The organism is Methylobacterium sp. D53M, from assembly GCF_053345625.1.
This window is the reverse complement of record NZ_JBKFAL010000018.1, coordinates 1-48,742: the sequence shown is the minus strand read 5'-3', so window position 1 is coordinate 48,742 and position 48,742 is coordinate 1. Positions and strand designations below refer to the sequence as shown.

At 68.4% G+C, this 48,742-nt stretch carries 75 protein-coding genes and 1 pseudogene (1 of these 76 cut by a window edge); 35 read left to right on the top strand and 41 right to left on the bottom strand.

Features of this window, described 5'->3' with window-relative positions; genetic code table 11:
• The 19 genes from ACLBYG_RS22115 to ACLBYG_RS22025 form a co-directional block, all read right to left on the bottom strand.
• On the bottom strand, positions 1 to 131 hold the start of the coding sequence (locus ACLBYG_RS22115) for a hypothetical protein (protein WP_447682884.1). Its footprint begins 262 nt before the window's first position; only the first 131 of its 393 coding nucleotides appear in the window; its start codon is at positions 129 to 131; its stop codon lies beyond the left edge, outside the window.
• Between the two features lie 227 nt (positions 132 to 358).
• A complete protein-coding gene (locus ACLBYG_RS22110; RefSeq protein ID WP_447682883.1) occupies positions 359 to 1,114 on the bottom strand; it encodes a hypothetical protein in 756 nt (251 codons plus the stop codon).
• Positions 1,107 to 1,361, bottom strand: coding sequence for a hypothetical protein (locus ACLBYG_RS22105; protein WP_447682882.1), 255 nt, complete (start codon positions 1,359 to 1,361; stop codon positions 1,107 to 1,109). The genes ACLBYG_RS22110 and ACLBYG_RS22105 overlap by 8 nt, the downstream gene beginning before the upstream one ends.
• Positions 1,354 to 1,962, bottom strand: a complete 609-nt coding sequence (locus ACLBYG_RS22100) for a hypothetical protein (RefSeq protein WP_447682881.1) — start codon at positions 1,960 to 1,962, stop codon at positions 1,354 to 1,356. The genes ACLBYG_RS22105 and ACLBYG_RS22100 overlap by 8 nt, the downstream gene beginning before the upstream one ends.
• On the bottom strand, positions 1,955 to 2,545 hold the full coding sequence (locus tag ACLBYG_RS22095) for a hypothetical protein (RefSeq protein ID WP_447682880.1): 591 nt from the start codon (positions 2,543 to 2,545) through the stop codon (positions 1,955 to 1,957). Before ACLBYG_RS22095 ends, ACLBYG_RS22100 begins: the two co-directional genes overlap by 8 nt.
• 5 nt (positions 2,546 to 2,550) lie before the next feature.
• Complete coding sequence (gene thyX, locus ACLBYG_RS22090; RefSeq protein WP_447682879.1) at positions 2,551 to 3,231, bottom strand: FAD-dependent thymidylate synthase; 681 nt, start codon at positions 3,229 to 3,231, stop codon at positions 2,551 to 2,553.
• Positions 3,221 to 3,451: a DUF3310 domain-containing protein gene (locus tag ACLBYG_RS22085; RefSeq protein ID WP_447682878.1), complete on the bottom strand. Its 231-nt coding sequence runs from the start codon at positions 3,449 to 3,451 to the stop codon at positions 3,221 to 3,223. The genes thyX and ACLBYG_RS22085 overlap by 11 nt, the downstream gene beginning before the upstream one ends.
• Complete coding sequence (locus tag ACLBYG_RS22080; RefSeq protein WP_447682877.1) at positions 3,444 to 3,695, bottom strand: hypothetical protein; 252 nt, start codon at positions 3,693 to 3,695, stop codon at positions 3,444 to 3,446. The genes ACLBYG_RS22085 and ACLBYG_RS22080 overlap by 8 nt, the downstream gene beginning before the upstream one ends.
• Entirely contained in the window at positions 3,688 to 4,011 is a 324-nt protein-coding gene (locus tag ACLBYG_RS22075) for a hypothetical protein (RefSeq protein ID WP_447682876.1), read from the bottom strand. Before ACLBYG_RS22075 ends, ACLBYG_RS22080 begins: the two co-directional genes overlap by 8 nt.
• Complete coding sequence (locus ACLBYG_RS22070) at positions 4,011 to 5,054, bottom strand: hypothetical protein (RefSeq protein ID WP_447682875.1); 1,044 nt, start codon at positions 5,052 to 5,054, stop codon at positions 4,011 to 4,013. The genes ACLBYG_RS22075 and ACLBYG_RS22070 overlap by 1 nt, the downstream gene beginning before the upstream one ends.
• A 173-nt stretch (positions 5,055 to 5,227) precedes the next feature.
• On the bottom strand, positions 5,228 to 5,632 hold the full coding sequence (locus ACLBYG_RS22065; RefSeq protein WP_447682874.1) for a hypothetical protein: 405 nt from the start codon (positions 5,630 to 5,632) through the stop codon (positions 5,228 to 5,230).
• 8 nt (positions 5,633 to 5,640) lie between these two features.
• A complete protein-coding gene (locus ACLBYG_RS22060; RefSeq protein WP_447682873.1) occupies positions 5,641 to 5,847 on the bottom strand; it encodes a hypothetical protein in 207 nt (68 codons plus the stop codon).
• Positions 5,847 to 6,131 carry a hypothetical protein gene (locus ACLBYG_RS22055; protein WP_447682872.1) on the bottom strand — a complete coding sequence of 95 codons (285 nt, stop codon included), beginning with the start codon at positions 6,129 to 6,131 and terminating at the stop codon, positions 5,847 to 5,849. The genes ACLBYG_RS22060 and ACLBYG_RS22055 overlap by 1 nt, the downstream gene beginning before the upstream one ends.
• Positions 6,132 to 6,167: 36 nt before the next feature.
• Positions 6,168 to 6,635, bottom strand: a complete 468-nt coding sequence (locus ACLBYG_RS22050; RefSeq protein WP_447682871.1) for a hypothetical protein — start codon at positions 6,633 to 6,635, stop codon at positions 6,168 to 6,170.
• 136 nt (positions 6,636 to 6,771) lie between these two features.
• Positions 6,772 to 7,014: a hypothetical protein gene (locus ACLBYG_RS22045; RefSeq protein ID WP_447682870.1), complete on the bottom strand. Its 243-nt coding sequence runs from the start codon at positions 7,012 to 7,014 to the stop codon at positions 6,772 to 6,774.
• Positions 7,007 to 7,546, bottom strand: a complete 540-nt coding sequence (locus ACLBYG_RS22040; RefSeq protein WP_447682869.1) for a hypothetical protein — start codon at positions 7,544 to 7,546, stop codon at positions 7,007 to 7,009. Before ACLBYG_RS22040 ends, ACLBYG_RS22045 begins: the two co-directional genes overlap by 8 nt.
• 74 nt (positions 7,547 to 7,620) lie before the next feature.
• Entirely contained in the window at positions 7,621 to 7,878 is a 258-nt protein-coding gene (locus tag ACLBYG_RS22035) for a hypothetical protein (RefSeq protein WP_447682868.1), read from the bottom strand.
• A gap of 5 nt (positions 7,879 to 7,883) precedes the next feature.
• On the bottom strand, positions 7,884 to 8,738 hold the full coding sequence (locus ACLBYG_RS22030; protein ID WP_447682867.1) for a hypothetical protein: 855 nt from the start codon (positions 8,736 to 8,738) through the stop codon (positions 7,884 to 7,886).
• Positions 8,739 to 8,977: 239 nt separating this feature from the next.
• Positions 8,978 to 9,256 (bottom strand): hypothetical protein, encoded by a 279-nt coding sequence (locus ACLBYG_RS22025; RefSeq protein ID WP_447682866.1) that lies wholly within the window; start codon positions 9,254 to 9,256, stop codon positions 8,978 to 8,980.
• 92 nt (positions 9,257 to 9,348) lie between these two features.
• Here ACLBYG_RS22025 and ACLBYG_RS22020 point away from each other — a divergent pair, with 92 nt between their 5' ends.
• Positions 9,349 to 9,849: a hypothetical protein gene (locus tag ACLBYG_RS22020; RefSeq protein ID WP_447682865.1), complete on the top strand. Its 501-nt coding sequence runs from the start codon at positions 9,349 to 9,351 to the stop codon at positions 9,847 to 9,849.
• A gap of 2 nt (positions 9,850 to 9,851) precedes the next feature.
• Here the strand turns inward: ACLBYG_RS22020 and ACLBYG_RS22015 are convergent, their stop codons facing one another.
• The 17 genes from ACLBYG_RS22015 to ACLBYG_RS21935 all read right to left on the bottom strand — a co-directional run bounded on the left by ACLBYG_RS22015 (position 9,852) and on the right by ACLBYG_RS21935 (position 19,576).
• Positions 9,852 to 10,310, bottom strand: coding sequence for a hypothetical protein (locus ACLBYG_RS22015; RefSeq protein ID WP_447682864.1), 459 nt, complete (start codon positions 10,308 to 10,310; stop codon positions 9,852 to 9,854).
• Between the two features lie 372 nt (positions 10,311 to 10,682).
• On the bottom strand, positions 10,683 to 12,395 hold the full coding sequence (locus ACLBYG_RS22010) for an SNF2-related protein (RefSeq protein ID WP_447682863.1): 1,713 nt from the start codon (positions 12,393 to 12,395) through the stop codon (positions 10,683 to 10,685).
• Positions 12,392 to 12,772 (bottom strand): hypothetical protein, encoded by a 381-nt coding sequence (locus ACLBYG_RS22005; protein WP_447682862.1) that lies wholly within the window; start codon positions 12,770 to 12,772, stop codon positions 12,392 to 12,394. Before ACLBYG_RS22005 ends, ACLBYG_RS22010 begins: the two co-directional genes overlap by 4 nt.
• Complete coding sequence (locus tag ACLBYG_RS22000; RefSeq protein ID WP_447682861.1) at positions 12,772 to 13,320, bottom strand: 3'-5' exonuclease; 549 nt, start codon at positions 13,318 to 13,320, stop codon at positions 12,772 to 12,774. Before ACLBYG_RS22000 ends, ACLBYG_RS22005 begins: the two co-directional genes overlap by 1 nt.
• A 20-nt stretch (positions 13,321 to 13,340) precedes the next feature.
• Positions 13,341 to 13,916, bottom strand: coding sequence for a hypothetical protein (locus ACLBYG_RS21995; protein ID WP_447682860.1), 576 nt, complete (start codon positions 13,914 to 13,916; stop codon positions 13,341 to 13,343).
• Position 13,917: 1 nt separating this feature from the next.
• Complete coding sequence (locus ACLBYG_RS21990; RefSeq protein ID WP_447682859.1) at positions 13,918 to 14,907, bottom strand: DUF1376 domain-containing protein; 990 nt, start codon at positions 14,905 to 14,907, stop codon at positions 13,918 to 13,920.
• Positions 14,904 to 15,521: an HNH endonuclease gene (locus ACLBYG_RS21985; RefSeq protein WP_447682858.1), complete on the bottom strand. Its 618-nt coding sequence runs from the start codon at positions 15,519 to 15,521 to the stop codon at positions 14,904 to 14,906. The genes ACLBYG_RS21990 and ACLBYG_RS21985 overlap by 4 nt, the downstream gene beginning before the upstream one ends.
• 3 nt (positions 15,522 to 15,524) lie before the next feature.
• A complete protein-coding gene (locus tag ACLBYG_RS21980) occupies positions 15,525 to 16,019 on the bottom strand; it encodes a hypothetical protein (protein ID WP_447682857.1) in 495 nt (164 codons plus the stop codon).
• Positions 16,016 to 16,798 (bottom strand): metallophosphoesterase, encoded by a 783-nt coding sequence (locus tag ACLBYG_RS21975; RefSeq protein ID WP_447682856.1) that lies wholly within the window; start codon positions 16,796 to 16,798, stop codon positions 16,016 to 16,018. The genes ACLBYG_RS21980 and ACLBYG_RS21975 overlap by 4 nt, the downstream gene beginning before the upstream one ends.
• Positions 16,795 to 17,040 carry a DUF7241 domain-containing protein gene (locus tag ACLBYG_RS21970; protein WP_447682855.1) on the bottom strand — a complete coding sequence of 82 codons (246 nt, stop codon included), beginning with the start codon at positions 17,038 to 17,040 and terminating at the stop codon, positions 16,795 to 16,797. Before ACLBYG_RS21970 ends, ACLBYG_RS21975 begins: the two co-directional genes overlap by 4 nt.
• Positions 17,037 to 17,426, bottom strand: coding sequence for a helix-turn-helix domain-containing protein (locus ACLBYG_RS21965; RefSeq protein ID WP_447682854.1), 390 nt, complete (start codon positions 17,424 to 17,426; stop codon positions 17,037 to 17,039). Before ACLBYG_RS21965 ends, ACLBYG_RS21970 begins: the two co-directional genes overlap by 4 nt.
• The gene (locus tag ACLBYG_RS21960; protein ID WP_447682853.1) at positions 17,423 to 17,758 is read right to left on the bottom strand and encodes a DUF7768 domain-containing protein; all 336 of its coding nucleotides are present in this window, start codon (positions 17,756 to 17,758) and stop codon (positions 17,423 to 17,425) included. Before ACLBYG_RS21960 ends, ACLBYG_RS21965 begins: the two co-directional genes overlap by 4 nt.
• Before the next feature lie 12 nt (positions 17,759 to 17,770).
• Positions 17,771 to 18,268, bottom strand: a complete 498-nt coding sequence (locus ACLBYG_RS21955) for a hypothetical protein (RefSeq protein ID WP_447682852.1) — start codon at positions 18,266 to 18,268, stop codon at positions 17,771 to 17,773.
• Positions 18,268 to 18,762: a DUF1064 domain-containing protein gene (locus ACLBYG_RS21950; RefSeq protein ID WP_447682851.1), complete on the bottom strand. Its 495-nt coding sequence runs from the start codon at positions 18,760 to 18,762 to the stop codon at positions 18,268 to 18,270. Before ACLBYG_RS21950 ends, ACLBYG_RS21955 begins: the two co-directional genes overlap by 1 nt.
• Positions 18,759 to 18,941 carry a hypothetical protein gene (locus ACLBYG_RS21945; RefSeq protein WP_447682850.1) on the bottom strand — a complete coding sequence of 61 codons (183 nt, stop codon included), beginning with the start codon at positions 18,939 to 18,941 and terminating at the stop codon, positions 18,759 to 18,761. The genes ACLBYG_RS21950 and ACLBYG_RS21945 overlap by 4 nt, the downstream gene beginning before the upstream one ends.
• On the bottom strand, positions 18,932 to 19,246 hold the full coding sequence (locus ACLBYG_RS21940) for a hypothetical protein (RefSeq protein WP_447682849.1): 315 nt from the start codon (positions 19,244 to 19,246) through the stop codon (positions 18,932 to 18,934). Before ACLBYG_RS21940 ends, ACLBYG_RS21945 begins: the two co-directional genes overlap by 10 nt.
• Before the next feature lie 3 nt (positions 19,247 to 19,249).
• Positions 19,250 to 19,576 (bottom strand): DUF2312 domain-containing protein, encoded by a 327-nt coding sequence (locus ACLBYG_RS21935; protein ID WP_447682848.1) that lies wholly within the window; start codon positions 19,574 to 19,576, stop codon positions 19,250 to 19,252.
• Between the two features lie 768 nt (positions 19,577 to 20,344).
• On the opposite strand from ACLBYG_RS21935, the gene ACLBYG_RS21930 reads away from it, so the two are divergent.
• A complete protein-coding gene (locus tag ACLBYG_RS21930; protein ID WP_447682847.1) occupies positions 20,345 to 20,662 on the top strand; it encodes a helix-turn-helix transcriptional regulator in 318 nt (105 codons plus the stop codon).
• Here ACLBYG_RS21930 and ACLBYG_RS21925 read toward each other — a convergent pair.
• Positions 20,659 to 20,910 carry a hypothetical protein gene (locus tag ACLBYG_RS21925; RefSeq protein WP_447682846.1) on the bottom strand — a complete coding sequence of 84 codons (252 nt, stop codon included), beginning with the start codon at positions 20,908 to 20,910 and terminating at the stop codon, positions 20,659 to 20,661. The two genes, ACLBYG_RS21930 and ACLBYG_RS21925, sit on opposite strands and share 4 nt — an antisense overlap.
• A gap of 283 nt (positions 20,911 to 21,193) precedes the next feature.
• Here ACLBYG_RS21925 and ACLBYG_RS21920 point away from each other — a divergent pair, with 283 nt between their 5' ends.
• From ACLBYG_RS21920 to ACLBYG_RS21760, 33 genes and pseudogenes are all read left to right on the top strand, one after another.
• A complete protein-coding gene (locus ACLBYG_RS21920) occupies positions 21,194 to 21,661 on the top strand; it encodes a hypothetical protein (RefSeq protein ID WP_447682845.1) in 468 nt (155 codons plus the stop codon).
• A 275-nt stretch (positions 21,662 to 21,936) separates the two neighbouring features.
• Positions 21,937 to 22,587 (top strand): hypothetical protein, encoded by a 651-nt coding sequence (locus ACLBYG_RS21915; RefSeq protein WP_447682844.1) that lies wholly within the window; start codon positions 21,937 to 21,939, stop codon positions 22,585 to 22,587.
• On the top strand, positions 22,587 to 23,381 hold the full coding sequence (locus ACLBYG_RS21910; protein ID WP_447682843.1) for a helix-turn-helix domain-containing protein: 795 nt from the start codon (positions 22,587 to 22,589) through the stop codon (positions 23,379 to 23,381). The genes ACLBYG_RS21915 and ACLBYG_RS21910 overlap by 1 nt, the downstream gene beginning before the upstream one ends.
• Positions 23,378 to 24,241, top strand: coding sequence for a hypothetical protein (locus ACLBYG_RS21905; RefSeq protein ID WP_447682842.1), 864 nt, complete (start codon positions 23,378 to 23,380; stop codon positions 24,239 to 24,241). The genes ACLBYG_RS21910 and ACLBYG_RS21905 overlap by 4 nt, the downstream gene beginning before the upstream one ends.
• The gene (locus tag ACLBYG_RS21900) at positions 24,238 to 24,732 is read left to right on the top strand and encodes a deoxycytidylate deaminase (RefSeq protein WP_447682841.1); all 495 of its coding nucleotides are present in this window, start codon (positions 24,238 to 24,240) and stop codon (positions 24,730 to 24,732) included. The genes ACLBYG_RS21905 and ACLBYG_RS21900 overlap by 4 nt, the downstream gene beginning before the upstream one ends.
• 47 nt (positions 24,733 to 24,779) lie before the next feature.
• Positions 24,780 to 25,232, top strand: a complete 453-nt coding sequence (locus ACLBYG_RS21895) for a MucR family transcriptional regulator (RefSeq protein ID WP_447682840.1) — start codon at positions 24,780 to 24,782, stop codon at positions 25,230 to 25,232.
• Between the two features lie 69 nt (positions 25,233 to 25,301).
• A complete protein-coding gene (locus ACLBYG_RS21890) occupies positions 25,302 to 25,505 on the top strand; it encodes a hypothetical protein (protein WP_447682839.1) in 204 nt (67 codons plus the stop codon).
• 77 nt (positions 25,506 to 25,582) lie between these two features.
• Positions 25,583 to 26,017: a hypothetical protein gene (locus ACLBYG_RS21885; protein WP_447682838.1), complete on the top strand. Its 435-nt coding sequence runs from the start codon at positions 25,583 to 25,585 to the stop codon at positions 26,015 to 26,017.
• Positions 26,018 to 26,131: 114 nt separating this feature from the next.
• Positions 26,132 to 26,776 carry a division plane positioning ATPase MipZ gene (locus tag ACLBYG_RS21880; protein ID WP_447682837.1) on the top strand — a complete coding sequence of 215 codons (645 nt, stop codon included), beginning with the start codon at positions 26,132 to 26,134 and terminating at the stop codon, positions 26,774 to 26,776.
• Positions 26,777 to 26,783: 7 nt separating this feature from the next.
• Positions 26,784 to 27,062, top strand: a complete 279-nt coding sequence (locus ACLBYG_RS21875; RefSeq protein WP_447682836.1) for a ribbon-helix-helix domain-containing protein — start codon at positions 26,784 to 26,786, stop codon at positions 27,060 to 27,062.
• A 120-nt stretch (positions 27,063 to 27,182) separates the two neighbouring features.
• Positions 27,183 to 27,656, top strand: a complete 474-nt coding sequence (locus tag ACLBYG_RS21870) for a hypothetical protein (protein ID WP_447682835.1) — start codon at positions 27,183 to 27,185, stop codon at positions 27,654 to 27,656.
• A 100-nt stretch (positions 27,657 to 27,756) separates the two neighbouring features.
• On the top strand, positions 27,757 to 29,130 hold the full coding sequence (locus ACLBYG_RS21865; protein ID WP_447682834.1) for a DUF4942 domain-containing protein: 1,374 nt from the start codon (positions 27,757 to 27,759) through the stop codon (positions 29,128 to 29,130).
• Positions 29,127 to 29,297 carry a hypothetical protein gene (locus ACLBYG_RS21860; protein ID WP_447682833.1) on the top strand — a complete coding sequence of 57 codons (171 nt, stop codon included), beginning with the start codon at positions 29,127 to 29,129 and terminating at the stop codon, positions 29,295 to 29,297. Before ACLBYG_RS21865 ends, ACLBYG_RS21860 begins: the two co-directional genes overlap by 4 nt.
• Positions 29,294 to 30,220, top strand: coding sequence for a hypothetical protein (locus ACLBYG_RS21855; protein WP_447682832.1), 927 nt, complete (start codon positions 29,294 to 29,296; stop codon positions 30,218 to 30,220). Before ACLBYG_RS21860 ends, ACLBYG_RS21855 begins: the two co-directional genes overlap by 4 nt.
• Complete coding sequence (locus ACLBYG_RS21850) at positions 30,217 to 30,540, top strand: hypothetical protein (protein ID WP_447682831.1); 324 nt, start codon at positions 30,217 to 30,219, stop codon at positions 30,538 to 30,540. Before ACLBYG_RS21855 ends, ACLBYG_RS21850 begins: the two co-directional genes overlap by 4 nt.
• 159 nt (positions 30,541 to 30,699) lie before the next feature.
• On the top strand, positions 30,700 to 31,206 hold the full coding sequence (locus ACLBYG_RS21845; protein WP_447682830.1) for a hypothetical protein: 507 nt from the start codon (positions 30,700 to 30,702) through the stop codon (positions 31,204 to 31,206).
• Entirely contained in the window at positions 31,203 to 31,508 is a 306-nt protein-coding gene (locus tag ACLBYG_RS21840) for a hypothetical protein (RefSeq protein ID WP_447682829.1), read from the top strand. The genes ACLBYG_RS21845 and ACLBYG_RS21840 overlap by 4 nt, the downstream gene beginning before the upstream one ends.
• Positions 31,509 to 31,512: 4 nt before the next feature.
• Complete coding sequence (locus ACLBYG_RS21835; protein WP_447682828.1) at positions 31,513 to 32,514, top strand: hypothetical protein; 1,002 nt, start codon at positions 31,513 to 31,515, stop codon at positions 32,512 to 32,514.
• A 195-nt stretch (positions 32,515 to 32,709) separates the two neighbouring features.
• Complete coding sequence (locus ACLBYG_RS21830; protein ID WP_447682827.1) at positions 32,710 to 33,228, top strand: hypothetical protein; 519 nt, start codon at positions 32,710 to 32,712, stop codon at positions 33,226 to 33,228.
• A complete protein-coding gene (locus tag ACLBYG_RS21825) occupies positions 33,212 to 33,433 on the top strand; it encodes a hypothetical protein (protein WP_447682826.1) in 222 nt (73 codons plus the stop codon). Before ACLBYG_RS21830 ends, ACLBYG_RS21825 begins: the two co-directional genes overlap by 17 nt.
• Complete coding sequence (locus ACLBYG_RS21820) at positions 33,426 to 33,851, top strand: hypothetical protein (protein WP_447682825.1); 426 nt, start codon at positions 33,426 to 33,428, stop codon at positions 33,849 to 33,851. The genes ACLBYG_RS21825 and ACLBYG_RS21820 overlap by 8 nt, the downstream gene beginning before the upstream one ends.
• Positions 33,841 to 34,326, top strand: coding sequence for a GIY-YIG nuclease family protein (locus tag ACLBYG_RS21815; RefSeq protein ID WP_447682824.1), 486 nt, complete (start codon positions 33,841 to 33,843; stop codon positions 34,324 to 34,326). Before ACLBYG_RS21820 ends, ACLBYG_RS21815 begins: the two co-directional genes overlap by 11 nt.
• Positions 34,323 to 34,493, top strand: a pseudogene (locus tag ACLBYG_RS21810) (helix-turn-helix domain-containing protein); the annotation flags it as partial. The gene ACLBYG_RS21815 and the pseudogene ACLBYG_RS21810, both read left to right, overlap by 4 nt.
• Positions 34,494 to 34,513: 20 nt before the next feature.
• Complete coding sequence (locus ACLBYG_RS21805) at positions 34,514 to 35,713, top strand: tyrosine-type recombinase/integrase (protein ID WP_447682823.1); 1,200 nt, start codon at positions 34,514 to 34,516, stop codon at positions 35,711 to 35,713.
• Between the two features lie 207 nt (positions 35,714 to 35,920).
• The gene (locus ACLBYG_RS21800; protein WP_447682822.1) at positions 35,921 to 37,201 is read left to right on the top strand and encodes a glycosyltransferase family 4 protein; all 1,281 of its coding nucleotides are present in this window, start codon (positions 35,921 to 35,923) and stop codon (positions 37,199 to 37,201) included.
• A gap of 161 nt (positions 37,202 to 37,362) precedes the next feature.
• On the top strand, positions 37,363 to 37,683 hold the full coding sequence (locus ACLBYG_RS21795) for a rhodanese-like domain-containing protein (RefSeq protein WP_447682821.1): 321 nt from the start codon (positions 37,363 to 37,365) through the stop codon (positions 37,681 to 37,683).
• Positions 37,684 to 37,828: 145 nt separating this feature from the next.
• Positions 37,829 to 38,983, top strand: a complete 1,155-nt coding sequence (locus tag ACLBYG_RS21790) for an efflux RND transporter periplasmic adaptor subunit (protein ID WP_447682820.1) — start codon at positions 37,829 to 37,831, stop codon at positions 38,981 to 38,983.
• 107 nt (positions 38,984 to 39,090) lie between these two features.
• The gene (locus ACLBYG_RS21785; RefSeq protein WP_056530065.1) at positions 39,091 to 42,288 is read left to right on the top strand and encodes an efflux RND transporter permease subunit; all 3,198 of its coding nucleotides are present in this window, start codon (positions 39,091 to 39,093) and stop codon (positions 42,286 to 42,288) included.
• A 109-nt stretch (positions 42,289 to 42,397) separates the two neighbouring features.
• Entirely contained in the window at positions 42,398 to 42,913 is a 516-nt protein-coding gene (locus ACLBYG_RS21780) for a hypothetical protein (protein ID WP_447682819.1), read from the top strand.
• 74 nt (positions 42,914 to 42,987) lie between these two features.
• The gene (locus tag ACLBYG_RS21775; RefSeq protein ID WP_091976381.1) at positions 42,988 to 43,767 is read left to right on the top strand and encodes a lysophospholipid acyltransferase family protein; all 780 of its coding nucleotides are present in this window, start codon (positions 42,988 to 42,990) and stop codon (positions 43,765 to 43,767) included.
• Between the two features lie 132 nt (positions 43,768 to 43,899).
• Positions 43,900 to 44,346, top strand: a complete 447-nt coding sequence (locus ACLBYG_RS21770) for a hypothetical protein (RefSeq protein WP_012319408.1) — start codon at positions 43,900 to 43,902, stop codon at positions 44,344 to 44,346.
• 136 nt (positions 44,347 to 44,482) lie between these two features.
• A complete protein-coding gene (locus tag ACLBYG_RS21765) occupies positions 44,483 to 45,589 on the top strand; it encodes a DUF2125 domain-containing protein (protein ID WP_447682818.1) in 1,107 nt (368 codons plus the stop codon).
• Between the two features lie 113 nt (positions 45,590 to 45,702).
• Positions 45,703 to 46,362, top strand: coding sequence for a phosphoribosylanthranilate isomerase (locus ACLBYG_RS21760; protein ID WP_447682817.1), 660 nt, complete (start codon positions 45,703 to 45,705; stop codon positions 46,360 to 46,362).
• 10 nt (positions 46,363 to 46,372) lie between these two features.
• Here ACLBYG_RS21760 and ACLBYG_RS21755 read toward each other — a convergent pair whose 3' ends face one another.
• From ACLBYG_RS21755 to ACLBYG_RS21740, 4 genes are all read right to left on the bottom strand, one after another.
• Positions 46,373 to 46,741: a LapA family protein gene (locus tag ACLBYG_RS21755; protein WP_026604778.1), complete on the bottom strand. Its 369-nt coding sequence runs from the start codon at positions 46,739 to 46,741 to the stop codon at positions 46,373 to 46,375.
• 18 nt (positions 46,742 to 46,759) lie between these two features.
• Positions 46,760 to 47,071 carry an integration host factor subunit beta gene (locus ACLBYG_RS21750; RefSeq protein ID WP_012319412.1) on the bottom strand — a complete coding sequence of 104 codons (312 nt, stop codon included), beginning with the start codon at positions 47,069 to 47,071 and terminating at the stop codon, positions 46,760 to 46,762.
• A gap of 50 nt (positions 47,072 to 47,121) precedes the next feature.
• Positions 47,122 to 48,084 (bottom strand): signal peptide peptidase SppA, encoded by a 963-nt coding sequence (gene sppA / locus ACLBYG_RS21745; RefSeq protein WP_447682816.1) that lies wholly within the window; start codon positions 48,082 to 48,084, stop codon positions 47,122 to 47,124.
• Positions 48,085 to 48,426: 342 nt separating this feature from the next.
• On the bottom strand, positions 48,427 to 48,742 hold a 316-nt coding region (locus tag ACLBYG_RS21740; protein ID WP_447682815.1), incomplete at its 5' end, for a S1 RNA-binding domain-containing protein.

Here is a 48,742-nt window from a genome sequence, read left to right as displayed (position 1 = left end):
TCGTAGCCGTTCGCGAGAGCCCAGTCCCGGAAAGCCTCGAAGCTGTCCGACCACGCCTTGCAGACACGGATGCCACGACCGCCGTAGCGCTTGAACGCGGGCTCGCGCGCGTTGCAGCAACGCGCCTTCATCCCGCACCAGATGTTGTAGAGACGCGAACGCCTCTGACCGTGCGTGCGACGGTTGGCTCGGCTCGGGGCGCATGTGTTGCACCCCGAGCTGATGCCTCGCCGCAGGCTGCCGCCGTCGACCGCTTTTTCGGTGCCGCAATCGCATCGGCAGTTCCAGCGCTTCCCGCCGGCATGGCTGCCCACCATCCAGCGCCCGAACCGCCGACCGGACAATTCGATCCGCGCAGTCATGCCGCCTTCTCCATGGTGTCGATGTTCTGCTGGATGCAGCGGAAGCTCACCGCGCAAATCCACGGGTTGGCCGCCCAGGCTTCGGGGCCGTTGATGCTGTTCCAGAGGTGCCGGAAGCGCTGGCTCGGCGCCTGGCCGAGTGGCGGCTGGCCCCGCTCGGTCGGCGCGCCGTGCGTCGGCAGGTCGAACGTCAGCGCGCCCTCGTCGATCGCGTCCGCCTCGCTGATGTCCTGCAACCGCTCGACCCGGACGTCCGTCACCAGGAGCGTGAGGCGCGAGGCCCAGCGCGGCATGTGGATCGACGGGCGCCAGCGGGGCTTCGATCGATCCCAGCCCGCGGCGTAGATGGCGGCCAAGTCGCGATCATTCGGGTTGATGGTCTGCTGGACGCCCTCGCTCATCCGGTACGCGGACGACGGGACCAGGGCGTGGTTCTCGCGGACGTAGAGGCGATCACCGGCCTGGATGATCGGGTCGACGCGATACCGGGCCTCGCCACCTCTGCCTGCGGCCGCATCTTCGGGATGCTGCCACGGCACGTCGAGGTGCGGCCGCAGCGTCCCGAGCGGACCGACCTTGCGGGCGACGGCCTCGTCCAGGCGCAGCCCGGTCCACGCCGGGCTCTTCGCCGTGACGCGCGAGCCGAGGACCTCGCATGTCCCTGGTGTCACCAAGCGCCGGGTCTGCGTCTTCCTACCACCCAGCAGGGCGCGGACCATTGGAGCCGAGAAGATTATGGGACGGTCAGCCATGGGCGGCCTCCGTGGTGCTGGGCTTCCAGCCCATGAAGCGCTGGAGAGCAGCGCTGATCGCGCCAGCCGCTCGGCAATGGGCCTTGGTGACCCCGTAGGTGGTCAGGTGCTCGCCGCAGGGCTCAGGGTCTTCACCCACCCTTCGGGCGTAGATCACGACCTGATCGTAGCCGTACTCCTCAGCGATCCGGCGGGCGGCTGCGATCGGGATGGGGCGGACAGCGCGGGCCACGATCGTCTCAACCATTGGACCGACCCTCCGCGAGAGCGATGGCGAAAGCCTCGCCCGCCTCGGCGGTGCAGGCGCGGATCGCCACAGCGAGTTCGCGCACCTTCGGATCCGAGCTCGCATCGTAGAGGCCGAGCAGGTGACTGCAGATCGTCGATAGGTGTTTGCTCACCGCGAACGGTAGGCTCGCCTCCAGCGCAGCGATGCGTGCCTCGGCATCCCCGTTGATGGCGATCCGGGTCTCGTCGTCCCACGCGCATCCAGAGGCCCGCGCTTCCGCAGCGAGGGCGGCGGCACGCTTTTCCGCATGCGCCCGTCGCTCGGCCAGTTCGATAGAGAGCAGACTGGCGTGCTGTTGCCGCGACCACATCCACGGTCGGACAGTCGCCTGCATCAGCGGGTAGTTGTCGTCGGCGGCCCAATTCTCTTTCAGGGCACGGGCAGCGACAACCGCGTTGAGCTCGGCGCACCAAGCGAGCGCCGTCCAGTAGTCGGGCGCGGCATGGAGATCATCCGGCCCCGAGATGTGCATGCACCATAGTTGGGTCAGCGCGCCTTGGTCCGATGAAGCTGGTGACGCCGAGGCGTTTGGCTCGCGCGCGATGGTAGACTCAGACATCGGCCCCTCCCGTCGCGAGATCCGCGAGTATGGCCAAGACCACGGGCCGTACCTCGTCCCGATGGCAGTTCGTGATGTTGGCGGCGGCGATGGCTCGCGAGCACACGATGTCGAGGCGGCCGAGATCGGCCGGCGACGGTGAGATGGCCGCCTTCATCGCGTCGACAGCCATCTCAAGCAGCGCGCGACCGAATGGGATCTGCCCTGTGTCGCTCGCCGGCAGGCTCTCGGGCATCCATCGCCCGATGAAGCGGACGGCATCCACCATGCTGGAGGCTCCGCGTTCCTCCTCGGGGATCTCGGCCCGGGACTGCGCGGCGATGGCGCTATAGATCCGCTCGCCTTCCGGGTTGGCGACCGGTCCGCCCGGCGGGGTCGGGTGCGGCATGACGCTGGCCGCCATGAACCCGCGCTCGAAGGCCGCCCAGAGCGAGCCCTCGGCGTGCGGCCCGACGCACCAGCCCTTCGTGTTCTCGTAGTCCCCCGTGGCGGTGTACGCCTTCCACGCGATCATCAGCGGGTGATCGTCGGGGACCTTCGTCATCAGCGCGCCCTCGCGCGTGATGGTGCTGGACTCGGCCATAGGGATCAGGCCTCCCATGCCGACATCGCGACCGGGACGACGCTGCAGGCGAGATCTCGCATGGCGTCGGCGTAGACGCGGATCTCGTGCTGAGCGTGAGAGTGGCAGCGGAGGTCGAGGAACCGGAGTAGGTTCAGCAGGTCGACCTTCGCGAACATGTGGCTGTAGGTGCTGACCGGCAGGACCGAGCGGGCCAGCTCGCGGGGCCAGCCGGCAGCGAGCAGCTTCCGATAGTCGACGAACGCCGCCTCGCACGAAGCTCTGAAGTCGACGACCTCTGCCTGGCGCTGCTCGATGAGCCCGGCGTCACCGGCCTGCCGGCCCTGCTTGTTGCTCGTCGACTGCTCGCCGATGACGGCCGGGTCCGGCACATAGAAGACCTCGGGCAGCTCGCGGTAGCGGCCGGACAGCTCGTTGAAGCTCCAGGTACGGTGCCGGTGCCACTGCCGGAACACGAAGATCGGCGCGTAGACCTCGAACTGAAACTCCACAGCCTCGAACGGCGTCGTGTGCCGGTTCTTCCAGAGGTAGTTGATCAGCCGGTTGTCCGAGCCGGTGTCCTCGCCGGCCCGCCAAGCGGCGTCGTAGGAGACGCGGGCCGCTCGGACGATGGACAGGTCCGATCCCATGCTCTCAACCAACCGGACATAGCCGTGGTCGAGGACATCGATGCGATCACCGGCCATTGGTCTCTCCCTTGGTGAGGCGGCCGATCTCGCGGTCGAGATACCAGCGGGCCTTCTGTAGATCTTCGACAGGGCTTTCGGTCTTCAAGCCGGCGCGCCAGATGTATTTCGTGGCGTTGCCGAGATTGAAGTTCATGTGCTCCGCGACGTCGACGCACTGAACACCGGACGGATGACTGGTGTAGTGCTTCGGGTTGTTAACGGCATCGTGCTCAGCCATTGGGTTGCTCTCCTGTTTTCGGGCAAAGGGGCGGACGGGCCTCGCCTGAGAGTGCGAGGAAGGCGCGATGTCGCTCGACGGCTTCAGCCACCGGCACGCGCTCCACGCGATGGCCGCGCACACGGATGCGGGCGATGAACTTCACGCTGGTGCGCGGGTCTTCCGGCAGGTCCTCACACAGCGCGTAGACGCCGTGCGGGCCGATCGCGATGAAGTCGAAGCGGGCGGCGACGGCATCAGCCACGGGGGCGCTCCAGCCAAGCCGCTGTGCGGACCAGGTCGGCGGCGACCTCACGAGCATCCGACGGCGAGAGCGAGGCCCAGGCGTCAGCGGAAATGCCGCCGACGTTCCGCATCGTGCCGAGCTCAAGGAGCACCTCGCCTGAGGAGGCACGGATGCTGATGGCAGAGCCCTTTTCGGGATCGATCTCGGTGCGATCGGACGCGGCGCGCGCAGCGTCCTCGGCCTTGAGGGCGCGGTGCGAGGACGCGAGCGCCCAGGCGGCCCCGGCCAGGGCGAGACCCACGGCCAGACCGATGAAGAAGCTCGGCCAGCACATTAGGCGGCCCTCGCCATGGAGAGCTCGCCGGCTTTCAGGTGCCGGCCGTCCGGTAGGACCAGGCGCAGTTCGTGCGGAACGCGCTTGACTTCGGCCGCGGCCTCGTCCCAGGTGTACCGGCCCGCAGAGATCCGGTCCGTGGTGTAGCCGGCATAGTCCGAGCGGTAGAACGCTTCCTTGTCGACCGCCCAGATGCCGTAGGTCAGCTCGGCACCGAACAGGATCTTGCGCAGGGTCTCAGCGCGCAGGAAATCCATGCGCGTGATCGCCTTGGCCAACTCGCCCTCGAGGCGCTTGCGGCGCTCACGCTCGTTACGCTTCCGCCGGAGGTCGGGAGGGCAGCGCGTGTAGATCTCAAAGCTACTGGCCCACGTGATGCTGTAGGGGCCGGTCACGATCATCCATCGGCTGCCGCCGTCGGAGTGCGCGATGCCGGCGCCGATCCGGCCCTTGCGGTCGCGGAACCAGACGCGGGCGCCGTGTTCCACGAGGCTGCCGTCACCGTCGCCCGACTTGCGGTCGTAGTCCTGGGACCTGGGGCGGCCGATCTCCTTGTCGGTGTGCCAATCGGTAGCGTAGCGCGCCTGGATGTACTCGGCTGCCGGCAGTTCGCCACGGCCACGACCACAGCGGAAATCCTGCCGGTGCGGTGCTCGCATCGCGACGTCGGCCCGCTCAGCCAGCCACTTCAAGAGGTGGCGCAGTTCCAGCTCGAACCGGAGACCATCAAGATAGGGCATACGCTCGCGGCGGCGGTAGTCGTACTTGCGACCGTTCTTGTTGTCCTCGGGCGCGGCCTCGGACCACCAGTCGAGCTGCACGCAACAGCCGCTGACGTGGATCTCGGCGCGCAGGTCGCCCCGGGCCGCGAGCCGGTAGAGCGGGCTGATGCAGCGGTGGTGCTTCGCCACCCGTGGAACCGCGGTGATCTTGAACCCGCGGCGCTTCAGATGACCCAGCAAGCCCTCGTAGATCTCGGTTCGGAGCGTCGGGTCGTTCGGGTCCTTCTGCCAGAGGCCCAGATGGGCGTCGTGCAGGTTCACCTCCAGTCTACGCCGGTCCACGGGTCGCCTCCCGATCTGCTGGAACTATTCTCCCGAAAGGGGCCGGAGCCACGCGGGCCCCGGCCAAGTCAGTCTCACGGGAGTGCACCCCATCGGGTGCCTGGGTACGGCCAGCGCGATCCGCGCGAGCCGAATGGGTGATGGCGCAGCGCTCAGGCGCTCGCCGGGCTCGCGGTCTTCGGCAGGAGCGCGCTCGGCCGCACCACGTGCGCCTCGATCGCCGCGACGCTCAGGTTGTTGCCGAGCCGGGCTGCCATGGAAGTCTCTGCGGAGGCCGGACAGGCGAGGATCCGCTCGACGGTCTCGCCACCGACCAAGGCGCTGTGCGCGAAGTCCAGATTGCGCCGCGCGACCTCGACCTCGCGCCGGACGGCGCCGATGTCCGCCAGCAGATCGGTGCGCATGCCGGGGCGGTGGGTCTCGCCATCGCGGAGCAGGATGCTGAGGCGCATCCGGGTGCGCTCGGCCCTCAGCAGGTCGCCCAGCGCCTTCTCGACGGCCGCCTCCGCGGCGCTGCCTTCGTCATCCGGCATGTCGTCGTTCGGAGAGTACGGCATGGCCATGATCACAAAACCCCGCAGGTATGGAGGGCGAGCCAGATCAGGCCGTGCATCGCCAGGGACAGGGGAAGGCCGACGAGGATGCCGAGCGGGACGCCGAGACCCCAGGCGGCCGCGTGGCTGCCACAGGCCGGTTCCGGCGTCGGCGAATGCTCCTCCCGGGGCGCAGGCGCGATCTCGGTGCTCGACACGAGGCGCAGGGCGGGGGCCATCACGCGGCCTCCCTGACGCGGGCGTCGAGCACGTCGCGCACGCTCAGCGCGCGGAACTCGGCGACGGTGAGCGCCTCGGTCGCCTCGTAAGAGCCGAGAGTGTCGGTCTCGGCGAACGCCGCGAAGGTCGGTTGCCACGCCCGGCCGGTGATGCGGCAGGTGCGGTGGCTCTCCGGCTCGCCGACGAGGAAGCCGAAGCTCGTCTGACAAGCCGGCGGCACGATGTTGAGCATCTCCCACGTGCGCTGGGCGCTCGCGGGCTTCCACGTGGTCAGGCTGGGCACGACACACCTCCTCTGGCTGGACTGAAGGGAGCGGGATCAGGCGGCGTCGGACGGCTCTGCGTCGTCATCCGCGCCATCCTGGGGGTCGCACCCGATCAGATCGTCGAGGATCGCGGCGCGCTCGGCGGCATTCTCGGCGAGACGGTGCACGTGCAGTTCGGTCGCGCCGCTCGACACGACGGCCTCGACCCAGGAGCGGACGGATCCGGGCACCGCGTCGCGCGCGTCGATGATCAGCGCCTCACCGACCTCGGGTCGGCGGACCGCCAGGATGACGACGCTGTTCGGCTCGTCCTGCAGGAGGGCCTTGGTCACATGTGCATCGTGGACGCCAACGACGTAGCGACGCTTGGACCGACCGCGCCACGCCGAGAGCGGCTTCGCGGAACCGCCGGAAACCAAGCTCACGGTCTTCAGACGCTCTTCCCGAACCGGGTTACGCGCCGGGCGCGGCGTCTTCAGTCGAGCGAGGGCCGCAGTCCAGTTCTGGTTGTCCTTGCGCATGATCGGAACCGCCTCGCCTGTGGCGTCATCTGATTTGCGCTACTGTACAATAAATCTGGACAACGTCAACGGACGTCACGAGGTGGATCACCACATTTCGGCGCATCGGCGCGCCGGCTTCTCGAAGCCTCGGCGATCAGGCGCAATCCGGCGCGTGCAGGCATCCGCGGCGCTCGGCCTCCTCCAGCGCAGCCACCAATCCGCGCAGCGCCTCATCCGCCTCCCGGCGGTCGTTCGGGCTCATCGCCGGCGCATGTCGTTGGATCACGTCGGCGAGACACTCGGCGAAGCGGCGGAGCCCGACCGCTCTCATCTCGCGCGGGTCGGGCACGGGACGATCAGATCCGCGCGCGGCAGGGAGGGCAAGCACCTTACCCATGAGCTGCCACTCCGACCTCGGCTGTCCCCGTGTCCCGGAAGTAGCCCCGATCCTCCAGAAAGCCGCGCAGGCGCCGGGCCTGCTTCTGTGCCGAGGCGTCCTGGCGCTCGCACGCGAACCCGTGCTCGAACATCGGGAAGAGCAAATCCATGGTCTGCCCCATCGCCGACCCCTCCCAGAGCACGAGCACCTCGCGATCGGTGAGATCGCGCAGGAAATGGTAGATCGTCAGGGCGATCTTGATCGCGGGCTGCCCCTCCCACGGCTTGATCGCCTCGTTGACGACCCGCTCGATGCGCCGGGCGAGCTTGCCGTGTTCGCGCACGGGCAGATCCTGGATCGGCTCTCGGCAGGCCAGCGCGCACAGACGCTCCAGTTCAGCCGTCTGCCGTTCGACCTCGCGCTTGCCCTCCTCAGGGCTCAGCGTCGGATCGGGCCCGAAGCAGCGGGCGCGGATCAGCGTGAAGGTCAGGTAACTCGGGATAGCTAGTTCGACGCGTTGGCGATCGGTCAGCGGCGGCGGACGCGACATCGCAGATCCTCCATTGGGATCTGGCGTTTGTCCATTTCAATTGGACAATTGTCAATCCGGAAACCCTGCTTGGCTCAGGCTCCCTGTGTCGCGTTCGCATAGTGCGGCACCGGCCGGAAGTGCCGCGCGACCCGCGCATCGATCCGCATCCCGTGCGGAAGGTCGATCACGCGGAACAGCGAATATGCTCCTGTCCCCGGGGTGATCGCGCTCAAGATCAGTGCGATTTCGTAGGCCGTGATGTCCGGCTCCGGCACGAAGCGCCACGATGTAGGCTCATGCCGTTCGGTGACGGTCGGCTCGGAGGCGCGTCCGCGGAAAGGCCAGCGCATGGCGATCACGCCGCGAGCGGGTACGAGGCGGGGTCGATGTGCCGGACCGGCTCCGGCTTGCGCCGATCCAGCATCTCCCGCTTCACGGGCGTAGCCGCTTCGACATCGTTCGCTGCCGTCTCCACCGCGCGCAGCACGGTCGGAACCGTCGGCGGGGTGACCCAGGGCGTGGCCGGCGCCACGGGAGGCTTCGGCCGGACGCTCGACAGGTTCGGCAGGCGCTGCTCGAGCCAGACGCACCCGCAGTGCCAAGCGGCGTACTGCGCCCGGTCTTCCGCCACCATGCGCACGTCACGAGACCATGCCACCTTGCAGAATGATCCGGGCGAGTAGAAGCCGCCCCGCCCGGCCTCGGTGACCCGATCCGTCTTCACGACCCACGGCGTGCCGTCCTTGCCCTCGCCGACGATCTCCTCGACGCTCTTCCAGATCGTCACACCGCCGCGCGACCCGCGCACGGGCGCGATGATCGGACCCGAGCCCCAATCCGGAAGACCGCCGCGCTTGGCGATGGTCAGGAGCCACGGCACCACGCCGGAGACGGCACGCCGGAAGATCGGCGCGAGATCCAAGTTCGGCCCGAGCCCGGCTCCGATGTCGTAGCCGGTTAGATCCAGCGGACCGACCTCGCCCCTGCCCTGGTCGACGCGGATCTCGCGATCCAGTTCGGCGAGCGCTTCCTCGACCAAGAGCGCGTCCGGATGCGGATCGCCGGCAGCGAGCGGCATGCCCGGCTCGCGCGACCAGTTCTCGATCCGCGCGCCGAAGACGCCATGGCGCCACATGGGATGGATGGATCCGCCGGTGCTGATGTAGTGCCGGTCGTCGTCGTGGCGCTTCGGCAGCTCGTCCCGCACCACCCAGCGCAGGATCTCTTCGATCGCGAGTGCGCGACGCGGCGGTTGCTCGCCCGAGCGGATGGACGTGCACAGAGAGGAAGCGGGAGAGGCAGACGCGGCCACGGCAGGACCCCCAAGAACAAATCGGCGCCACGCCGATGTCCGATGCGTCCGGGCGCCGCTTCCTCACGGTCAAGGGGGTTGAGAGAAGATTTTGTGCTGAGGTCTTCTCGCGATTGCTGCCGTGTTGCCGCAGGGGCTCAGTCACCTTCGATCTGCGTCGCCACATGATCGGACATGCGCCGCAGGTGCTTTGCGCCCCACAACGCCAGCGCCATCGCGACCGCCGCTGCGGTCACGTTGGCCTTCTCTTCGAAGCTTGGCCAGTGACCGGCTTGGAAGCTCGCGACGATGCTCCCGATTTTCCCGACAAACCCCAGATACGGGACGAGGAAGCCGCCCAGCATCATGCCGGCACCGATGTTGTTGTAGAACGTCGCCTTGAGCTTCTTCCGCTCGTTGTCGGCCGCCTTGCCCATGATTTTCCCCACCACGTGTTACGTTTCCCGCGCGCGGCCTTTGTATAGCTGAGCACACCGTCCATATATGGGCTGTGGACTTGGAGCAGACAGTGCAGTTGAGCCTGAACGATAGCATTGCGGCGGTTGGTGCCGTGTTCGCCTTCCTGGCGCTGGTCGTATCGTTTCTGGCGTGGCGGTTTCCTCGCCGCCCAGCCGCCACCGTCTACCCGAACTTCCAAGACGATGTCACGAACGGGACCGAGCCGGCATTCATCGAGTTTCTCGAAAAGAACGACCGCAAGATCGTCCGATTGTTCGTGCGCGTGCCGTTTGATGCCAAGGACATCATCTCGGAAAGCCATGACGAGGAAGGGCGCGTCAGTTCGACCTTGTCGCTCTTGCGAAACCCGGCCGAAGGTCACGGCTACGGCGGCCTGGAGGTTATGCTCGCGTCAGGCAATGAGGCGGTCGGCTCGCCTGTCGTCTACGCCAACGGCGCACATCACATCGACGGCTTCTTCCTGGTCGTGTTCCACCCCGGCATCTTCCATGGCTTCTCCGGCGTGACCCTGACGGAGGTCGCGGCGGATCAGGTCGCACTCCGATCCTGATTTCAACGCGCGCCAGCATCCGCCGCGTTCTTCGCAGTCGCGATCCGCTCGCAAGCGGCGATCCGCTTCCGATCGAACGTCGCCCGGCTGATCTTCGGTGAGGCCGTGCGGCAGAACTCGGAGATGGAGCAGTCCGCGTGGCCCGCTGGCGCCGCCATGGTCCGAGCCCATGTGAGGACGATGTTGCACTCAAGCGATCGCCGACCGAGCACGGTCGCGGCGAAGGCGACGATGTCGAAGGTCGCTGATGGGTGACGGGTGCTCACGGAGCACATGGTGTTGTCGTGGATGGTCGGGGCGCAGATCGGAACCTCGCGCATCGCGCGGAACCCGACCTTCAGCCACATCTCGACGTCGGCCCGCGCCCAAGGCTGACGCTTGGGCACAGCTTCGATGCGTGCGCCGCTCTCCTCGCGCGAGGGCTCGTCGTCGGCAGGCAGGGCGCACAGTTCCGCGAACACCGATGTCTCGCTGCGAGAGGGAATGCCGGAAGGAGTGGCTATCTCCGTCCGGCCCGAGCGTTCCCCCTAGGAACGCTCAAAGAAGGGATGTGCCGCCCTCCTCAAGGTTCGAGGCCGTAGGCGACCCCCGAACCGTCTCACCCGCCGAGCTGAACTCGGACCGGGTCCACGCGGACTGCGCCGCGTAGCCATGGATCGCCCCTGTCACGCGCTTCACGATGCTGGCTCGCACCGTGCGTACGCGTGCCCCCGAGGCGAGGTATTCCGGGTGCGCCGCCAGCGCTGTGGCGACTGCACCGTCGACCACGCGCCAGATCTGGCGGTAGGTCGGATCGGGTCCCTTGGCCGGCGGGATGCGGCGCTGCCTAGTCATCACTCGGCTGCCTGCGCCGGCACGTTCGCCGCGAGATACCGCTCGGCCAGCAGTTTCACACGGCTCTCGTCCGAATGCACGTGCTCGACGCCTGCCAGTGGATCGGTGATCCCGCGCGCCTGCGCGCCCTTCAGGCCCAGCACCCCGGTCACGACCGGGTCCGAGCCCTGATCGGTGACGAGGTAGATCGCCGTCACCTCGTCTGCCGTCTGGCCCGGCCGGTCGACGCGGCCGATGAGCTGCTCATGGACCTTCGGCGACCAGTCGAGCTCCCCGATGACGACGGTGGAACAGCGCGCCTGCAGCCCGTCGAGGCCTGCGCCCGAGCGCAGAGAGATGATCAGTAGATCACTCTCGCCGTCGATGAACCGCTGCTTGTTCCGCTCCTTCTGCACCGGCGTCTCGGTGCCAGTGTACATCAGCGGCGCGAACTCCTTCAGCGCCTCCTGCCAGATCTCGTAGACCTCGCGGTGCCACCCGGCGAGGATCACGGGCGTCCCGCTCGACAGCAGGATCCGCACGACGTTGGCCACGTGACGCGCCTTGGCCACGCCCGTGACTTGGCGAGCCAGCATGTCGAGCTCGCGTGAGGCTTGCCCCCGTTCGGTGAAGGTCCCGCTCAGCACCTTGATCGCCAAGGCACGGGCGAGATCCTCGCTCTCGGCCGCCACATCCTCGTCGTAGGGCACGTGCCGCACGATCGTGTTGACGGGTTGGCCGCCGCGGTTGCGCCGAAGCATGAGGTGTTGCTCGCGCAGGTAGGTCCCGAGCGCATCCGGGTCCTTGACTACGTACTTCGTGCCGTTGAACGTGCACCACTCCCGAGTGAACTCGTCCCAGGTGCCCAGCGCGCCAGGCTCGATCAGTTCCAGGATCGGGAAGATCTCGTTGCCGTAGTTGTAGACGGGCGAAGCCGAGAGCGCGAGGCGCAGCTTGTGCGCGTGCCGGGAGAGTACCTGCGCGCCGCGGTACTTCGCCGTGCTGGCGCCGGTGCGCAGTTCCTGGATCTCGTCGTAGATGACCGTCGGCAACCGGAGCGTGTCGAGGACGTCCGCCCATGCCGACAGGTTCGAGTAACGGAAGATGTACAGATCCGCCTCGGGCAGATCGTAGGGCTTGTTGCCCGCAATGAGGTGGACACGCAGGTTCGTGAACTGCTTCGTGCGGTTGAGCCACTGGATGCCGAGGTGTGACTGGACGACCGCGGCCGCGGGGAGAAACGCGGGATCCAGGATCGCGCCCAGCGCCACGGTGGTCTTCCCCAAGCCGAGATCGTCGCCGAGGAGGAGCCGACCGCGCAGCCGCGCGAGCTCGATCGCTTGAACCTGCATCGGGTAGGCGGCCAACCCATCGCGAAAGCCGACGAACTGCGGGGGCACGTAGTCGGGCAGGAGCAGCCGCTCGGCCTCGGCGAGGTCCGCCTCGTAGGAGAACCGCCCGCCACGCAGGAACTCGGCATCGACCGGGTTCATGCGCATCGGGTAGCGCGCCATGAACCAGTCGAGATCCGCGCACACCTCGGGCCCGTGGTGGAAGCTGAAGGGCTGCGTGGCGTGCTTCGGCACCCGTGGGAACAGGTTCTTCAGCTTAATCGCGACGTGCGGATCCATCTCGGCCATGCGCCACTCGGCGCGGTCCGGCTCGTAGGTGAGCGTGCCGTAGGTGCGCGCACGAGGCATCGGGCCTGGAAACGGGAGGACGGACGCGCTCATAGCCACGCTCGCGACAGGTCGAGGATCAGGACGGGTTTCGTAAGCGCGGGCAGGCTCACCGCCCGCGTGGTGGCCAGGACCAGCGCGTCGATCTCGCGGTGGTCGCAGTACCGCGCCACCTGCCGGTAGATCTCACGCGCGCCGCCCTTCACCTTCACCTCAAGGCCGACGCCGCCGGCGATGAAGTCGATGCGGCCGGTCTCGGGTCCAAGCCAGCGTTCACGCTCGAACGCGATGCCGGCAGCCGTCAGGACGCTCGCAATGTCGTCCTGAAGCTGGATCTCGGTCGAGCACCGCATCCGCTTGCCGCGCAGCACGGCACAGAGGGCGTGCGCGTCGGCGAGCGGGGTCGGGACGAGAGGCGCGGGAGCGAGCATCACGCCGCCTCGGCGCCGACGCTCAGGCCCAAGCGCCGGTAGGCATCCACCACCGCCCGAACCTGAACCGCGCAGTCCGCGAGCGGGTCATGATGCACGTCGCCCGCGAGGCGATAGGGCTCGAGCGATGCGATGCCGGCGAGATCGAACAGCGTCCGCGTGTCTCGCACATCCCGGAAGCCCCAGGGCGTCTCCAGCGTCGTCGCGCGGTAGACGTAGTCCAGCATCACTGGATCGAATGTCGCGCCGTGGGCCCAGACCCGACGGTTGGGGAACTCGCGGAAGTGCTCGGCCATGATCGTGAGCGCGTCCACGATCCCGACTCGCGGTCCGTCAAGGAACGCCGCTTGGCGAGCCGCGTCGCTCTGCTGCATCCACCACCGGATCGTGGCCGGGTCGATGCACAGATCCAGTTCCCCGCAGCTCTCCTGGCTGATCTTTGCATCCCAGCACGCGCCGGTTTGACCCGTCACCGGGTCGAACACGAGGTATGCGATGGACAGGATCGCGCAGCCCGGCACCGTACCCAGCGTCTCGATGTCCACCATGATGTGTGTCGTTGCCGTGCTCACGCGCGCGCCTCCCGCTCCTGCCGTGCTGCAGCTTCCTCCGGCGCCGGCGGAAGCCGCGCCATCAGGTGATCCAGACCTCCACCGCTGGCCGAACGCGTGAGACGAGCACCGTGCTCGCGCAGAGCCGCGACCTGGGCGGCGGAGACCTCTGCCTCGGAAGGCACGGGCCGGCCCGGCTCCTGCGGCGGCTTGCGGCCCCGCAGGAACGCCTCCATCGCCTCGCCGACCTTCCGCCGAGCGTCCTCGCTCGGCTGCTCGTAGATCTCGGCGTCGAGCACATGCCGGAGCTTCACCAGCTTCGCCCTGGCCGGAACCAGCCCTGCCTTCGCCTCGTCGGCGAACTGTGCCGAGGTCGGCCGCTTATCCTTCTTCCACGCGGTGAGCGTCTCGCCGCTGCGAAATCGCTCCGCGGCACCGATCACGGCCGAGAGCGGCAGGCCCTTCACGGCGTCGATGTACTCGCCGTTGCGCACCTGCCGGTCCGCCTCGCTCATACCGTGGCCGAGCTCGAACCCCTTCATCATCCGGGAGAACACGGCATCGACGTGATCCCGGTTGGACCAAGGCGCCAAGTCACGCTCGAGGTGTTCTCTGACGGCGCAGAGCTGCCGCCGCTCGATGGTCGACACCGCCCTGTCCCGCCGCACGCAGTAGCGCGTCGGATGGACGGGATGGGCTTCCAGCCTGCCATGGAACGTCTCGATCTTCGCCTCGACCTCCCCCCGGCTCACCACCGCCGTCTTCGTCATCGACCTCGACGATGATGAGGTCGTCATCGGAACCAGATCCTGCGGCATGGGAAGCGTCTCCAGGGGACTGCTCGGTGCGAAATTTCTCAGCGAGGCGAAGGAGGTTGGCCGTGTCCGAGGACATCGGGGGTTCCGATCTGCGCCGCGGCGGCTGCGGGTGTGGGTCACGCTGGCTGGCGTTCCGGCACCAGCGCCGCCATGCAGCGAGCCAGTCGAAGCTCACGGCTCCGCGGTCGAGATGCCAGTCTCGGAATTGACCGGCTTCGTGGGGAACGCGGTCCCGGGACAGGCCCTGCGCGATCGCCGCATCGAACAACGCTTGGTCGAGTTCCCAGTCCGGATCGAGGCGCGTTGCGACCGGCCCCTCGGGCTCGCGCTGAGGGAGTGTTTCAACGTTGGTTTTGGTTTTGGATATGGAAGCTTTCGATCCGCTAACCCCGCAGGAACCCGTTGGGTTATCCAGATCGTTGTCTTTCAAGGACTTAGGGCGCCCGCCTATCTTCCCGTTCTCACGCGCGGCGTTCGCGCGCTTGCTCACGCCATCGCGTGTCGCGGTGAGGCGCTTCTGGGTGTAAATCCCGTCCTTGAGGGTCCAGAACGCCATAACGGTCGGCTTGATCTTCGCCCAACGGGCGATGGTCACACGCGCGGATCGCGCGAGCTTCACGTCGTCATCCGGCAGGCAGCACGTCGGCGTGCGCCACGCCGTGAGCAGGAGCATCACGTAGGCCCCCGTCTCCTCAGCGTTGAGGTGGGTCGTGTCGCCGATGAAGGCGTCCGTGAAGAGCGGCAGCGCGGGAAAGGCGGCCATCATGGGCCTCCGGGGGAAGGAGATGAAAGCGGGAGCGCGCGCGCGGCTAGGATCGCTCGCCATTCGGCAGCGGAGCGATCATTCTTCCCTCGGTTGCAGGGGACGCAGGCGACACAAAGATTGCTGGGAGCGTGCGATCCGCCCCTCACGTAGGCTTCGACGTGGTCGATCTCGAACGGGCCTTCCGCTGTCTCGCAGTAGGCGCACACGAAACCATCGCGAGCGAAGATCTCGGCTCGGATGGCCGCCCAGTTCGGCGGGATCCGGCGCCGTTCGTCGGACGGCCCGTTGAGGCGGCGCGCCCCCACGCTGTGCCGCCACGTGATCTCCGCGTGGGTCTCGGGCATGTCGAGGCGGCCGTCGTTGGTCTGGACGACCCACTCCGCCCGCTTGAGCACAGCAAGAGCGTTGGTGATCGCACCCGGCCGCAAACCAAGGCGACCTCCGAGGGTCTGCGCGGTTTCTGCCACCGGGCCAGCCGCCTCATGGACCAGCATGAGGAGCGTGACGTAGGTCAGCCCTTCTTGCGCCGAGAGCCCGCCGAGGCGGTAGAGCACCGCGCCAGCGTCACAGCGAAACCATGGAACCGGCTGACCGGGGGGGATGCGGGCGCCCATCCCCTACCCCCTCCGCTTCGCGAGGAAGGCCGCCAGCGCCGCGCGTGTCTCGGCACGGCCCTTGGCAAGGTTCGCGGGCGGCTGTGCCGTCCACGGGCCAATTTCGAAGGCGTAGGCGGGGTCCGCCTTCATCAGTGACCGGAGTTCCTCCCAACCCGCTTCGCACACCGCCTCGACCTCATCGTCGGAGGGTTCGGCGCTGAGCTTGGTCTGGGCGGTGGCGAGCGCGGTCTCAGCCTCAGCCAGGAGGCCGCCGAGACGCTTGTAGGCGGTGATGAGATCTTGAACTGCAGTCGGGTTCTCGACGACGCAGCCAAGGCTGGCGTCGTAGGGAAGTACCCGCGCAGGCTTGCCATCGACGTAGGCTGCAGCACGGGCGCTGGTCGCGAACGCGGGCTCCAGCGCACGGCATCGGGGCGTGCCGAGGCAATCGCATTCGGGGCCTCCACAGTGAACGGTGAGACGCTCAGTGTTGAGGCTCAGATCGAGAGCGCTCACGACCGCACCTCCGTGTCGAGGATGAGGGCCGGATCGAAGCCGGAGGCGTTCTCCCGCCCGTAGCCGTGCGGGTTGCACAGGATGCGGGTCGCACCGATCCGATAATCCGCGCTGGCGTGCGTGTGGCCGTGAACCCAGGCGAAGGGCTCGTGCGTGAAGATCAGGCCGCCGAGATTGGACGCGAAAGCCGGGTTGAGGCCGTCGCCGTGGTAGCGCTCCGCGATGGAGCCCGGATGCGGGGCGTGATGGGTGAGCACCACAGTCGGGCCGGCGAATGGCTCGGTGAGAAGGCGGTCGATCTCGCGGAGCGATGTTGCATGGAGGTTGGCCGCGTCAGCAGCCGTGAACCGCTCCAGAGGCTCGCGGCGGCGGGCGATGCATTGGTGATCGTTCATCGCCCGCTCGGCGCGGATGACGGCCGGCACGCGGTCCGCATCGCCATAGAGGGCGTAGTCGGTCCAGAGCGTGGCTCCGATGAAGCGCACGCCACCGATGACCTCGACCTCGTTTTCCAAGAAGGCGATGTCGAGTTCGGCCGCAGCGATGCGCGCGCGGTCCACCTCCTCTGGCATCACGCGCCGGTAGAAGCTGTGGTTGCCGGCCACCGTGATGATGGGCGTCGGCTCGGGAATGAACTCGCGCAGGAAGCGGAACGCCTCCGGCAGCCCCTCACACACGTCACCGGCGCAGAGAACCGCGTCGGCGCCTGGCGCGAGCTCCGGGATCCAGCCGCCGGGACTGGCGTCGAAGTGCAGATCGGAGAAGACGTGGAGCTTCACGACCGCACCTCGCGCCAGTCGCGATGGCCGAGCGTCCAAGCCCGGTCATTGCCATAGGACGGAGGCTCGCCGTTGATGCTCACGACCTTGGCCAGCATCACGCGCTCGCCGAGCTTCGTGACCTCGATCATGATCGGGCCGAACCCGGCGTCCCCGATGAGCTTGGTTCCGGCAAACCATCCGCGTTCGCGGCAGATGTCGGCCGCAGGACGGAAATCGTTGAGGGTGGAGGGCGCGTTCATGCCGCAATCCTCAGAGCCGGCTGGACAGCGTCGGCGAACCGCGCGCGCGTTCCCTCATCAAGGGCATAGCCTCGGCCCCGCAGCGTCTGGATCTCGACGCCGAACGGCTGCAGCTTCCGACGCATGCGATGGACGAAGATCGTCACGATGGTCGGATCATCGACGGCGTCCGTCTCGGAACGGTCCGAGTACAGCGCGGTCATGATCGCCGTCCGGCTCGGGCACGGCCGGCGCACGAGCACCGCGAACACGCGGGCCTGGGACGGTGTCAGGCCCCATTCCTGGGGCAGCGGAGGGCACTCGGACAGCGCAGCGCGCATCGCGGCGAGCTGCTCCCGCAGCCGGGCGTTCTCGTCCTGCAGGGCGCGGATCAGGGCGGGGCTCATGCGGCGGCCCTTTCGATCTTGAGGGAGCGGTACTCGACCTCGATGCCGGCAGCCCATGCGAGCATGATCCCGGCATGCATTCCCTTGGAGATGCCGCGGTCCGTGTAGACGACGACGGCATCGGCGAAGGGGAGCCACGCGTGGCCGGCATCCATGCCGAGCTTGCGCTGGAACGGATCGGCGTCGTCGAGGACACCGGGGGCCGTCAGCAAACAGTGACTGGCGAGAGGGCTCTCTCCGCGCATGAGGCAGTCGCGGAGACAGCCGCGGGCGTAGGCGAGGTTGGCTTCCACCTCACCGGCAAACGGACTTTCCAGGATGACGAGGCGCATGGCGATTGCTCCTCAGTGCAGGCCGGCCGGACGCGAGCACCAGACGCGCTCGAACCCGACATCCGGACTTCCGACAAAGACGAGCTCGAACCCGGCGGCGCGGAGCGTGGAGGCGATGCGGTCGCGCAGGCCCGGCTCGGGAGAAGCCATGTCGCTGGACCAATCCGTCAGCGGCGCGATGAGGTCGCCGGCCTTGGCGGCGCACTCATCGCTGAAGAACAGCGCGATGGATCGTCCGGTCACGAGATGGGAAAGGCTGCCGAGATCCACGCCGCTGTGCTTGGAGGGGAAGAGATGCACGGACAGCGAGCCCTTGGCCCAGCCGCAGACGGTCCGGCGGCCTTCGGCTGTGGTGAGGCCCAGCAAGGCCAGTTCCCAGCCGGGCACCTGATCCAGATCGGCTGGGCCCGGCATGGATCCAAGCAACTCGCCGAGCGCTTCCGGCGTGATCGCGCGCCAGTACGGAGGCTCGGCGATCAGCGGGAACGGAGATGCTTTAAGATCGGCCATCAGAACGCCTCCTCAGACCAGCCCCCGCCATCGGCCTTCGAGACCTTGCGGAAGGCGATGAAGCGGAACGGGAAGAGGCTGGCAGCGACCTTGATCTTGACCTTGGCGTCGTCGCGCCAGAACCCCTTGGTCTCGTGGAGTTCGAACGTCAGATCGGCGCGAAGTACCGCGAAATCAGGCGTGTAATACGTGTCGTCCGCGAGCCTGAACTTGAGCGCCTCGAACTCGTGCCAGAGCACGGCACCGGCGGCGCGAAGCGACCAGAGATGAGCGTCGTATGCGCTCTCGGTGCCGTTCATCTTGCGCGGCGCGAGTTGGCCGCGGGCGATGACGCCGGTCGGCGCGGGCGAGCGCGTCATCGTGGGCGAGGCCATGGCCGCCACAGATGCAGCTTCGCGAGCGCGATCGGCGTCGGTCGGTGCGCCGACCAGCTTGCGGTAGGCGACAGCCGAAAGGCGCTCGCCGCGGAAGTCGGTGAGGGTTGGCGCGCTCATCGCTCCCCCTTCCGCGTCCACTGCGTGCAGCGGTTCCACGTCAGCGCCGGGATGCCGGCGAACGAGAGCGTGTCCTGGCGCGTGCAGCCCCAGCCACGCGCCTCGGTCGGCTCGACCGGCGGGATCATCCATGCGGCGACGGCGAAGATTGTCACGAGGCAGGCGAAGCTCACGCGCATAGAGCTGCCCTCCACGTCTGCGCCGTGCCCGCGTCGAGCAGGCCATCGGCCTCCGGCACGAGCGAGCGGCCCGCGATGGCGCAGTCAGCGGCTTCCGCCGAGACCGCCTCGCCGGACGGCTCCAAGCCGTAGCGGTTGCCTGCCTTGGTGTGTGTCAGGACGAGGCACTCGCCCCCGCAGCATCGCACGACGAGCGCGGAGGCTTCCGCCTCGACCGACAGCCAGTAGTCCGACAGGCCGTCGAGGAGACCGGCGATGTCGTTCGTGGTCGCCGGATCGGGGAGAGAAGGGGCGAGCGCCGACATGGCTCAGACCATCCCGAGCGCTTGCATGTAGAGCTCGAGGATCGACTCCTGCTCCTGACGCTCGCTGTGGTCCTGCTTGCGGATGCGCAGGATTTCGCGGACCGCCTTCGCGTCGAAGCCCCGGCCCTTCAGTTCGGCGAACACCTCCTTGATGTCGCCCATGATGCCGGCCTTCTCCTCCTCGAGACGCTCCAGGCGCTCGATGAAGGCCTTGAGTTCGCCGGCCGCGACACCGTCCGCGGACGAGACTTCTGAGGATTTTTTTTGCGACGCAGCGGAACCGGCGCTATAACCGCCCTGTTGATGCGTCTGACCGTTTGTGCTTTGCATAGACCTTCCTCCGCTGCTCTGGGACCATCCCGCCGCAGCACTCGTTGAACCTGATCTTCACAAACCGCTCGGTTCCAGCTTTCCAGGCAGGGGAACCGGGCGGTTTCTGTTTGCGCTGGCCGGTTCCCTCGGTTTCGGGGCGCGCACCGCGCAGCCGCCGCTTCCTCAGGGTCAAGCCGAAAATCGATCTCCCTGGACGATCCGTCGGGTTGGGTGGCGTAGAAGACCGATGCGGTGCGGTCTTCTGTCGTTAGTCGTTCGCTGACCGCGTTCTGTTGGCACTCTACGGGCGTTCACGGTCTGGACGTTGTCCAAGTCGTGATTTACCTAAGGTGGACACAAGCAACGCATGGAGCGTTCATGCCCACATCTTCTGTTTTAGGCTACGCGGTCGACAGGGCTCGGGCCGAGTTCGACGCCGCGACTTGCGATAGGGCATTCGGGGGAATGGATTTCCAGCATCGGGGGTCCGCCTCGTACCCCCGATCCCGCAGGGCCTCCTTGAGGGGCCAGTAGGTCGAGGACGGAAACTCGCCCGAGTAGGCCCGGCGGTTCGATTGCCGCCAGTTGTGGACGCGGGAGCGTCGACACCCCAGAAGCCGAGCCACAGCGCTCGTTCCCCCGAGGGCATCTATGACCGCGTCAGTCGTTTTGAGCGCCAGCATCCCTAACCAATGTCCAATAAAGCTGGACGAGTCAAGGGGGTCATATGCTTTGACAGACGGAAGGCGGCGCCTGCGTCATAATACCGGCATGCCGAAGTCGCCGATGACCACCACCGCTGACGAACTGAACGCGACCGGGGAGCGCTTGCGCCTCCTGCGCGAGATCCACGGCATGCATCAGGCGGAATGGGCGCGCCACATTGGCGTGACCCGACAATCGTGGAACAATTACGAGATGGGGGCGGCTCGCATCAGCATCGACGCGGCCATGATCCTACTGAGAAAATTCGGCGTATCGCTCGACTGGATCTACAACGGCGAGGAGGCGATGCTCCCGAAGAAGATCGCTGATCCACTCAAGCACCTGATGGAAGTCGAGAAACTGCGCAAGACGGCGCAGTCCGACCAAGGTAGCGCCTAGTTTTCAGGCCCGACGAGCTTGAGCTTGGGTCGAGGGCCCTCGACCGTCTCGGGGTTCAGATGGCCGTCGAGGATGTGGACCGCGTACATGAGAACCTTCCGCGCGTCGGCATAATCGCTCGGGCACACGTGCACCAATTCCATCGCACGACGGCGCAACGCCAGCTCGTGCTTCACGTGATCCGCACCGCCCTTCTCTCGGCCCATCGCCAACCTCTCACCGCCCGAATGAGAACGTAACAGGAACATCTCCGTTTCACCAACCAAAAGTAGCGAACTCCACAAGATACTCCAGGCAGAAGCGTATACAATGTGACATCCAGGGTTCCATGTCGCTCGACCGATGCGGCGTGCGCATCAAATGATCGATAGGTGGACAAGGCTGCGCGGACGGTGTCCAATAAATTTGGCCCTATCACTTGTGATGTCCAAATTTATTGGCTAAATGCAACGGTGCAGGCGCGCCGCTGTCTCTGACGGTTCCAATGTAGGAACCGCAGGTATCGGGCGCTCGTTCACCGAGGCCTGATCAATGCACGTCGAGGCAATCTCCAATGCTCCGTGGTGGCGTGCGCTCACCCCGGATGAGCTGGCGCACTACGGCGACGTCCGCGCGACCGAAGCCACTCCGACGCCGGGCATCGGCTGGCAGCCGGCCGCATTCCGAGGCATCATCCCGGGATGCGGTCCGACCCTGATCCATGGTTGGGTCAAACCTCCGTTTGCACTTCACCAAGCCATCACCGACGCGCTGATCTTCGGCCAGATCACGCACCTTCCGACCGGCAACACCGTCGGGACATTCTGGTCCGTGCCGGAAGCGGCCTTCGCTGCGGCGGTGCTCGCTCCGATCACGGACTGGTCCGCGCTCACGCTTGAGGGCGCCCCGGCGCTCGTGGATCCAGTGGTCGATGCCATCGAGAGCGTCGGCTTCAGCTATCAGCCGGTCAAGCTCGGCACCTTCACGATCCCGGTCTGGCGGCGCGGGACGCTCAACTGATGGGCGGCCGCTGCTGGGACGAGGCGTCGGATGCCGTCATCCGCGAGCATTACCAAGGCCGGGGCGCTCGGTGGTGCGCTGATCGACTCCCCGGCCGCACGCTTGGAGCGGTGCGATACCGGGCGAAGGCGCTGGGCCGCATCCAGCGCGGCGTAAATACCCCGATCCCGACGACGCCGATCATCGATGCCATGATCTGTGCGGCCTACCGCGGGGAGCGCCCGAAGGGTTGGCGGAACACTCTCGCGCGTCGCACGGGTCGCTCCTGCACCTGGGTGAGCACGCGGGCCATCGAACTCGGTCTGACGACGGCGCGCGATGTCCACCCCTGGTCGCAGGAGGAGCTTGATTACGCGAACGCGAACGCCGCCACGACGGCGACCATCCTCGCCAAGCGCATGCGCCGCAAGGGCTGGCACCGCACGGCCAGCGCGATCGCGCGCAAGCGCGTCCAGGGGGGCATCCTGTCCGTTCTTCGAACCGTGCAGGACGAGGATCCGGACAGGTTCAACGCCGAGCAGCTCGCCGCCTGCTTCGGTGTCTCGGCGAACTCGCTCGTCTACTGGATCCGGCACGGCTGGCTGATCGCCGACACGATCCGCTCCTGCAAGGGGACGGGCTCTCTCGTCACCTACGTGATCCGCGCCCAGGACGTCGCCGCCTTCGCGCTGGCGAACCCGACGCGGGTCTCGTTCACGAAGCTGGAGCCGAACAAGGTCTGGTTCCTGGACCTGATCGCGCGTTTCCCGAAGTTGCCCAGTCGCGAAGACGGCACGCTGCAGCGCAGGATCCGCTCCGTCGCCGCGGCACGTCCCGAACTCTCCGAGGCCGAGATCGCCTCGGTCGTGGCCACCGGCATCGACGTGGTTCGCGCCGCCCTGCGCCGGCGCCAGACTTCGCTCGACGTACATCGCGAGGCCGCGTGATGATGACGATCCTCACATCTGCCCCGTCCGTGTGCCGCAACATGGTGAGCGCGCGCGACTTCAATGACGCGGGCGCACTGCGGGCCCACTACGCCGCCGTGCATGCGCGGATCTGGAATGCTCGGCCGCCCGAAGTTGCGACGGCTGAGCCGCTCTCGGTATCGGCTCCGCTTCAACCGGCCGATGCGCCCCTAGAGATCATCCCCGCTGCGCCGGACGCGTCCGAGACCGCCCGCGGCGAGATGCCGAGCGATGTCATCCGGCGCATCGCGCGCGACTACGGCCTGACATCGGACGACCTGTGCGGGCACAGTCGCGCTCACCACGTCATCCACGCGCGCCGCGCAGCTATCGCGGCTCTTCTGGAAGCCCGCCCGAGCGCCTCGCTCACGCAGATCGGGCAGTGGATCAACAAGAACCACTCCACCGTGCTGCACGCCCTGCGGGCGATGGGCCTCGCCACCGAGGGCAGCTTCGATCGGCCTCGCAGCGTCGCTCCGGGCGACATCCCGGTCGAGCCGGCTCCGCGCGTCCCCACGCCCCGCTCGGTCATCGTCGAGATCGCACGAAGCCACGGCTTCCTCCTGCGCGAGGTTCTCGGCTGGGGCCGAGCTCCCGAGCTCGAGCAGGCGCGACAAGAGGCGATCGGCGCGGTCTGCGACGCCTTCCCGGAGATGACCACGACGGCGGTCGCTGCCCTGTTCGGGCGCGAGCGCTCCACCGTCCTTCACGCCCGCAGACGGCTCGCGCAGAGGCGAGCCGCATCCCAGTCCTCCCAGGAGAGCCAGCCGTGACGCCCGCCCCCGCCTCCCACGTCGCTGCGGCTCCAGCCGCCCCGCTCATCAAGATCAAGCCGCATGACGAGCGCGTGCCCGTCTCGTTCTCCCCGACGATCCGTCGGATGGCGCACATCCTCTACGCCGCCAAGGGGCCGGTCTCTGTTCAGGTCATCGCCGACAACGCTGCGATTGAGCCGAACAACGTGATGTCGTTCATTTCGAGCGTGCGCACGGCGATCGGCGGAACCGGGGCGACCATCGCGGTCTCGACGGTAGACGATACCCGGTGCTACCGCCTGCATGTCCCGAACCGCGCTGCCTTCGAGCGGCTGGTCGGCCCTGCGCCCGAGGGCGTCATCGCCGACGATGTCGCGTTCCATGGCTTCACGGGGCAGAAGGCGGTCGTCCTGCGCGCGCTGGTCGAGGCTGACGGCGCCTACATCAGCCTCGGCAGCCTGATGGTCACGGTCTACGGCCGGGAGACGGCGCGCGCGCGCGACAAGATCGTCGGGATCATCCGGCTGATCCGCCAGAACCTCCTCGTGCGCGAGGATCCGGGCGCGATCCTCGCACGCGGGACCGGGCTGCAGGCAGCCTTCGCGTGGGCGCCGCAGCGTGATGCCCGCACGGCGACGGATACCGGTCCGGTCAAGCGCCTTGAAGGCGTCACGCTCCCGGCCATTGGCTGCGAAACCTGGCGCTTTCACCCGTCGACCGGGTCTCGTCCGAGCGCCCACGTCGTGCGCCTTCGCGGCGAGGACCAGGACCGCGTCCTCACAGATGCCGAACTGGCGATGCGCCCGGAACTCTCGGCGCTGTCCGCGCCGCACGGGACGTGGCCGCCGGCCCGGGACGAAGATCGGGAGGCGGCATGAGCCCGACCGATCCGAAATGGCGTCGCCGCTTCCTTGATCTCGCGGGCGAGGTCGCGGGCTGGAGCAAGGACACCACCCAGGTCGGGTGCGTGATCGTCTCGCCGGACGGGCTCGTGATTTCAACCGGCTACAACGGCATCCCGCGTGGCGTCCGGGATCTCGCCGAGCGCATGCAGCGGCCAGCGAAGTATTTCTGGACGGTCCACGGAGAGGAGGCGGCCATCGCCAACGCGGCGCGGCACGGATCCAAGACGAGCGGCGCCACGCTGTACTGCACGCACGCGCCGTGCAGCCGCTGCGCACGCCAGATCATCAACGCCGGCATCGTCGAGGTCGTCTGCGACGATGGCCGCACGGCGATGCCGGCGGACGAATTCGCCACGGCTGGGCTGATGTTCCTTGAGGCTGGCGTACGCGTCATGCGTCACCATGGATCCGGAGATTGGAGCATCGAGAACATCTCACCGCCGCAGGACGACGTCGCGGCTTGAGCAGCCCACCCGCCGACCATCGGCGCCAACGCAGAGAGGACACGACGATGAATACCGAACACCCCCACACCAACGTCGAGCTCGCCGCCGGGATCGTCAGCGCCTACGTGAGCAACAATTCGATTGCCGCGACAGACCTGCCGGGGCTGCTCAACGGCATCCATGCGGCCCTGCGCTGTCTCGACGGGGGTCTCGGTGCTCCGGCGACCGAGAGCATCAAGCGGCCGACGCCCGCCCAGATCCGCAAGTCGATCCGCCCCGACGGGCTGGTCAGCTTCATCGACGGGAAGTCGTACAAGACGCTGAAGCGTCACCTGACCAAGCACGGTCTTGATGCCCGAGGCTACCGCGAGCGCTACGGCCTGCCAGAGGACTACCCCGTGGTGGCGGCCGCGTACTCCGAGCAGCGCTCCTCGCTGGCCAAGGCGATCGGTCTGGGTGTTCCAGGTGCGGCGGCATCCGGAGCGCGGAACCGGGCGGGGTCGAAGCAGGCGGCGTGAACGAACCACGCGTCCGCGGCAGCGGTGACACCGACGCCGTGGACGTGGAGCGCATGGGAAGGAGCAAGCGTGAGCGAGATCAGCACAGACCTGGAGAACCGGGCACGGCCCGACATCGTCGCAGAAGTCGACGAGTTCGGCGCCCGTCTGATCATCCGCCAGGGTGAGAGCAGCGCGGTGGCGCGGCCGACGCCGGAGGGCGCTCTGGATCTCGCGACGTGGCTCCGGGACTGGGCACTCAAGGCGATCGAGCAGTCTTCTTCCCAATGTTGAGGATCGCTCACGGCGGCCAGACCGTTCTGCCCGCGTCGTGCTATCTTGGCCGGCGCGCGCAGTCCCGTCCCGAGCCTATGCCGATCCGGCCCGAGCATCGCTTTTTCTATCCGATCGACTGGCCGCAGCTCTCGGCCGTGATCCGGTTTGGGCGCGCCAAGGGGCGATGCGAGGGCTGCGGCCGACCGCACATGCGCCAGATCGTGCATCTCGGCGACGGGCGCTGGTTCGATGGCGACGTCGCCGCGTGGCGGAACGGCAGCGGCTTCCTGTGCGAGGAAGCCCCGAGCTATGGCGAGATCGCCAAGCGCGGGCGGGTCACCCGCGTGGTTCTCGCGACAGCCCATCGCAACCACGACACCAGCGATAACCGCCCGGCCAACCTCGCCGCGTGGTGCCAGCGCTGCCACATGCTCCACGACCGCGCCGAACACCTGCGCCGCCGCGCGCTCACCTATCGCCGCCGGCGGTCCCTCGGCGACCTGTTCCTGGGTGCCTATCCGCGAGCCTGAACGACGGCGCCACACGGACAGGCTTGGCCGAAGGGTCGGAAATCCGCCCCATCGGCGCGCAGAATGTTCGGCGCGCCGAAACCTCGCAGCTTTGAACAACCGGGAGTTTGGCCCGTGCAGACGATCGCGGTCATCAGCCAGAAGGGCGGCTCGGGTAAGAGCACGCTCGGCATGCACCTCGCCGTCAGCGCGGAACAGGCGGGGCTACGCGCAGCGATCCTCGACACCGATCCGCAGTCGAGTGCACACAAGTGGTTCGAACGTAGGGAAGCGCCCGCGCCGGTCGTTCATCGCGAGACGGACGGCGACATGCTCGCCAAGCTCGCCGCCCGCGCGCGAAGCGGAGGCATCGACTTCCTCCTGATCGACACGCCGGGCAAGGCGGAAGGGCTGGCGCTTGCGGCGGCCGAACTCGCCGATCTGATCCTCATCCCGACGCGGCCGACGCAGCTCGATCTTGAGACGCTCGGCACGGTGAAGCGCATCGCTCGCTTGGCTGAGCGCATGGACCGCGCGGTGGTCGTGCTGAGCCAGTGCCCGCCGGCGAGCCGCAGAACCAGCGATGGTGGCCACTCTGCGGTGACAGCGCAGGGGCTGGAGATCAGCCCGGTCCGCATCCACCAGCGCGCGGACTTCGCCTACGCGATCAGCGCCGGTCTGACCGCTCCGGAGCACGAGCCAAACGGCAAGGCCTCGGCGGAGGCCGGCGCACTGTTCTCCTGGGTGCGCGAGCGCCTGGCCCGCAACCTGTCGGAGTAGACCCGCTATGGCCAAGAAGCCCGCCTCCGTGTTCGCCCCGCAGCCCGACGAAGATGTCGAGGGCAGCCACGCTCCGGCGCCGGTCGCAGTCCCGCGCTCCCGCCGCGCCGCCGGCGAGAAGCCGCCCTACAAGGTCGGCATGCGCACGATCACCGCGATCGTGCCCGAGGCCGCGCAACGTCAGTTCAAGGTCATGGCCGCCGAGCAGGGCAAGACGGTGCAGGACTACATGAGCGAGATCCTCAACCGCGAGTTCGCTCGACACGGCCGTCCCCAAATCGCCTGAGGCCCGAAAAACGTCGATCTGCGAGCGCCAGAGCTGTTGTCATTCGTCCAATAAACTTGTACGTTGTCAGGACTGGAGAGCGCCTGCCGAATGCGGGCGCCGAGCCGAAGGCCCGACATCGTGGACGACATCATCCTGGATCGGATCCCCGACGGGATCGACCCGCGCAAACCCATACCCGTAGGCGTCAAGCTCAAGGCCGTTCTTCTGCAGTTCGGTCTTGATCCGGCGGATGTACAATACGATCACCGACCACCTCTCTGGGAACGGAAGTGGAATGTCACCACAGGTGACACGGTGCCGCCCGCAAATAGTCCCGAGCATATCCAAGCGCTCACGCGGAAGGCGCACGACGTCGTCACGAACGGGCGTGGCGGCGAGAAACGCATCACTTCGGCCGGCAGTGACACGCATACTCGCGCGCATCTCAAGCGGCTTGAGGACGAGCGCTCCGCGTACCGTTCGGCCCTTCTCCGAAAAGAGACCGGTGAGCCGAAGCCAGAGCGTCGCCTGACCAAGCGTGGGCACCGGCCCCTGCGCGGCGGCGGCAAGCTCGGCACGCGCCCCATGCGGTCGCAAGGGAGCCGGCCATGAGCGGCGCAATCGCCATTGAAGCCCGCGCCGCCCAGCGTGCCGCCACCGAGGCGCTTGAGGAAGCCGTGCGCCGCGAGGCCGCTGCTCTGCAGGTGGCGGCATGAGCGCTCTGATCCGCAAGGAGAGCGTCGACGAGCTGTGCGCTCACCGGGCGCGCGCCATCGCCCTGTACGAGGTCGCCGTTCAGCGGCTCGGCGAGGCCATGGAGGCGCACGAGCGCGCCTGCCAGATGGGCGGGCGGGCGACGCTGCCGTTCCTCGGCACCGACAGCAACGACCGATGGAGCAAGCTCCCCGAGTTCATCGGGAAGATCCAGACCCGAATGGATCGCGACATCTGGCGCGGCATCGTCGTCGGTACGCCGATCGGCTCGCTGATGGATGCCCAGGAGCGGAAGGCATTTGAGCAGAGCCTCGACAAGGATCCGCCGCCGGCCACTGCCGAGAACGTGCGGGCGACCCTGGAGCGGCTGATCGGCGAGAGCGACACGATTTTCCGCCGCGGGCTCGTGAACGCCTTCAAGGCCCTGGATCGCGAGTACGCCAGCAACGACGGCTTCAAGCTCGGTGAGCGGATCGTGCTCACCTGGGGGATCTACTGGGACAAGAACATGAACTGGTTCTCGCTCCACGAGCGGCGGACCAGCGAACTGCTCGACGTCGACCGGGTGATGCACGTCCTCGACGGCAAGCCCGCGCCCAGCCGGATGCAAGGGCTGATCTCCGCGATCGACCTCATGTGCTACCGGCACGAGCGCGCAGGGGAGACGATCGCCGAGACGCCCTACTGGCGCGTCCGCATCTTCAAGAACGGCAACATCCACCTGTGGCCGCTGCGGCGTGACCTGCTCGACCGTGCGAACCGGATCATCGCCGAGCACTTCGGCATGGTCGTGCCGGCCAGGCGTGAGGCCCGCCAAGCACAGCCGAACTATCAGGCGAAGCCGGGGCAGACGTTCGCTGCCGACTTCTTTCCGACGCCCGCCGATCTCGCCGCGCGTGTGGTCGCAGAAGCCGGGATCGAGCCGCATCATCGCGTTCTCGAGCCGAGCGCCGGGAAGGGCGCGCTGGCCGAGCCGATCTATCAGATCGTCGGGGGTGCAAACCTCGTGTGCTACGAGGCCGATGCCGAGCGCGCCGCGGCCTGCGCGGAGTGGCAGTTCGACGTCCGCTGCCGCGACTTCCTCGCCGAGGATCCGGCGCCGATCTACGACCGCGTCGTGATGAACCCGCCGTTCTCGAAGCGGCAGGACGTCCGACATGTGCTCCACGCCTTGCGGTTCCTGAAGCCCGGCGGCCGCCTCGTCGCCATCGTCTCGGGCAGCGTTCCGACGCGCGCGGACACCCTGACAGCGCATCTTCGGCACGTCGTCGAGCGCCAGGGCGGCACCATCGAGCGACTGCCGGCCGGCTCGTTCAAGGCTTCCGGCACGGACGTGAATGCCTGCCTGATCGTGGTCGAGGCCGCGGCATGAGCCAGCACCTCGCCCTTGGGCTCCTCATCCCCTTCGCTGGCCGCCTCGGCGTCAAGCTCATCAGCCTCTGGCTCGACATCCGTCGCGCTGTTGCTGCCGCTCTCCCCGATAGCGATGCCCTGGCCGCCGGGAAGGCGGGTGAGGACGAGAATGGGAGGGCAGCGTGAGCGAGAAGCCAACGCACGGCCGCCGCGTCTTCGTCTCGTTCAGCGGCGGCGAAAGCTCTGCCCTCATGGCGGAGAAGGTGAAGGCGTCGCTCAAGCCGGGCGACGAGCTTGTCACGCTGTTCGCCAACACGGGCCAGGAGGACGAGCGCACGCTGGTGTTCGTGGATCGCTGCGACCGAGAGTTCGGCCTGGGTGTCGTCTGGCTTGAGGCAGTCGTCCACCCCGAGAACCGCGTTGCAACCACGCATAGGGTCGTCACCTTCGACACGGCCACGCGAGACGACAGCCTTTTCGAGGCGATGATCCGCAAGTTCGGGATCCCGAACCAGAACTTCCCTCACTGCACTCGCGAATTGAAGCTGCGCCCGATGGCGAGCTATCTCGCCTCGATCGGTTGGGCGGCCGGCACCTACACGACTGCCATCGGCCTCCGAGCCGACGAGAAGGACCGCCGCGACCCGAACGCGAAAGCCAAGGGGTACGCCTACCCACTCGATCAGCTCGGCATCCGCAAGCGCGACGTGCACGCGGCATCCGACGCGCGCGCCTTCCGGCTCGGCATGCGCGAGCACGAGGGCAACTGCAAATGGTGCTGGAAGAAGAGCCTCCGAAAGCACCTGACGCTCATCACTGAGCGTCCAGCCATCTACGACGTGCCGCGCCGGTTCGAGCAGGCCTATCCCGATGCCGGAGCGGGCGAAGGTGGCCGAAGGTTCTTCCGGGGCGGCCGGTCGACCGACGATCTCTTCGCGATGGCCGCTCATCCGTTCGAGCCCTTCGTGGATCAGCGCGGCAAAGGCCAGCAGGAGTTCGCATTCGACGAGCCCTTCGATCCGGAACTGGATCTGGGGCCTTCCTGTGGCGAGTCCTGCGAGCCCTACGGCGACGAGCGCTCCCCCGATGATCTGGAGGACGCCGCGTGACCAGCCGCACCGAACCCACCTTCACGGTCACGATCTACCTCGCGGGCGACCTCGCGACGGCTCGACAGGTCTGCCGCGAGTTCTGCATGTCGGGGCTCTGCGTCACGGTCGAGCCAACCGAGTTCATCTACACGGGCGGCGCCGAGGCTGGCGTGCGCGTCGGGCTGCTGAACTACCCGCGCTTCCCGACTGAGCCGGATGTGATCCTCGGCAAGGCGGTCGCGCTCGCGAACCGGCTGCGGGAGCGGCTGTGTCAGCACTCCTGGCTGATCGTCACGCCGACCGAAACGATCTGGGACAGCACGCGGGAGGCCGCATGACCCCCCCCTCCACCGCCTTCTGGCTCACCGTCGCCATGGTCGGCGGCACCGCGCTCACTGCGGTGACCTGTCGCCTGGATCCCCTCGTCCGCTCAGCAGGCTCAAGGCGGACTTGGCTGCGCTGCCTCATTCGATCTTCCCGCCCGATAGGAGACTGAGATGACGCTAAACGTCCCGAACCTCGACAAGCTCATCGCGCATCTGGAGGCGCAGCCGCCGGAGCGGTTCAATATGAAAAGCTACTTCACTCGCGATGCACGCGCACTGGAATATGTCGAGAATAGATCTGACTTGCATGCGTGTGGAACTGCGGCGTGCATCGCCGGCCACATCTTCCTCATGAACTCTAATATGTACGCTATCGGGCGCGAGGCTGCTGAATGGCTCGGCCTCGGCTTGCACGACCGCATAAAGCTGTTTGAGCCAGAGGGGTTCAGGTCCGCCGAGCGTTGGCCCCTCATCCGAGCCATCGCCACCCTCAAGCGCCTCCGCGACCACTACCTCGCCACGGGCGAGATCGTCGTGGACTGGGGCAGCGAGCCGGGTGCTGGCGAGCCCTGGGCCGCTCCGCAGGCGATCGAACTGACGCCGCCGGCTCTTCCTGCCGAGATCACCCGGCTGCTCGAGCCTCAAGGCGTTCGGCACGGTGGAGGCGTGGGCGTATGACGATGTTCACCGTCTACATCGACCGAGACGAGAACCGGAAGGTGACCGTGCAGGCCGCCACCGCGGCTCATGCCCGGGAGTACGCCACGGGCCGATACGGCAAAGTCACCAAGATCAAGGCCGGCGGTGGGGGGACCCCGCTGCGGCTGACACCGACACTCCTGGCAGCCCTTCGGCTCCGCTCCGAGGGCATCGGCATCCAGAAAAAGAAGGCCCGAAAACTCCTCGCTCTGGGGCTCATCAACTTCGTCGGGAAGCTCACCGACGAGGGTCGCGCCGCTCTCGCAACCTCGGAGATCTGACGCCATGTCTGACCTCACATCCCCCCTCGGCGGCGACGATCTCGCGAAGGCCCTGCGCGACGCCTACGGGCGGGGAGCGCATCACATCGTCCAGGGCGCCAGCGAGGAGCCCGAGACGAACGAGCAGTGGCAGGCAAAGCGTGACGCCTGGATCGCCCAGTACATGGCGCGGCTGCCGGCGGCTGAGCCGATCGCTGCCGCTTTCGAGCCGCGGGTCGGAGATGATGTCGGGCAGAAGGCTTGGGGCGATTTGAGCCCGCAGGAGACCGTAAGGCGCGTGCGCTGCATGGCGGATGACGCCGCGGCCGGCACTGCCATTGAGGCATGGCGCGATGCGTGTGACGCCATACTCAAGCGCCTCGGGGTCGCATCCGCCCCATCCCCTGAAGCAGGAGCGGGTGGGGATCTGGGGGAACTGGTCAAGAGGGCGCGCCTCGCCGCGATCTCAGAGCACACGCTCTACGGCAACGATGCCGGGAGCCTGTACGATGATATGGCCGATGCCATTGTCGACCTGATGTCCAGCCGCTCCGGCAAGCTCGTCGCCTCTACAGTATCAGAGGAAGAGACGAAGGGCGCGGATCCCTACCTCACGGAGGCCACGGAAGCGCTCGTCGCCCGGCTTGAAGCCGAACTCGGCGTGAAGGGCGTCAACTCCGTCTTCCGGCGGGCGCTGGCCATCGCGAAGGAAGCCTCAGCAGACGCTAAGCTGCCCAAGGGTCTCGTCGGCGTCGTCAGCGGTGATGTGATCCGCGAGATCGACGATCAGACGCCCAAGTCCTCACCCGACCAGACCCCAGTCGATCCTCAGATGACGGTGGAGGAGGCGCAGGACTGGTTGGACAGCTTTGATACCCAGCCTGGGTTGGTCGCTGCGGACTACCGGCGCCGGTGCAAAAGCACAACCATGGCGCCCGAAGTCAGAGACACGCTCCTCAAGCAAGCGGCTCGCATCGAGCTCGCCCTCCGCACCCTTCAGGCTGGCGGGGAGGTGCGCAATGGGTGAACCGGCAGAAGGTGTCCGGCCTCCCGGCGAAACGGCGTGGCTCGCATATGGGTCTGTTTTCGGCAGCAAGGTCGCTGACTGGGACGACCTTGACATAGCCGACAAGCTGAGATGGGCCATGCTCGAAAGCTCTATCGTCGAGAATTATTTGGCGCAGAGCAATCCAAAGCCTCGGAAATCATCGGAGGCTCGTCTATGACCCCAGCCCCCGATACCGGCCGGACGGCCGAGGAGATCAGGCTGAAGGAGCAGATCGCCTACACGATGGCGATGCGAACGGCCCTCAGACCGTCATTGGTCGAAGGCCTCGCAGAGTGGCAGCGCGTTGGGTACTCCTCGCCCGAGCAGGATGCGCGAGCCAACGCCTGGAAGTGGTACGGCGCTGCCGACGCCCTCCTCGCCGGCCCGCTCGCTTCGATCCTCGCCGAGATCGCCCAACTCCGCTCCCGTCTCCTCCAGGCTGAGAAGGGCGCCAAGGCTTGGAAGCGTGTCGCCGTCATCGCGGCGATCCCGCTTGAGGCCATGCGGATGGCCGGCTCCTACCGAGCGCTGGCACCGACGACGCAGACCTGCGTGGACGAAGCTGTCGTCACGATCCGGATGGCTATTGCCGGTCACAGCCTGCCGCCGGACGGCGATCTCGATGCTGGCTTGGCGCCTGCCCGCGCCGCCCTCAACCCGAACCAGGAGGCTGGCGATGCCGACGTTCTCTGATCAGGATTGCATCATGGCCATTGCCGAGGGCGAGGTCGTTGGCGTCGGTCCGATAGACGATGCCGCCCGCATGCTCGTCGAAAACCCGCATGTGACCGAGATCGTTCGCATGCCTCTCAAGGCTGCCGGCCGGTTCTTTCTTGAGCCCTGGCCCGGCCGGGAAGCTGCGCTCGCTCTCTTGTCGCAGGAGCCTGGCGATGCGTGACGCCTTCCGCCGCCGCCTGCTCGGCACGACGTTGCCGGTCTCGTTGGATCGGCCGCTGGCCCTGAACACGTGCACGGCCTCCACCAAGCCGGCACCGACGGGCGCTGAGATCATGGACGCCTGCCAGAAGCTGCTGGACGAGGTGGCGCCCGGCGGCACTCGCCCGCGCTGGCTCGGCGGCGGATCCGGCCTTCGGATCGAAGTCGACCCAGCCATGCCCAACGGCTGGTTCGGCCTGCGCCAGCCCGACGAAGCGATGGCCTACGCCGGCCCGCTGCCGATCTCGTCGTTCGGGATCTTCTACCGCGGCGGCGATGTCGTGCGCCTCTCGCCGAGCAATGCCGCCGCTCTCGCCGCCAAGGCCGCCCCTCTCCCAGACACCCGATCAGAGAACACAGGAGGACGAGATGGGCGCTGAGCGCTCGCCGGCATATCCGCTGGGCTCGTGGCCGCTGGAGATGCGCGCCGAAACCGCGGCCGCCTACTGCCAAGAGCCGGACCTCGCGTCCTTTCTGGAAAAGGTCGATCAAGGCATCTATTCGAGACCGGTCGGCGACGACCCGCCCAAGTGGCATCGCGAAAAGCTTGAGGCTGATTGCGTCAAGCAATACCTCGCCGGACGCAGGACGCACGCCACCATCCACGGCATGATCTATGTCGTCGGGTTCGATAAGTACGTGAAGATCGGCTTCACAGAGTCGAGTGACGCAAAAGGCAGGATCGCAGAGGTCCAAGCCGGGCTACCCGCGAAGCTGACCGTCTACATGACGTTCCCAGGCACCATCGCCGACGAGCGCGAACTGCACGAGCGGTTCAAGGCTTGGCGCCTCCGGGGCGAGTGGTTCCGCTACGAAGGCGAAGTCTCGTATTGGCTTAGGGGGCTGGGCGAATGACCGAGTCCGACCTCCTCACTGCCGACGAGGCCGCACGGCTGCTCCGGATCGGCCGGCGCACTTTTGATGGACACGTGCGCCGCGGCGACATCCATTACATCGCCGTAGGCCTGGGCGAACACCGCACCCGAAAGCGCTTTGACCCTGCCGACATCGACCGGTTCCGGGAGAACCAGCGGAGAGCTGAATGTCCGTCTTCAAGCGTCCCGGCGCGGAAACGTACTCCTATGACTTCCAGGTTGGAGGTCGTCGATTTTCGGGCTCAACTGGAGCGACTACGCGCCGAGAAGCGGAGCGGGTCGAGGAGCGCGAGCGGCAATCGGCCCTAGCCGAGGTCAAGAAGGCGAAGAAGGCCGAGCGGGAGCCTATGACGTTTGAGGTGGCCGCCTCGCTTTACTGGACACAGGTCGGCGAGCATCACCGCGGCGGCGGGAACATGAACACCGCGTGGTCGCTCGCCTGGCTCAGGGACCACATCGGAGCGAAGCGGCGCTTGATCGACATCGACGACGCCCTCGTGGCGAAGCTCGTCGCTATCCGTCGCGGCGAGCCGGTCCGGTCCGGCCAGAACCGCAAGCGGAAGGCCAAGCCCAAGATTAAGGTGCCGCCGAAGCTCGTCGCGCCGGCCACCGTCAACCGCAGCGTGACCGAACCGCTTCGCAAAATCCTCAATCGGGCCAAGCGCGTCTGGAAAGAGCCGGTCGCCGAGATCTCTTGGCGTGACCACTTCCTGCGCGAACCCAAGGAGCGGATCCGCGAGTTGAAGGCCGAGGAGGAGGCCCGGCTGTTCGACACGCTGCGCCCCGACTACCATGCCGTGATCCGCTTCGCGCTGCTCACTGGCCTGCGGCTGGGCGAGGTTTGGCAACTGCGCTGGGACGACATCGATTGGGGCGGCCGGCAGGTCACGGTTTTCGGGAAGGGCGCCAAGATCGCGACCATCCCTTTGCCTCCGGATGCAAGGGACCTGCTCTGGTCGTTGCGCGGCGATCACCCCGAGGCGGTCTTCACCTATGTGGTGGCGCGCAATCGCCAGGGTCGCGTGCGCGGCGAGCGCCTACCGATGACGCGGTCCGGACTGCAGACCGCATTCCGCCGAGCGATGCCGGGCGCTCAGATCGACAACTTCCGCTTCCACGACAACCGACACACCGCAGCGACCCGGATCCTGCGGGCGACCGGCAACCTGCGCGCGGTTCAGCGGCTGCTCCGGCACGAGAACATCGCCACGACGACCAAGTACGCGCATGTGACGGATGACGACGTGATGGCCGCGATGCAGCTCGCCGCGGACCGCGCGAAAGCGGCTCAAAACGCGATCGCGACATCAAATCCCACAGAAAATCCCACGGAGGGAGGGACGGACGCTAAAACGTCAAAGGGCTGAGTGGCTTGTGAGGATGGACTATCATCCCCCCAGACTAGTGCGCTAACCGGGCTGCGCTACACTCCGACGCCGCTAGGGCTCGCGGCTCTTAGCCTCCGCGCCGCGCCCGCGCAAGCCCTTCGGCGCGCGCGGGCCGCGCGGATGTGCTGGCTCTCGCGGGTCAGGCCCGCTACGGGGAGGCCTCGCCCCCGCGATTGCCAGAGGATCATGACGGACCGACCGATCGCCTTCGATCTCACGCGCCTCGTCACGCGGCTGCGCCACGCGAGCCCGTCGGGCATCGACCGCGTCGACCTCGCCTACGCGCGCGCCTATCTCGGCCGGGCGGAGACGGGCGTCGGCGTCGTCTCCACGGCGTTCGGACCGCGCATCCTCGACCGCGCGCAGGCGCTGGAGATCGTCGAGGCCGTGGCGGCCGGCTGGGTCGAGGACCGGGACGCCGCGTCGGACCCGGTCTACCGGCGGCTCGCGTCCCGCTGCGGCGATCCCGCCGCCGCGCCGGCGCCCGGCGCCGCACCGCAGGCCGGGTCCGCCGACCGGCGGCGGATCCAGGCGCGCAAGACCGTCGACATCGCGCTGCGCGGCCGGTCGGTCGCGATCCTGCCCCGGGACGCGCTCTACCTGCACACCTCGCACCTGCGCCTCGACGACCCGCGGCGGTTCGACTGGCTCTATACCCGGCGGGACGTGCGGGCGGCGTTCTTCGTCCACGACCTCATCCCGATCACCCACCCGGAATACGGCCGGTCCGGTGAGGCTGACCGGCACCGGGCGCGCCTGCGCACGATCGGGCGGCACGCCTCCGCCATCCTGGTGAACTCGGAGGATACCGGCCGGCGCACCCTCGCGCATCTCGCCGCCGAGGGGTTCGGGCGGCCGCCGGTGGCCGTGGGCCATCTCGGGGTCGAGGCCGCCTTCGGCCACGCCGGGCCCCGCTTCACCCCCGACCGGCCGACCTTCCTGGTCTGCGGCACCATCGAGTCGCGCAAGAACCACCTGCTGCTGTTCCAGATCTGGCGGCTCCTGGCCGAGCGCCACGGGGCGGTGGCGCCCCGGCTCGTCGTGGTCGGGCGCCGGGGCTGGGAGGCGGAGAGCGCCATCGACATGCTGGAGCGCTGCCCCGGCGTGCGCGCCCACGTCATCGAGGCCTCGGGATTGTCGACCCACGGTCTGGCGGCGCTGATGCGCAGCTGCACCGCCCTGCTGATGCCGTCTTTCACCGAGGGCTACGGCATCCCCGTGGTCGAGGCCGCGGCCTCGGGGCTGCCGGTGATCGCCTCTGACATCTCCGTCCACCGCGAGATCGCCGACGGCTTCGCGCTGTTCCGCGATCCCCTGGACGGTCCGGGCTGGATCGAGGCGATCGAGGCGCTCGCGCGGCCCGACGGGTCGCTCCGCGCCGAACTGGCCGGCCGTCTGGCCGGGTACCGGCCGCCGGACTGGCCCGCGCATTTCGCGGCCGTGGCGCCGACCCTCGCGGCGCTCTGACGGAGACCGCCGATCCGCGCCGGGCCAGGCATCCTCGGCTGCCCGCCCGCGGGCGACGGTCGCGGGACGACGACGCACGTTGCGCCGCCGGGGTCTGACGAATAAGGAAAAGCGTCAGTCAGCCAGCCTGGCCGAGAGCGGGCGGAACGGAGATCCTGCCGATGCGGGTGGTCGACCTCGATCGCGAGACGGTCAAGCAGGGGCTCGATGACGGCTCGATGCTGATCATCGACGTCCGTGAGCCGCACGAGTATGAGGCCGGGCACATCCCCGGCGCCGTCTCGCACCCGCTCTCCGGCTTCGACCCACAGGCGGTCGCGGCCCTCGTAGCCGAGGACGGCCGGCGGGCGGTGTTCTCGTGCGCCTCGGGCGTCCGCTCGGTCCACGCGCTCATGGCGGCGCAGAATGCCGGGCTCGACCTCGTCGAACACTACAAGGGCGGTTTCAAGGACTGGTACAGCGCGGGCGAAACGATCGCCTAATCTGCCGTTTCAATCCGGCTCGCGGGACCGTGATGTGCGTTCGCGCACAAGCAACACCGTCGACCGCGGGTTACGGCGCACCCGCGGCGGAACAATCGTCAAGCTCGGCGCGACCGGACGGTCGGCCAACGGACAGCAGGACCCGATGCGCAGCCGGCTTCCCAGCCTACTCACCGTCTTGTCAGGCCTGATCGCGGCTCTCGCGGCAGGCCCCCTCGCGACTCCGGCCCGCGCGCAGGCGCCGGGCGGCCCGCCGCCCAAGGTCACCGTGGCCAAGCCCGTGGTGCGCCAGATCGTCGAGCAGGATCAGTATACCGGCCGCTTCGACGCGATCGATTACGTCGAGGTCCGCGCCCGCGTCACCGGCTACCTCGAGAAGATCAACTTCGTCGACGGCCAGACGGTGAAGAAGGGCGACGTCCTGTTCGTGATCGACAGGCGCCCCTATAAGGCGGCGCTGGAGCAGGCCCAGGCGGCCCTGGCCTCCGCCAAGGCGCGCCAGTCCTTCTCGCAGACGGACCTGGAGCGCGCGCAGACCCTGTCCCGCAGCGGCAATATCTCCGAGCAGGTCACCGACCAGCGCCGGCAGGCCTCGCAGACCGCCCAGGCCGACGTCGACAGCGCCCAGGCCGCTCTCAACAACGCCCAGCTGAACTACGACTTCAGCGAGGTGAAGGCGCCGATCAACGGCCGCATCAGCCGCCGCCTGGTGACCGAGGGCAACATCGTCAGCGCCGACCAGACCATGCTGACGACGATCGTGTCCCTCGACCCGATCTATTTCAGCTACACCGTCGATGAGAAGTCGTTCCTCAAGTACCAGAACAGCCTCGGCATCGGCATGGGCCAGACCCAGCAGGGTAAGGGCGTGCCGATCCTGATCGCTCTGTCGGGGGAAGCGAAGCCCACCCGCAAGGGCACGCTCGACTTCGTCGACAACCGCGTCGACAACGCCACCGGCACGATCCTGCTGCGCGCGACCGTCCCGAACCCCGACATGTTCATCAAGCCCGGCCTGTTCGGCATCGTCTCGATGCCGGCGACCAAGCCGTTCCAGGGCATCCTGCTGCCCGACGAGGCGGTGTCCGCCAACCAGGACAAGCGCATCGTCTACATCGTCGGACCCGAGAACGTGATCCAGCAGAAGGACGTCGTGCTCGGGCCGAAGGTCGACGGCTACCGGGTGATCCAGTCGGGGCTGAAGGGCGACGAGACCGTGGTGGTCAACGGCCTGTCCCGCGTCCGTCCGGGCGCGAAGGTCACCCCCGAGACGATCGAGCTGCCGCCGAGCAAGACCTGAGCCCGCGCGGCTCGACACGAACGCCTTCGTGCGCGCCGCGCGGCGCGCCCCGCACCGACGACGCAGGGCCCCGTCCGGGAGACCGGCGGGCCTCAGAGGTTTGACCGATGCGTTTCGCCCACTTCTTCGTCGACAGACCGATCTTCGCGTCCGTCACGTCGATCGTCTTCCTGATCCTCGGCTTCGTGGCCTACGAGAGCCTGCCGGTCTCGCAGTACCCCGAGATCGTGCCGCCGACCGTGACGGTGCGCGCCTCCTATCCGGGCGCCAACGCCGAGACCGTGGCCGCCACGATCGCGACGCCGATCGAGCAGGAGGTCAACGGCGTCGACAACATGCTCTACATGACGTCGTTGTCGACCAACGACGGCAACATGCTGCTGACCGTGACCTTCAAGGTCGGCACCAACCTCGATATCGCGAACGTGCTGGTGCAGAACCGGCTGTCGGTGGCGCAGCCGCGCCTGCCGCCGGACGTGCGCAACCTCGGCGTCACGGTCCGCAAGGCCTCGCCCGACCTGATGCTGGTCGTGCACCTGCTCTCCCCGAACAAGACCTACGACCAGAACTACCTCGCCAACTACATCTACCTGAACATCCGCGACGAGCTGCTGCGCCTCGACGGCGTCGGCGACATCACGATCTTCGGCGGTAACGAGTACGCCGAGCGTGTCTGGGTCGACCCCAACAAGCTCGCCGCCTACGGCCTCTCGGTGACCGACGTCACGACCGCCCTGCAGGAGCAGAACGTCCAGGTGGCCGCCGGCCAGCTGAACGGTCCGCCGGCCGCCAAGGGCGAGGCGTTCCAGCTCGTCGTGCAGTCGCAGGCGCGGTTCAAGACGCCGGAGCAGTTCGCCGAGGTGATCATCAAGGCGCAGGACGGGCGCCTCGTCCGGGTCAAGGACATCGCCCGCGTCGAGATGGGCCAGAAGGACTACACGACCAACTCGTTCCTTAACGACACGCCCGCGGTGGGCATCGGCGCCTTCCAGCGGCCGGGCACCAACGCGCTCGACGCGGCGGCGTCGGTCAAGAAGGTGATGGAGGAGGTCAAGAAGAACTTCCCGCCGGACGTCGAGTACCGCATCGCCTACAACCCGACGGAGTTCATCGAGGAATCGATCCACGAGGTCTACAAGACCCTGTTCGAGGCGGTCGGCCTCGTGGTCATCGTGGTGCTGGTGTTCCTCCAGAGCTGGCGGACCGCCCTGATCCCGGTCATCGCGATCCCGGTCTCGCTGATCGGCACCTTCGCGGCGATGGCGGCCTTCGGCTTCTCGCTGAACAACCTGACCCTGTTCGGGCTCGTTCTCGCCATCGGCATCGTGGTCGACGACGCCATCGTGGTGGTGGAGAACGTCGAGCGCAACATGGCCGAGGGCCTGTCGCCGGGCGACGCCGCCCACAAGACCATGGACGAGGTCGGCGGCGCGGTCATCGCCATCGCGCTGGTGCTCGCTGCGGTATTCGTGCCGACAGCGTTCATCCCGGGCATCTCGGGCCAGTTCTACAAGCAGTTCGCGCTCACCATCGCGGCCTCGACCCTGATCTCGGCCTTCAACTCGCTGACCCTGTCGCCGGCGCTCTGCAAGCTGCTGCTGGTGCCCCACCACGCCCGCAAGGAGCCGAAGTTCTTCCTGACCCGGTTCGTGAACTGGCTGGCGAACGGCTTCAACCGCGCCTTCGACGCCACGTCGAACGCCTACGGCCGGACGATCCGGGTGCTCACCGGCGGGATCGTGGGCTTGGGCGTGATGCTGCTGGTCTACGCCGCGGTGATCGCTGGCACGCTCCACCTCGCGCAGACGACCCCTACGGGCTTCATCCCGGACCAGGATCAGGGCTACCTGATCGGCGTCGTCCAGCTCCCGTCCGGCTCCTCCCTCGACCGCACCACGGAGGTGTGCCTGCGTGCCGCCAAGCAGGCCCGGACGGTCGACGGCGTGGCCAACGCGGTGATCATCGCGGGCTTCGACGGCGCGACCTTCACCAACACGACCAATGCCGGCGTGATGTTCCTGACCCTCAAGGGGGCGAAGGAGCGCGCGGAAGTGGGTCGGAGCGCGGCCGTCATCACCGGCGACGTGCTGAAGGCGACCTCGGACATCCAGGAGGCGCGGGTCATCGTCATCCCGCCCCCGCCCGTGCGCGGTCTCGGCAACGGCGGCGGCTTCAAGATGCAGATCGAGAGCCGCCAGTCCTCGGATATCGGCCCGCTCATGGCCGCCGCCGGCGAGGTGATCGCCCAGGCGAACCAGAGCGCGGACGTGCAGCGCGTCTTCACGACCTTCGACAACTCGACGCCGCAGCTCTTCCTCGACATCGACCGCACCATCGCGCGGATGCTGAACGTGCCGCTGGCCAACGTGTTCTCGTCGGTCCAGGCGGATCTCGGCGGCACCTACGTCAACGACTTCAACACCCTGGGCCGCATCTACCAGGTGCGCCTGCAGGGCGACGCGGCGTTCCGCACGTCGGTGCAGGACATCTCGCAGATCAAGGTGCGCTCCTCCACCGGCGCCCTGGTGCCGATGGGCACCCTCGCCTCGGTGCGGGACGTGACCGGTCCGCAGATCGTGCAGCGGTTCAACCTGTACTACTCGGTCCCGGTGCAGGGCGTGGCCAAGCCCGGCGTCTCCACCGGACAGGCGCTCACCGCCATGGAGGAGATCGCCAAGAAGGCGCTGCCCGACGGCTACTCGTACGACTGGACCGAGATCGCCTACCAGCAGAAGGCGGCGAGCGGCACGGCCGGCGCGGTCTTCGCCCTCGGCGTGCTTCTGGTCTTCCTCGTGCTCGCCGCGCAGTACGAATCCTGGGCGCTGCCGCTCGCGATCCTGCTGGTGGTGCCGACCGGCGTGCTCGCCGCGCTCGCGGGCGTGCAGTTCCGGGGGCAGGACAACAACATCCTGACCCAGATCGGCCTGATCGTGCTCATCGGCCTCGCGGCGAAGAACGCGATCCTGATCGTCGAGTTCGCACACGACATCGAGCAGCGGGAGCATCGCGGCCCGGTCGAGGCGGCGGTCGAGGCCTGCCGTCTCCGCCTGCGCCCGATCCTGATGACCGCCTTCGCGTTCATCCTCGGCACCCTGCCGCTGGTCGTGGCGACCGGCCCCGGCGCCGAGATGCGCCAGGCGCTCGGCACCGCGGTGTTCTTCGGTATGATCGGCGCGACCTTCTTCGGCCTGTTCCTGACCCCGGTCTTCTACGTGGTGATCCGCCACTTCTCGATCTGGCTGGGCCGATTCCGGAAGAAGCACACGCACGGCGATCCCGGCGGCGCCGCCCCGGCCCACGGCTGACGGCACACGCCCCCCGGGTCGCGGAACGATGGAAGCCGCGCCGGATCCGCGAGGATCGGGCGCGGCTTCCGCGCGACGGGCGGGGGCGCCCGGTGTAGAGGCTCGCGGCATGCACGCCCTCGGTCGCCTGATTCTCGGGGCCTTCGCCCTCCTGCTCGCGGTCCCCGCGGGCCTCGCGGTCCTGGTGCTGGCGCTGCTCGTCGACCCGGCCGCGCAGGCCTGGCTGTCCGGCGGGGCGCTCGCTGGACTCGACATGGCCCTGTCGGACCTCTCGGCCGGGCTGCCGCCGGAGGGTCTCGCCCTGCTCCTCGCCGGCCTCGCCAAGGCGCTGTTCGCGCTGCTGTTCGTGCCCCCGGCCGTGATCGGCCTCGGTGGTGAGATCCTCGGGCGCCGCGGCCTGCTGTGGTACGGCGCCGGCTGCGGGCTGCTCACCGCCGCCCTCCCCTGGCTGACGCGCGGCGCGCTCCGGTCCGGCGGCGCCCGCGACGCCGCCCTCCTCGCGGGCGAGGCGCGCCTGACGCTGATCCTGTTCGCGGTCGGTGCCAGCGCCGGCCTGGTCTACTGGCTGGTCGCCGGGCGCGGCGCGGGGCTCCTCCGGGACGGGCATCGCCCCGAGGGGACCTGACGCCGCCCGGCACGTCGCCCTTGGCCGCGGACACGCGGGCGCGCTACAGGGGAGCCGCCACGACACGGTTCCCGATGCTCGCCCTCCGCTCTCTCGCCTTCAACGTCTGCTTCTACGCCGTCACGACGGTCCTGGCCTTCGCCGGCCTGCCCATGCTGGTCTCCGGCCGGTCGGTGCTGCGGCTTGCCCGCGCCTGGGGGCGGATCACCCTGTGGCTCCTGCGGGTCGTCGCGGGAACGCGGGTCGAGTTCCGCGGGCTGGAGAACATCCCGGCCGGCCCCCTGCTGGTGGCGGCCAAGCACCAGTCGGCCCTGGAGACGCTGGCCCTCTGCACGGTGCTGCCGAACTTCGCCTACATCCTGAAGAAGGAGCTGCTGCTCATCCCGCTCATCGGCTGGTACCTGTCGCGCAGCGGCATGGTGGCGATCGACCGGTCGAAGGGCAGCCGGGCCATGAGCCTGATGAACGCCGCCGCCGGCGCGGCGATCCGGGACGGCCGCCAGCTCATCATCTTCCCCGAGGGCACCCGGCGTCCGGTCGGGGCGCCGCCCGCCTACAAGCAGGGGCTCTCGCACCTCTACACCGCCCTGAACGTGCCCTGCCTGCCCGTGGCGCTGAACACCGGCCTGTTCTGGTCGCGCAACAGCCTCGTGCGCCGGCCGGGCCGGGCGGTGATCGAGTTCCTGCCGCCCATCCCGCCGGGCCTTCCCCGCCAGGAGTTCCAGGCGCTGGCCCAGGAGCGGCTCGAGACGGCCTCGAACGCCCTCGTCGAGGGCGGCCTCCAGGGCCTCGCGGCCGAGGGGCACGCCGTGCCGGCCGACGAGGCGCCGGCCGCTGCAGACGCCCGACGCTGAGCCGTTCGCGAGCGCGGTTTTCCGCGTCGGACCGGCGCCCGGCGGCTTGTGGATAACGGGCATCGTCGCCACATCTCGCTCTAGGAACGTCGCCCTTGACGCCTGTGGATATCGCGCGTTAGGTTAGAACAAATGGCGAACAGAAGAGCCCTGTCCTGGTCGGCCGCGCTCCGCGACCTGAAGGACGATCGCACCCGGAGGCAGGATGTGCGTGAAGAACGCCTCAAGACGACCGCGGGTCTGCGCGGCTCCCCCGCGCTCCCGCTCTCGGCCTGGCGCGGCCGCTCCGGCCGGCGCTACGTGGTCGGTGTCCACCCGGCTGGCGGCTTCGACCTCGACGAGATGGCGCAGGCCGTGGTGATCGCCGTCCGCCGGGACAACGCCGGCATCGCCGAGATGGTCTCGGTGGCGAGTTCCAGCGAGAGCCCGCGCGACCACCTGCGCCGGACCTGGCTCGACCGTGTCCGCCGCCGGGGCGCCACCGAGATGCACGTCCACCGCCTCGCCGAGAACGAGGCCGAGCGGACGGCGATCGTCGAGGATCTGCAGGTCGACACCGTCGAGCCGGCGCAGGTCTGACCGGGAATGCGCCGCGCGCGGACGGATCGCGTCCGCGGCGGTCGACCCGTGGCGGTGCTGCCCCAGTTTCGCCCCTTGCGTGGCCACAAGCCGGGGCCACGATGTCCCCGCGGGGACGGGTCGGGGAGCGGAACGCATGGTGCAGGATCGGACGCGGCCGGAGGGTGCCGCTGAGACAGCTCCGGTACGGGGCGCGCGGCGATCCCGGCGGGGGCTGTTCCTGCCCTACATCCTGCTCGCCCTCGTGGTCGTGGGCTGGTCGGCCGGCTGGCTCTGGATGCGGGAGCGCGCGGCCAGCGAGATCGACGGCTGGATCGCCCGCGAGGCGACCGCCGGACGCACCTGGACCTGCGCGGACCGATCCCTCGGCGGCTACCCGTTCCGCCTGGAGCTGCGCTGCAGCGCCGTGACCCTCGAGCGCGCCGACGGGCGCTTCCGGCTCGGGCCGAGCACGGCGGTGGCGCAGATCTACCAGCCCCGCCTGGTCGTCTTCGAGAGCGCGGGCCCGTTCCACGTCGAGCAGGGCCTGCTGACCGGCGACGCGTCCTGGACCGCGCTCCAGGGCAGCTTCCACGGCGCCGCTGGGGGCTTCAGCCGCGCGTCCCTGGTCGTCGACAAGCCCGACATCACCGTGAAGGGCGCCGAGCCCGGCCCAATCGCGGTCTCGGGGCGGCACCTCGAGCTGCATGCTCGGCCGAGCCCGGGCCGCTTCGACTCCGACGGCGCCGTGGATGTCAGCCTGCGCCTGAACCAGGCGGCGGTTCCGCAGCTCGACGCGGTCACCGGAACGCAGGATCCGGCCGACCTCGCCCTGGACGCGACCCTGACGCAGGCGACCGTGCTGCGCACCGGGACGGTGGCGCGCGAGCTGGAGCGCTGGCGTCAGGCGGGTGGCGCCCTGGACCTGACGGCGCTGTCGCTGGCCAAGGGGGCGCAGCGCGTCCAGGCGAAGGGCACGCTCGCCCTCGACGCCGCCCACCGGCCCGCCGGGCAGATCGACCTGCGGGCGGCCGGCGTCGACGCGCTGGTCGGCAGCATCGTCGGCCAGCGCTTCGGCTCGGACCGGGGCGCCCTGGTGGGCCAGCTGGTCGGCGGGCTCCTGGGGCTGGCCCAGCGCCCCGGCCCCGACGCGCCGGCCGACGGCACGCCGCTGAAGGCGCTTCCGCCGCTGCGGCTCGTCGACGGCAAGCTCGTCTTCAGCGGCTTCCAGATCCCGAACGTCTACGTGCCGGCCCTGTACTAGGCGAGCGGCCCTGCCGGCCGGCACTGCCGGGTGGGCGGTGCGGGCGCGACCGGTATGACCGCTCGGCGCGCCGCGGGCCTGCTCGTCGGCGCGGGATCGGCTATAGGAGGCCGATGGCCTCCTCCCCGTCCCAGACCCGCGTGAAAATCTGCGGGCTCAGCACCGAAGCGACCCTGACCGCCGCTCTGGAGGCCGGGGCGGACTGGATCGGCCTCGTGTACTTCCCCCGCAGTCCCCGGCACGTGACGCTGGCGGAGGCCGCCGCGCTGTCCGCTCTGGCCCGTGGCCGGGCCGAGCGGGTCATCCTGCTCGTCGATCCGGACGACGCGCTTCTCGCCGCGTCCGTCGAGGCGGTGGATCCGGATCTGGTCCAGCTTCACGGCCGGGAGAGCCCGGAGCGCGTCGCGGCGATCCGTGCCCGGACAGGACGGCCGGTGATGAAGGCGCTCGGCATCGCGACGTCGGCGGATCTCGCGGCCCTGCCGGCCTACGCGGCGGTCGCCGACCGGATCCTGCTGGACGCCAAGGCGCCGCCGGACGCCGCCCTGCCGGGCGGCAACGGCCGGCGCTTCGATTGGGAGATCCTGCGCGGCGCCGCGCTCCCGCCCGGGACCATGCTGTCGGGCGGACTGGATGCCGGAAACGTGGCCGACGCCCTCGCCCGCACGGGGATCGGCGCCGTCGACGTCTCGTCGGGGGTCGAGACGGCGCCCGGGGTGAAGGATCCGGCGAAGATCGCGGCCTTCGTGGCGGCCGCGCGCGGCCGGCGCTGAGGGGGCCGCCTCAGCGCGGGGCCGGCAGGGCCGTCCGGCCGGTATTCGGGACCGTGTAGACGCCCGAGGTCTCGGTCTCCGGCGCGTAGGCCCGCAGGCGGGTCGCCTCGCGCTCGTGCCGGACGGCCTCGCGGCGGTGATAGCGCGCCCGCGCGCGGGTCTTGCCCTGGCCGAGCCACGTGAAGATGCCGCCCACCACGATGCCCAGGGCAACCGCGCCGAACAGGATCGCGTAGAGCGGGAGATCGACGCTGAAGACCGGCGCGTCCACGTTGAACGGATCGAAGGAGAGCCGCACCGGCGCGCGATTGGCCACCGCCAGGAGGATCACCAGGGCGGCGATCGGCAGCAGCACGAGGCTCTTCAGGAAACGGATCATCGCGCTCACAGGTCCTTCCTACTCGGCGGCCGAGGCATTCTCGCCGATCCCGGCGGCGTTCAGGCGCTGGCGCATCTCCTTGCCGGTCTTGAACACGGGGATCGCCTTCTCGGACACGGCAACGGCGGCACCCGTGCGCGGGTTGCGTCCCCGGCGCGCCTCCCGGCGCTTGACCGAGAAGGCGCCGAAGCCGCGCAACTCGACCCGGTCGCCGCGGGCCAGCGCGTCGGAAATGGTGTCGAGGATCGCGTTGACCAGGATCTCCACGTCGCGCTGGTAGAGATGCGGGTTCTGCTCGGCGATCTTGAGGACGAGCTCCGACTTGATCATGGCGTGGGATCTTCTCGCGGGATCGGGGCGGGCTGCGCGGCGGCGGTCGTTCAGGGTTCCGGGTGCCAGAGGGCGAGCATCCCGCCCCGGGCGGCCTCGGCCTCGGCGCCGACGGACCGCAGCCGCGCCGCGAGGCCTTCCAGGCCGAGGAGGTCGGCGCCGATCCCGGCGGCCGACCACAGGGAGAACCGGCTCTCCGAGGCGGGCTTCCAGTCCTTGATCGGCAGGTTCGTCTGGACGCCGCGGGCGCTCTCCAGCCACGCCACCGCCTGCCGCTCGCCGCCGAGCTCGTCGACGAGCTTCAGCGGCACGCTCTGGCGCCCGCTGAACACCCGGCCGTCGGAGACGGTACTGAGCTGAGCGGGATCCATGCCGCGGCGCTCCGCGACGAGGCCCTTGAACCACGCGTAGGTGTCGCCGACCACGGAGGCCAGCGCGGCGCGCGCCTCCGGCGAGGTCGGGGTGAAGCCCGAGGGCTCGGCCTTGAGCGGCGACGACTTCACCGACTCGACCTTGACGCCGACCTTGTCCAGCAGGCCCGAGAAGTCGGGGTACTGGAACAGCACGCCGATCGAGCCGACCAGGCTGGTCTCGCGCGCGACGATGTGATCGGCCGCGATCGCGGTGATGTAGGCGCCGGACGCGGCGGTGCCGTCCACGAAGGCCACGATCGGCTTCTTGGCGGCGAGCGCTCGGAGGTTGCGGAAGATCTCCTCCGAGCCCGTAGTCGTGCCGCCCGGCGAGTTGATCGAGACGATCACGCCCTTCACGGCGTCCGAATCGCCGACCCGCTTCATCAGCTTGGCGGTGGCCTCGCTCCCGGCGATGAAGCCCGAGACGGAGATGCGGGCGATCTGGGGCTGCACCGCGAAGGCGCCGTCCGCGCCCGTCCGCACCCGGTACCCGAGGGCCCCGACCGCCACGATGAGGCCGCCGACGCCGAGCACGCGCCAGAGGGACAACCTGCGGCGCAGGCGCCGCCGGTCAATCAGCAGTTCGGCATCGGCTGCCATGCTGTCGCTTCCCCTAAAGCACCCCGACCGGCCCCTCGACGGGGTGCGGGAGCCGTACCCCCGCGCCGGGCAAGTCCTTGGTTTCCTTCGGCTCGCTCCGTCCGAGCCGTGCGAGGCCGGTGTTCTAGAGCATTTTCCGCGGGCGTGGATACGGGGCGCGCGAAGAAAATGACGGGGCGGCCCGTCGCTGTCGCGTCGGGCGGCACGACCGGACCGGCCGCGCGCTCCTGGCAACCTTGGATTGCCGGCGCCCAAAGAAAAACCCGCCCGGGACCGGGGTCCCGCGCGGGTCTCAACCGTCGGCTCCGCCGCCCGGACAGGCCGGGCGGCGGAGCCAGTGTCTCACTCGTCGTCGGAGCGCTTCTTGTTGAAGGCGGCGCCGAGGATGTCGCCGAGGGAGGCACCCGAATCGGCAGAGCCGAACTGGGCCATGGCCTCCTTCTCCTCGGCGACCTCGAGGGCCTTGATCGAGACCTGCACGCGGCGGGCCTTCCGGTCGAACTGGACCACGCGGGCGTCGAACTTCTCGCCGGTGGCGAAGCGCTCGGGGCGCTGGTCGCCGCGGTCGCGGGCGAGTTCGGCCCGGCGGATGAAGGTCTGCATGTCGGTGTCGACGATCTTCACCTCGACGCCGGCATCCTTCACCTCGACCACCTCG

Bases quoted from the DNA above. Each gene is read 5' to 3' on its own strand.
- ACLBYG_RS22050 (WP_447682871.1), bottom strand. From the start codon at position 6,635: ATGCGCAAGGACAACCAGAACTGGACTGCGGCCCTCGCTCGACTGAAG.
- ACLBYG_RS22075 (WP_447682876.1), bottom strand. From the start codon at position 4,011: ATGTGCTGGCCGAGCTTCTTCATCGGTCTGGCCGTGGGTCTCGCCCTG.
- ACLBYG_RS21860 (WP_447682833.1), top strand. From the start codon at position 29,127: ATGAGCCAGCACCTCGCCCTTGGGCTCCTCATCCCCTTCGCTGGCCGC.
- thyX (WP_447682879.1), bottom strand. From the start codon at position 3,231: ATGGCCGGTGATCGCATCGATGTCCTCGACCACGGCTATGTCCGGTTG.
- ACLBYG_RS21885 (WP_447682838.1), top strand. From the start codon at position 25,583: ATGCCGATCCGGCCCGAGCATCGCTTTTTCTATCCGATCGACTGGCCG.
- ACLBYG_RS21865 (WP_447682834.1), top strand. From the start codon at position 27,757: ATGAGCGCTCTGATCCGCAAGGAGAGCGTCGACGAGCTGTGCGCTCAC.
- ACLBYG_RS21950 (WP_447682851.1), bottom strand. From the start codon at position 18,762: ATGAGCGCGCCAACCCTCACCGACTTCCGCGGCGAGCGCCTTTCGGCT.
- ACLBYG_RS22110 (WP_447682883.1), bottom strand. From the start codon at position 1,114: ATGGCTGACCGTCCCATAATCTTCTCGGCTCCAATGGTCCGCGCCCTG.
- ACLBYG_RS21785 (WP_056530065.1), top strand. From the start codon at position 39,091: ATGCGTTTCGCCCACTTCTTCGTCGACAGACCGATCTTCGCGTCCGTC.
- ACLBYG_RS22010 (WP_447682863.1), bottom strand. From the start codon at position 12,395: ATGAGCGCGTCCGTCCTCCCGTTTCCAGGCCCGATGCCTCGTGCGCGC.
- ACLBYG_RS21935 (WP_447682848.1), bottom strand. From the start codon at position 19,576: ATGCAAAGCACAAACGGTCAGACGCATCAACAGGGCGGTTATAGCGCC.
- ACLBYG_RS21790 (WP_447682820.1), top strand. From the start codon at position 37,829: ATGCGCAGCCGGCTTCCCAGCCTACTCACCGTCTTGTCAGGCCTGATC.
- ACLBYG_RS21955 (WP_447682852.1), bottom strand. From the start codon at position 18,268: ATGGCCGATCTTAAAGCATCTCCGTTCCCGCTGATCGCCGAGCCTCCG.
- ACLBYG_RS21970 (WP_447682855.1), bottom strand. From the start codon at position 17,040: ATGAACGCGCCCTCCACCCTCAACGATTTCCGTCCTGCGGCCGACATC.
- ACLBYG_RS22095 (WP_447682880.1), bottom strand. From the start codon at position 2,545: ATGGCCGAGTCCAGCACCATCACGCGCGAGGGCGCGCTGATGACGAAG.
- ACLBYG_RS21840 (WP_447682829.1), top strand. From the start codon at position 31,203: ATGACGATGTTCACCGTCTACATCGACCGAGACGAGAACCGGAAGGTG.
- ACLBYG_RS21795 (WP_447682821.1), top strand. From the start codon at position 37,363: ATGCGGGTGGTCGACCTCGATCGCGAGACGGTCAAGCAGGGGCTCGAT.
- ACLBYG_RS22035 (WP_447682868.1), bottom strand. From the start codon at position 7,878: ATGCGCTGGCCTTTCCGCGGACGCGCCTCCGAGCCGACCGTCACCGAA.
- ACLBYG_RS22025 (WP_447682866.1), bottom strand. From the start codon at position 9,256: ATGGGCAAGGCGGCCGACAACGAGCGGAAGAAGCTCAAGGCGACGTTC.
- ACLBYG_RS22045 (WP_447682870.1), bottom strand. From the start codon at position 7,014: ATGGGTAAGGTGCTTGCCCTCCCTGCCGCGCGCGGATCTGATCGTCCC.
- ACLBYG_RS21830 (WP_447682827.1), top strand. From the start codon at position 32,710: ATGACCCCAGCCCCCGATACCGGCCGGACGGCCGAGGAGATCAGGCTG.
- ACLBYG_RS21760 (WP_447682817.1), top strand. From the start codon at position 45,703: ATGGCCTCCTCCCCGTCCCAGACCCGCGTGAAAATCTGCGGGCTCAGC.
- ACLBYG_RS22065 (WP_447682874.1), bottom strand. From the start codon at position 5,632: ATGCCGTACTCTCCGAACGACGACATGCCGGATGACGAAGGCAGCGCC.
- ACLBYG_RS21825 (WP_447682826.1), top strand. From the start codon at position 33,212: ATGCCGACGTTCTCTGATCAGGATTGCATCATGGCCATTGCCGAGGGC.
- ACLBYG_RS21765 (WP_447682818.1), top strand. From the start codon at position 44,483: ATGGTGCAGGATCGGACGCGGCCGGAGGGTGCCGCTGAGACAGCTCCG.
- ACLBYG_RS21985 (WP_447682858.1), bottom strand. From the start codon at position 15,521: ATGGGCGCCCGCATCCCCCCCGGTCAGCCGGTTCCATGGTTTCGCTGT.
- sppA (WP_447682816.1), bottom strand. From the start codon at position 48,084: ATGGCAGCCGATGCCGAACTGCTGATTGACCGGCGGCGCCTGCGCCGC.
- ACLBYG_RS22060 (WP_447682873.1), bottom strand. From the start codon at position 5,847: ATGGCCCCCGCCCTGCGCCTCGTGTCGAGCACCGAGATCGCGCCTGCG.
- ACLBYG_RS21835 (WP_447682828.1), top strand. From the start codon at position 31,513: ATGTCTGACCTCACATCCCCCCTCGGCGGCGACGATCTCGCGAAGGCC.
- ACLBYG_RS22000 (WP_447682861.1), bottom strand. From the start codon at position 13,320: ATGGTGGACATCGAGACGCTGGGTACGGTGCCGGGCTGCGCGATCCTG.
- ACLBYG_RS21900 (WP_447682841.1), top strand. From the start codon at position 24,238: ATGAGCCCGACCGATCCGAAATGGCGTCGCCGCTTCCTTGATCTCGCG.
- ACLBYG_RS21925 (WP_447682846.1), bottom strand. From the start codon at position 20,910: ATGTTCCTGTTACGTTCTCATTCGGGCGGTGAGAGGTTGGCGATGGGC.
- ACLBYG_RS21945 (WP_447682850.1), bottom strand. From the start codon at position 18,941: ATGCGCGTGAGCTTCGCCTGCCTCGTGACAATCTTCGCCGTCGCCGCA.
- ACLBYG_RS22085 (WP_447682878.1), bottom strand. From the start codon at position 3,451: ATGGCTGAGCACGATGCCGTTAACAACCCGAAGCACTACACCAGTCAT.
- ACLBYG_RS21965 (WP_447682854.1), bottom strand. From the start codon at position 17,426: ATGAGCCCCGCCCTGATCCGCGCCCTGCAGGACGAGAACGCCCGGCTG.
- ACLBYG_RS21800 (WP_447682822.1), top strand. From the start codon at position 35,921: ATGACGGACCGACCGATCGCCTTCGATCTCACGCGCCTCGTCACGCGG.
- ACLBYG_RS22005 (WP_447682862.1), bottom strand. From the start codon at position 12,772: ATGCTCGCTCCCGCGCCTCTCGTCCCGACCCCGCTCGCCGACGCGCAC.
- ACLBYG_RS21820 (WP_447682825.1), top strand. From the start codon at position 33,426: ATGCGTGACGCCTTCCGCCGCCGCCTGCTCGGCACGACGTTGCCGGTC.
- ACLBYG_RS21755 (WP_026604778.1), bottom strand. From the start codon at position 46,741: ATGATCCGTTTCCTGAAGAGCCTCGTGCTGCTGCCGATCGCCGCCCTG.
- ACLBYG_RS21940 (WP_447682849.1), bottom strand. From the start codon at position 19,246: ATGTCGGCGCTCGCCCCTTCTCTCCCCGATCCGGCGACCACGAACGAC.
- ACLBYG_RS21845 (WP_447682830.1), top strand. From the start codon at position 30,700: ATGACGCTAAACGTCCCGAACCTCGACAAGCTCATCGCGCATCTGGAG.
- ACLBYG_RS21815 (WP_447682824.1), top strand. From the start codon at position 33,841: ATGGGCGCTGAGCGCTCGCCGGCATATCCGCTGGGCTCGTGGCCGCTG.
- ACLBYG_RS21750 (WP_012319412.1), bottom strand. From the start codon at position 47,071: ATGATCAAGTCGGAGCTCGTCCTCAAGATCGCCGAGCAGAACCCGCAT.
- ACLBYG_RS22100 (WP_447682881.1), bottom strand. From the start codon at position 1,962: ATGTCTGAGTCTACCATCGCGCGCGAGCCAAACGCCTCGGCGTCACCA.
- ACLBYG_RS21875 (WP_447682836.1), top strand. From the start codon at position 26,784: ATGGCCAAGAAGCCCGCCTCCGTGTTCGCCCCGCAGCCCGACGAAGAT.
- ACLBYG_RS22105 (WP_447682882.1), bottom strand. From the start codon at position 1,361: ATGGTTGAGACGATCGTGGCCCGCGCTGTCCGCCCCATCCCGATCGCA.
- ACLBYG_RS21805 (WP_447682823.1), top strand. From the start codon at position 34,514: ATGTCCGTCTTCAAGCGTCCCGGCGCGGAAACGTACTCCTATGACTTC.
- ACLBYG_RS21930 (WP_447682847.1), top strand. From the start codon at position 20,345: ATGACCACCACCGCTGACGAACTGAACGCGACCGGGGAGCGCTTGCGC.
- ACLBYG_RS21770 (WP_012319408.1), top strand. From the start codon at position 43,900: ATGGCGAACAGAAGAGCCCTGTCCTGGTCGGCCGCGCTCCGCGACCTG.
- ACLBYG_RS21990 (WP_447682859.1), bottom strand. From the start codon at position 14,907: ATGATGGCCGCCTTTCCCGCGCTGCCGCTCTTCACGGACGCCTTCATC.
- ACLBYG_RS21780 (WP_447682819.1), top strand. From the start codon at position 42,398: ATGCACGCCCTCGGTCGCCTGATTCTCGGGGCCTTCGCCCTCCTGCTC.
- ACLBYG_RS21775 (WP_091976381.1), top strand. From the start codon at position 42,988: ATGCTCGCCCTCCGCTCTCTCGCCTTCAACGTCTGCTTCTACGCCGTC.
- ACLBYG_RS21895 (WP_447682840.1), top strand. From the start codon at position 24,780: ATGAATACCGAACACCCCCACACCAACGTCGAGCTCGCCGCCGGGATC.
- ACLBYG_RS21920 (WP_447682845.1), top strand. From the start codon at position 21,194: ATGCACGTCGAGGCAATCTCCAATGCTCCGTGGTGGCGTGCGCTCACC.
- ACLBYG_RS21960 (WP_447682853.1), bottom strand. From the start codon at position 17,758: ATGCGCCTCGTCATCCTGGAAAGTCCGTTTGCCGGTGAGGTGGAAGCC.
- ACLBYG_RS21910 (WP_447682843.1), top strand. From the start codon at position 22,587: ATGATGACGATCCTCACATCTGCCCCGTCCGTGTGCCGCAACATGGTG.
- ACLBYG_RS22040 (WP_447682869.1), bottom strand. From the start codon at position 7,546: ATGTCGCGTCCGCCGCCGCTGACCGATCGCCAACGCGTCGAACTAGCT.